The sequence below is a fragment of the Hominiventricola sp. genome, assembly GCF_057604405.1.
On sequence record NZ_DBLYVB010000016.1, the window covers coordinates 1 to 56,967 of the forward strand.

A 56,967-nucleotide genomic window follows, 5' to 3' on the forward strand; every position below is an offset into this window, starting at 1 on the left:
AAGCGCAGTAATGCGTGAAGCTGACTGTTACTAATAGGTCGAGGGCTTAACCAAGAGGTTTAGGTGTAAGGTTTTGGAAAGAAAAAGTATTGACTGTATGCAGTTTTGAAGGCACATAGCTTTCATACGGCCCGGTGGCTCAGCTGGTTAGAGCGCCGCCCTGTCACGGCGGAGGTCGTGGGTTCGAACCCCATCCGGGTCGTTGAAACACGAAAGTGTTTCTTTTAAAATTTAATAAATGGGATCTTAGCTCAGCTGGGAGAGCATCTGCCTTACAAGCAGAGGGTCATAGGTTCGAGCCCTATAGGTCCCATTATGGATGGATTCCCGAGTGGCCAAAGGGGACAGACTGTAAATCTGCTGCAAATTGCTTCGGTGGTTCGAATCCACCTCCATCCATTTAGATTAAGTGAGTTATCCACTTAATCCACAAATTTTATAACGTCGCGGGGTGGAGCAGTCTGGAAGCTCGTCGGGCTCATAACCCGAAGGTCGTAGGTTCAAATCCTGCCCCCGCAATTTGAGTAAGCCATTTACTCGTATGCCCAGATAGCTCAGTTGGTAGAGCAGAGGACTGAAAATCCTCGTGTCGCTGGTTCGATTCCGGCTCTGGGCATTTTGTGTGTAAGCTTTATGCACAAAGGTATGGGATATTAGCTCAGTTGGTAGAGCACTTGACTTTTAATCAAGTTGTCCGGGGTTCGAATCCCCGATGTCTCATGAATTAGAACTCGTCTTTGTCAGCCGACAAAGACGAGTTTTTTTATTACGCGGATGACAAATAGGTGGAAATAGGGTAAAATAAAGAGGAATGGCAACGGAGGAGGGATCTCTATTATGGAAAAAAAGATTATTACAATTAGTAGACAATACGGAAGTGGTGGACGTTATGTAGGTCAGAAGCTTTCAGAGAAACTTGGAATTCCCTGCTACGATGAAAAATTAATTGATATGGTAGCTAAAGAGAGTGGATTTGCACAGGATTTTGTGGCAGAAAAAGGAGAGAGAATGACAGGCAGCCTGTTATTTAACATCGCAAGCAGCCTTTCCTATGCAAATAATATTTTATCCGGAAATGGAATGTCTCTGCAGGATGAGATTTATTTTATTCAGAACCGGATTATCAAAGATCTGGCAGAAAAAGGCTCCTGTGTGATTGTAGGCCGCTGTGCGGATTATATCCTGCGGGAACGCAAAGACGTACTAAACATTTTCATATATGCAGATATGGAGAGCAAAATGGAACGTGCGGTAACATACTTTGGTCTGGAAAAAGAAAATGTGTCTGCAATTCTGAAGAAAAAAGATAAAGCCCGTTCCAATCATTATAAATATTATACGGACCAGGAGTGGGGTATGGCTTCAAACTATGATCTGAGTCTGAACAGCGGTATCCTGGGCATTGATGGATGTGTGGAAATGATTGAAAAGGCATTAACGATTGCGAAATAAGTGAAGTAAGGAAGAGATTATGAGTACAACCAGAAAACCGATGAGGCTGGAGACGTGGATATTTGCGGCTGTTATGGTGGTACTGTTTGCCCTGTTTGCGTGGAGACAGTTTTTTGGATTTAATAAAAATGATGAGATTTTTTATATCAGTACCGTCTATCGGTTTTTTCAGGGTGATGCCATGCTGGTGGATGAGTGGAATAATGTACAGCTGTTTGCGTTGTTAATTTATCCGTTTTACAGTCTGATTCGGTTATTTCATCATTCCAATGCGGAAATGATCCTCATTTTTCGTATTGGTTATCTTCTGGTACATGGAGCAGCTGCAGCTTACTGTTATATCAGGCTGAAACGGTTTGGTTGGGTCCGGATTTTACCAGCATTGTTTTATTTTATGTCCACACCATATAATATCAACAGTCTTTCTTATAATACACTGGCATTTGGATTTGTACTGCTGACGTTGGTAACTCTGGCATCCGCAGAAAAGTGGACGATTGGAAATGCATTCTTGTGTGGTCTGTTTACCGCCTGCGCAGTTTTGGCGAATCCTTATGCAGTTGTTCTGTTTTTTATTTACGGAATTATTTGCGCAGCTATGTGGCTGCGGAAGCGAAAGCGGGGAGAAAGCCGGGAGAAGCTTCAAATTTTCGATATTCGAAGCTTTTTCTTCATGGGTATCGGTGCTTTCTGCATCTTTGTATTGTTTGTAATTTTTGTATTTTCCAGAGCAAATTTTTCTGAAATTATGGAAAGCTTTTCCTACATTGTTATGGATACGGAGAGAAAGAAACCGTTTCTGGAGAAATTTGCAAAATACTTTATCCGGATTCATCGGTATTATAAGGGCCAGGTTTATATAACTGCAATTCTTTTGATAGCCTGGGTGGTGGATCAGAAGAAGAAGCTTCCCCGCTGGTTGTATCTTACAGCGGAGATTGCTGCAGCAGTTCCTTATGTGGTACTTTATGGATTTTTTGGTTATAGTTCCGTTGTAGATGTGGTAGGTATTAATTATATTATGATTCCATTAAGTTTTCTTGGAATCATTGCCTATGTAACTACGGAAAAAAGAGATCAGCAGCTGTTCTGGTGCTGGTATGTGCCGGGGCTTTTTTATACACTTCTTGCACATTTTGCAACGGATACCGGAATATTGACGGTATCAGCAGCTTATATGATTCCATCAGCAGCTTCCATTTTACTGGTATGGAATGCAATTCGGGAACAGGACCATAATCTATGCAGGCAAGTGGTCAGAGAGTTGTTCTGCCTGCTGTTGTTCCTGCAGTTTACATCCTGTCTGTATTTGCGTATGGTTTACGTGTGGGGAGATGAGCATATGCCCTATCTGACCGCACAGCTGGAAGAAGGACCGCTGAAGGGAATCCATACGTCACAGGAAAATGAAATCCTGTATCAAAATGTGCTGGATGATATGAATGATCTTCAGCTTACGAAAGAGGACCGGTTGTTTGTAGTTGGAATTGCACCGTGGATGTATCTGAATACGGACGCAGAGTGTGCGGCCTATTCCACCTGGATGACACAGGAAACGGATCCTTTGATTCCGCTTTACTATAAACTGCATCCGGAAAAACTTCCGACGGTGATTTACTGTTATGAATATGACGAAAGCATTCTCGACACGGAGTTTGCCCAGTCATTTTTAGAGAAGGGATATGTTGTGGAAAACATGAGACGCGGAATTGTTCTGACAAACCGCTGAAGGGAAAGGAAAAAGACATGATTGATTTTAATGTACCGCCTTATATAGGCACAGAAATGAAATATATTGAGGAGGCTGTGGCAAAGAATCATAAGATCTGCGGTGACGGTCCGTTTACAAAACGCTGTAATGAATGGCTGGAGAAGAAGACAGGGACTGCAAAAGCGCTTCTGACGACTTCCTGTACCCATGCGACAGAGATGGCAGCACTGCTGGCGGATATCAAAGAAGGTGACGAGATTATTATGCCGTCTTACACTTTCGTATCAACGGCAGATGCATTTGTATTAAGAGGGGCTGTTCCGGTATTCGTAGATATCCGCCCGGATACTATGAATATCGATGAGAACAAGATCGAAGCAGCCATTACGGAGAAGACAAAGGCGATTGTCCCGGTTCATTATGCAGGTGTTTCCTGTGAGATGGATAAGATCATGGAGCTGGCAGAGAAATATCACCTGTTGGTCATTGAAGATGCCGCACAGGGAATCATGAGTACCTATAAGGGCAAAGCTCTGGGAACGATCGGTGATTATGGCTGCTTCTCCTTCCATGAGACAAAGAACTACAGTATGGGAGAGGGCGGTGCCCTTCTCATCAAGGATCCGGCTAATGTGGAACGTGCGGAGATTATCCGTGAGAAAGGTACCAACCGTGCAAAATTCTTCCGTGGACAGATTGATAAATATACCTGGGTGGATGCAGGATCTTCCTACCTGCCGGGTGATATGAATGCAGCTTATCTCATGGCACAGCTGGATGCTGCAGACGAGATATTTGATGACCGTATGAGAAGCTGGAATCTTTATTATGAACTTCTGAAACCGTTGGCAGATGCCGGAAAGATTGAACTTCCCTATATTCCGGAGCATTGTACACATAATGCCCATATGTTCTACATTAAAGCAAAAGACCTGGAAGAGCGTACGGCATTCATCAAATATCTGAAAGACAATGGAATTCAGGCAGTATTTCATTACATCCCACTTCACGGAGCACCGGCAGGACAAAAATTCGGCCGTTTCCATGGAGAGGATGTATATACGACCAAGGAGAGCGAACGTCTGACCAGACTGCCCATGTTCTATGGACTGAAAGAGGAACAGGTTCGTTATATTGCTTCCAAAGTTGTGGAATTCTACGAGCGTTAGTTAATAGAAGCTGAGAGGAAGATTATGAAAAAGATAGTGATCATCGGAGCCAATGACTTCCAGAACCAGTTAATCCTGAAAGCGAAAGAAATGGGATTTGAGACCCATGTTTTTGCATGGCAGGATGGTTCCATCGGAGAGCGGACAGCAGACTATTTTTATCCGGTCAGTATTGTGGAGATTGATGAGATTCTGGAAAAATGTAAAGAGATCAAACCGGACGCGGTGGCAACGATTGCATCGGATCTGGCAAATATTACGGTCAGCAAAGTAGCAGCAGGGCTGGGACTTCCGGGAAATACGCCGGAATGTATTGAGATTTCCACCAACAAATATGCCATGCGTTCCGCTTTTTTGAAAGCAGGTATTCCAACACCGGCTTTTTATAAAGTAGATCAGGTGCAGGATGAACTATATAAGATGAAGCTTCCGGTTATTGTAAAACCGACAGATCGTTCCGGAAGCCGTGCCATTACCAAGATTACGGATTTTAAGGATCTGGAAGGGGCAATTCAGGACGCGGTGGAGCAGTCTTTCGAGAAAAAGGCGATTGTGGAAGAATATATTGAGGGCAATGAGTACAGCTATGAGACGATTTCCTACCGGGGAAAACACACGAATCTGGCAGTGACCAAGAAATATACCACCGGAGCACCGCATTTTATTGAAACCGGGCACTGTGAGCCCAGTGATCTTTCTAAAGAGACGCTGGAAAAGGTGCATAAAACCATGTATGCGGCACTGGATGCACTGAAGATTACAGATGGTGCCTCTCATGGAGAGTTTAAGGTAACACCGGAAGGTGATATACGGATTATCGAGATTGGTTCCCGCATGGGCGGTGACTGTATTGGTTCAGATCTGGTGCCCCTGTCTACCGGATATGATTTCATGGAAATGGTGATTGACGTTGCCTGTGGAAAAGAACCGCAGATTGTCAGAAAGACAGAGCCGAAGGAGGCACGGATTCATTTCCTGTTCACCGAGGAAGATGTAGAGAAGATGCGGGCTTATGAAGAGGCCCATCCGGAAGACATCTACCGGATCAGTGAACTGGATATGAGTCATGCAGGACATGTATCTGACAGTTCCACAAGAATTGGTTATTATATTACAGTGAAAGATTTGAAACAGGGAGGTCTTTCATGACGGAACAGAAAACAGGAAATAGAGGTAAGATTCTGATATTGCTGGCTTTATCTTTGGTGATTCAGAGTCTGAGCTCTGTATTTATCAAATATGCGGGCATGTATGAGACCATGTCCAGAGAATTTATTATTTTCTATGCGCTGGCCATTGGCTGTCTCGGAGTCTATGCAATCATGTGGCAGTTCCTTCTGGAAATGATACCGTTGACCACAGCGTATCTGAGAAAAGGAATTCTCTATATATTAATTCTTTTCTGGTCAGTTCTTTTATTTAAAGAGCAGATCACGATCAACAACATTATTGGAAGTATCATTATTATTGTGGGGATCAGTCTGCATGGGATGGATGAACATTAGTTATGTGCTGGCATTTCTGGCGGTCTTTGTGGCATCCTTGTCACAGATTCTGCTGAAACAGTCAGCCGAAATGGAACATAAAAACTTTATTTTTAAATTTCTGAACTGGAGAGTGATCCTGGGATACGGACTCCTTTTCGGGACAACGATTCTGAATGTATTTGCCTACCGGGGTGTGGAATTAAAAGTAACGCCCATGATCGAATCCACAGGAATTATCTGGGTAACCATTCTGGCAGTCTTCCTGCTGGGAGAGCGCCCGACGAAAAGAGGAATTGCCTCTATTCTTGTTACGGTCATTGGCATTATCGTATTTTCTTTATAGACATGAGTAAATTAGCAGAGCAATTAAAAACATATGCGGATTCCGATTATCTTCCCATGCATATGCCGGGGCACAAACGGCGCATGGGGGATCTTGGAAATCCGTTTTTTATTGATATTACAGAAATTGACGGGTTTGATGATCTGCACCATGCAGAAGGTATTTTGCGGGAAGCGGAGAACCGGGCAGCGAATCTCTATGGATCAGAGGAGACCCATTTTCTTATTAACGGAAGTACCGGAGGAATTCTCTCGGCAGTTGCCGGCTGTGTGCCTCAGGGGGGAACCCTTCTCATGGCAAGAAACTGCCACAAATCCGTCTATCACGCGGCACTTCTTGGAAATTTAAAAACCCACTATATTTATCCACAACCGGCAGATCAAATGTTGATAAACGGTCCCATTCTCGCATCAGATGTGGAAAAAGAACTGAAACAGCATCAGGATATACAGGCGGTCTTTCTTACCTCACCTACTTATGACGGTGTCGTATCGGACGTGCGGGCCATTGCGGAAGTGGTACATAAGAAAAATCTTCCGCTTATTGTGGATGAAGCTCATGGGGCACATTTTCCATTTTCATCGTATTTTCCGGAGGACTCTATAAAAAGCGGAGCGGATGTGGTCATTCACAGTGTCCATAAAACACTGCCAAGCCTGACGCAGACGGCGCTGATTCATTTGAATGGAAATCTGGTGGATCGTCAGAAGCTCCGGTATTTTTTGTCTGTATATCAGACCAGCAGTCCTTCCTATGTGCTGATGGCGGGAATTGACCAGTGTATGGAATGGACGGCTTCTCATCTGGCAGAATTTGACGCTTTTGGAGAGAGGCTGGATCGATTCCGGGACAGAATACAGAATCTGCAGGCAGTAAAACTTCTGGAAGTGCCGGGTATGGACCGGTCGAAAATTCTGTTATCGGCAGCAGGAAGAGGCGTGACCGGACAGGATCTGGCAGAGCTGCTTCGCAAACGATGGAAGATAGAGATGGAGATGGCATGCAGCACCTATGCCTGTGCCATTACCACGGTAGCTGATCGGGAAGAAGATCTATGTCGGTTTGCAGAGGCGTTGGAAGAACTGGACCGGATACTGGAAACTTGTCCGGAACAAAGGCTGAAAGAACGGGAAATGGATACGGTGATCCCTACCGGACAGATCTTCAGGATTGCTCAGGCATTTCAGAGAGAAACCTGTGAGCGGGAAATCAAAAATGCAGAAGGCGCAGTAAGCGGAGGTTTTGTTATGCCCTATCCGCCGGGGGTTCCTTTGCTGGTGCCGGGAGAACGGATCAACCGGAAGGTATTGGACCGCCTGATGGTCTATCTGGAAGAAGGGCTGACCGTCTATGGTGTCCACAAGGGAAAAATAGAGTTATTGAAGGAATAAAAGGTTATGGGAAAAATCATATGTCTTATGGGAAAGAGTTCCACGGGCAAGGATACAATTTATAAAAGACTTCTGGAGGATCAGGAGCTTCATCTGAAAAAACTGATTCCCTATACTACCCGCCCGATCCGGGAAGGGGAGCAGGAAGGAATCGAATATCATTTTGTGGATGAAAAGCATCTGCAGAAGCTGGAAGAAGAAGGACGGATTGTGGAGCTGCGGGCCTACGATACGGTTTACGGCGTGTGGAAATATTTTACCGTCCGGGAAGAATCCATGGATCTGGAAAAAGAGTCCTATGCAGTGATTGGTACATTGGATTCCTGGAATGCCATGAAAGGGTATTTTGGGGAAGAGCATATGCTTCCGGTGTACGTGGAAGTGGAGGATGGAGAACGTTTAAGCAGGGCCCTTGCAAGAGAGCGGCAGCAGGCAGAACCCAAATATACGGAGCTTTGCAGAAGATTTCTGGCGGACACGGAAGATTTTTCAGAGAAACATCTGAAAGAAGCCGGAATTACGGAGAAATTTGAAAATCAGGATTTGGAAACATGCTTTGCACAGATAAAACTTTTCATTCAAAAAAGAGCCGGCATATGCTATAATGAGCGCAATGGATGTTAAGCAAGAGAGGTGAGACGATGGCTGGATTTGCAGATGTGTTGGGACATGAGCAGACAATTGCTCATATGAAAAAAGCGATCGAACTGGGCAAAGTATCGCATGCATATATTATCAACGGAGAAAAGGGATCCGGGAAGAAGCTTTTGGCGGGCATTTTCGCCCAGACCCTTCAGTGTGAGAAAAAAGGGACGGAACCTTGTATGCAGTGCCAGTCCTGCCATCAGGCAGTCAGTATGAATCAGCCGGATATCATCCGGGTGACCCATGAGAAGCCGAACACCATCAGTGTGGAAGATATCAGAGGGCAGCTCAATGGAGATATTCAGATTAAGCCCTACAGCAGCCCTTATAAGATTTATATTGTAGACGAAGCGGAGAAGTTATCACCTCAGGCTCAGAATGCCCTTCTGAAGACCATAGAGGAGCCGCCTGCCTATGCAGTGATTCTGTTGCTGACGACAAATACGGGCATGCTGCTCCCGACCATTTTGTCCAGATGCGTGGTGCTGGACTTAAAGCCGGTTGCGTCAGACAAGATTAAAAAATATCTGATGGAGGATCTGCAGATTCCGGATTATCAGGCAGATGTCTGCACAGCATTTGCCCAGGGAAATGTAGGAAAGGCAAGACGGCTGGCATTGTCGGATAATTTTACGGAAATGCTGGAGCATGCCATTCATCTGGTAAAATATATTTCTGAAATGGAAGTAAGTGATCTCATTGAAGATCTGAAAAAAATCGGTACCTATAAGATGGAGATCAACGATTATCTCGACCTTCTGATGGTGTGGTACCGGGATGTCCTGATGTTCAAGGCGACCCAGGACGCGGATAACCTGATTTTTACGGAGGAAATGAATGCGATCCGTGAGAAGGCGAAGGAAAGCTCTTATGAAGGGCTGGAATGCATTCTGAAGGCACTGGAGAAGGCAAAAATCCGTCTCAATGCCAACGTGAATTTTGATATGGTGATGGAGCTTCTGCTTCTGACCATGAAGGAGAACTGATATGGTAAAAGTAATCGGTGTGCGTTTTCGGCATGCAGGAAAGATTTATTATTTTTCCCCGGGAAAACTGAAAGTGAAAACGGGGGATTATGTCATCGTGGAGACGGCCAGAGGGCTGGAATACGGTTATGTAGTGATTGGAAATAAAGAAGTGGACGACAGCAAGGTGATACAGCCATTAAAACCGGTCATGCGGATGGCAACGGAGCAGGATACCAGACAGGCAGAGGAGAATAAAGAGAAAGAAAAAGAAGCTTTCAAAATCTGTCTGGAAAAGATCCGTAAACACAAGCTGGAAATGAAGCTCATTGATGTGGAATATACTTTTGATAATAATAAAGTGCTGTTTTATTTTACAGCAGACGGACGAATTGATTTCCGTGAGCTGGTAAAGGATCTGGCAGCTGTTTTCCGTACCAGAATCGAGCTTCGCCAGATCGGTGTCCGGGATGAAACCAAGATTCTGGGAGGCATCGGTATCTGCGGAAGACCGTTATGCTGCCATACCCATCAGTCAGAGTTCCTGCCGGTATCCATCAAGATGGCGAAAGAGCAGAATCTGTCTTTGAACCCGACCAAGATCTCCGGTGTCTGCGGTCGTCTCATGTGTTGTCTGAAGCATGAGCAGGAGACCTATGAGGATCTGAACAGCCGCCTTCCGGGCATTGGGGATTATGTAACGGCCCAGGACGGAAGCAAGGGGGAAGTAAGCTCTGTCAATGTGCTTCGCCAGCTGGTAAAAGTCATTGTTACCCTGCCAAATGAAGAAAAAGAAATCCGGGAATATCCGGTAGAAGAACTCCGGTTCAAACCGCGCCGAAGAAAAGAGAAGAGCGGAAAGAATAAAGGTGCGGAGGATAAGAATGATAAGGCACTAAGGGAGCTGGAAGCACTGGATCGCAAGGAAGGAAAAGCAAAACCCCATGACAAACAGTAAAGGGACATTGTATCTGTGCGCCACACCGATCGGCAATCTGGAAGATATGACCTTCCGGGCCGTGCGGATTCTGAAAGAAGTGGATGTGATCGCAGCGGAGGATACACGGAACAGTGTGAAGCTTCTGAATCACTTTGATATCCACACGCCCATGACCAGCTACCATGAATTCAATAAGATCGATAAAGGCCAGTATCTGGTAAAGCGTCTGCTGGAGGGGGAAAATATCGCCCTGATCACAGATGCCGGAATGCCCGGGATCTCCGATCCGGGGGAAGAATTGGTCCGTATGTGCCGGGATGCGGGAGTGCCCGTGACGGCAGTGCCGGGAGCCTGTGCCTGTGTGACAGCGCTGGTCATCTCCGGACGGCCTACCAGACGGTTCTGCTTTGAAGCATTTTTACCAACCGATAAAAAGGAGCGCCGGGCTGTTCTGGAAGAACTGAAGACAGAGACCCGCACCAGTATCATCTATGAAGCTCCCCACCGCCTTGTGAAGACACTTCAGGAGCTTTTGAATGAGCTTGGAGACCGGAACATCACTGTCTGCAAGGAACTGACCAAAAAGCATGAGACCGGCTTTGAGACGACGCTTAAGGAGGCTGTTCCTTATTATGAACAGAATGAACCAAGAGGAGAATATGTCCTTGTACTGGAAGGCTGTTCCAGACAGCAGATGGAGCAGGAAGCCCAGGATGCATGGAAGGAAATGTCCCTTGGTGATCATATGAAACTATATGAAGAGCAGGGAATGAACCGGAAGGATGCCATGAAGCAGGTGGCAAAAGACCGGGGAGTCGGTAAACGGGAGATCTATCAGGCACTTCTTGAGGAAGAGTAATCTGAAAGGACGGCGGGATCAATGAAAAATTTTCTGGAAAAACATGTGAAGCAGTATGACATTGGAATAGCAGTTGTCATGCTGCTTACTTTTTTATGCTGCATGTTTCAACCTATGTATGCGGCAAACCGTGCGCTGACCGATCAGATGTGGCAGCAGCCGGAGGGAACGAATGCGAAAATAAAAATTATCAAGATTGATGAAAAGACGTTGAGTGAGCTGGGGCAGTATAATACCTGGACAAGGGAGATCCCGGCGCGGCTGGTGGAAATTTTGAGCCAGGATCCGGAAAATGCGCCTGCCGTCATCTCGTTCGATATTCTGTATATCAATGAGATGGACAAGGAGGGAGATGAACGGTTTGCGGAAGCCTGCAGACAGGCAGGAAATGTCATTACTGCCACGAACCTGGTTTATCAGGCAACCACAAAGCAGGATGCAAATGGGGATTACTATGTGGATCCCCTTCATATTACCATGATGGAGGAATCCTATCCGGCACTTCGTGAGGTGACCGGAGATGCCTTTGCCAATACGGTGCAGGATGAGGATGGATATATCCGTCAGGCCATTGCCTGGGCGAATGTGGGTTCTGAAAAGATCTACAGTCTGGCTTATGCCACCTATGCGGCTTACATGGAAAAAATGGGAGAAGACTGCTATCAGCCCAAAGTCTATGCCAACCATGAGTTTGAATTTGACTATTCCGGACGGAGCGGAGAGTATGAAAACGTCTCTCTGTGCGATGTCTTAAATGAAACCATTGATCCGAGAGTCTTTAAGGACTGCATTGTTTTCGTCGGAGCTTATGCGCCGGGAATGCAGGATTCTTTCCACGTGGCAGTACAGCGGAAGACCCAGATGTACGGTGTGGAAATCCATGCAAACATTGTAGATGCGCTGCTGAAGGAGAAGACAGCAGTTCCGGTCAACAAATGGCTGCTGGCAGTACTGATGGCACTGGTCGCAGGCCTTTGCAGCCGGTTTATCTGGAAAAGCAAAATCTGGGCAGCCGGCATTCTGACAACCGTGATTATGGTGGCGGAATTTGCTGTGGGAACGCTGCTGTATCGAAACGGATATGTGATGCCCCTTATCTATCTGCCTCTTATTCTGAGTGTAGTCTATGTATTTTATGTGGTATCCGGTTATCTGGTGGGGGAGAAAAAGCGCTGGGAGATTATGCGTGCATTTAAAAAATATGTGGCGCCCCAGATCGTGGATGAGGTGTCCAAAGGCGGTGAGTTCCAGATCAGTCTGGGTGGCGAGCGGAGAGAGATTGCAGCCATGTTCGTGGATATCCGCGGATTTACCTCCCTCTCAGAGAATCTGGAACCAGAGGAGGTGGTGGAGATTCTGAATGAATATCTGAATCTGACTACCCATGCCATCTTCAAAAATGGCGGCACACTGGATAAATTTATCGGAGATGCCACCATGGCGGTCTTCAATGCCCCCTTCGATCTTGACGACTATATTTACCGGGCAGTCTGTACAGCAAGAGACATCGTAGCGGGAGCGCAGGATCTGGAAGACCGGATGGAAAAGCGCTTTCATAAGAAAGTTAATTTTGGAATCGGTATCAGCTGCGGTCCTGCCGTCGTTGGCAACGTGGGATGTGATTTCCGGATGGACTATACGGCCATCGGAGATACGGTCAATACAGCATCCCGGCTGGAAGGAAAGGCAATGGCAAGGGAAATTCTTATCAGTGAGCAGGTCTATGAAGCACTGAAAGACCGTATCCGCGTCACGGAAAAAGGCATGATCCCGCTGAAAGGTAAGGCGAAGGAAATCTGTGTTTACAGTGTGGAGGAAGTATTGTAGAAATCAGGACTTTTTATCATCTATTTTAATTGCGAAAAGAAGCGTTCTATATTAAGCTAAATATGTTGGTATTTATGCACAATAAAAGGCGTAATGAGGGTAGATAAATGAAAAAAAGAATGATAAAGCTGATGACGATTTTCTGCATGGCAGGAATTCTGACGGTAAATCCGGCCATCATCGGACTGGCGGAAGAAGCAGAAGCTGTGGGGGCAGATGTTTCGGAAGGTACGGAAGAAGAACCAGCGTCTGAGGATGTGATAGAAGAACTGGAAGCAGAGACAGATGTACAGGGGCAGAATGAAAGTAATAGTGAACCGGCTACAGATGTTAATTATGTAAAGAAAGTAATCTGGAATTATAATAATTGTGTTGAGGGTGGAATAACAACTTCAAAAGAGGATAAAGAGAACTTTAAAGTAGGTGGAAGCATATCGTTTCCAGTAATTTTAGATAAAGAGGTTAGAAACGGCTATGAATTTATTGGTTGGTATAAAGATGGTGAGTTAGTTCAGAGTTCAAAAGAAGAATCTTATAAAATTAAGGAAGAGGATATCGGAAAAGAGCTTACATTTATAGCAGGCTGGCGGCAGACGGTATCCGCAGCGATAGATAGTGAAGAATATATTCCTATGGAGGGGAAAGAAGCTCCATCAAAAACAGAAGTAACCTATCAGTTTCCGAATATCAGTGAGACAACAGATATAAAGTCGTTTACCTTTGCAAACAAGTGGATGATCAATGACAAAGGACCTTTTGAAGCTGGAACGACTTTTACACTGGAATTTGGAGATACCTACGGGGAATGTATTTATAATGTATATGTCAATGAGACATATGGAATAGAAGCAAATAAAGCAGAATTAAAACTGGATTCCTGTTTAAAACCTACGAATGATCAACATGCAGTATTGGTAGCTAATCAGTCCGATTATACGATAGAGAGAGACTGTGGCGGAGATGTCCTTGAAAGTATCGACTCTAAAACAAAAGCGTATGTAGGAACAATAGAGGACTCCCTTACTTTTTACGAACAAAAATCTGGAGCTACTTTTTCGAAGACGCTTAAGGATATTTTAGAGCAGAAGACCATTAAGTATATAAAGCCAGAGGATGGTAGCAGCCATTATGTGGAATGCAATGTACTTACCATAAAGAATAGTGATATTGTCAGAACCGTGAATATAACGTATAAAGATCAATATCAAGACACTAAGACATTCTTTACTTTCAATAATGAAAAAGCCAATTCTTGCACCTATTCAGAAAATATTTATCCGGGTGTAAAGGAAAAGACATGGGATAAAGTCTTAAATGAAACTATTCAGGCAAACCGAGATAAATATAAGTTTGTCGGATGGAAGTATTTTCTGAATGGAAAGGAATACACACTAGAAGAGTTAAGAAAAAAGAACATTGATTTTTATACGGATGAGGGAACATCCTTAGTTGTACAACCAGTATGGGAAGGAGCCTATTCTTATGAGGTGGATCCTGTTATTATGGATGAAGGAATCAAGATTCCAGATAGCGGATCTGCGATTGTAGGGGACTCAATCGAACTTCCTAGGTTGGATGATATCAGGGGAAAATACACCTTTGCAGGTTGGTGTAGTTCCGAAGATCAGAAGATTTACCAGGCTGGATTTTCTTATCCGATCAAGGAAGCAGAAACGGTATTTACGGCTCAATGGAATCCCGTTTCTCATAAGATTACGTTTGTCGATGGAACCAGTGAGGACACAACTACTGCAGAATATGGATCCGATTATGAATGGAACCGCCTGCCGAAAAAAGAAGGCTATACGTTCCAGGGATGGAAATCAAAAGAATGGAATGAAGTATATCCGGCTTTAGGGGAACTTACAGTTCCAGCGTATGATCTGACATTTACTGCCCAGTGGAAGATTAATTCCCATCAAGTGAAGTACGATGGCAATGGAGGTACAAAAGTTCCAGGTAGCCAGCAGGTAGATTATAATAGCAAGGTAACGCTATCAGGAGAAGCCAGTCGAGATGGCTATACTTTTGTGGGATGGGAAAGAATTTCTACAGGAGAAGTACTTTCAAGTGGCCATTCATTTGTGATGCCGGATATGGATGAAACGCTTAAAGCAAAATGGAAAGTTGCACACTCAAAAATTTCAGGAAAAGGATCCTTCTATTTGGTAAGTGAACAATCATATACCATGGGATCTGGAGTCAAAGTGCAGGGTGACAGCAGCAATTATTCTGAAAATATAACGTTCTATGTACCGCAAAGCGGTTATTACACGTTTGAATAATCAGGGGAGAAGACATCAGAATGAATACTTGGAAAAAATACAGTAAAGTTGTCATCGGAGTTTTGATTTTAGCAGCCCTTTCTATTGGCTGTGGAAGTACGAAAGAAGAAAGCTACAGAATGATTAAAGTCATGTCTGTGGATGGAACCGTAACCGTGGAAAGAGAAAGTGTGGGAACACTGGATGCCTATGCAGACATGAAATTGGAAAATGGAGATAAACTTTCCGTAGAAGCAAATTCTAGTCTGGTATTGAACCTGGATGATGATAAATACGCCATGTTGGAATCAGGAACAAGACTGACACTGGAGGCAAGTGGAACCAAAGAAACAAGTAGAACAACCATTCATCTGCAAGATGGAGCGGTAGTTAATTATTTAACACAAAAATTAAACGAAGATTCTAGTTACGAGGTAACAGTGCCGAACTCCACCATGGCGGTGCGTGGAACCGTATTTCGGGTAGAAGTTACCTATGATGAAAATGGAGATTCTTATACGAAGGTGCAGGTGTTCCATGGCGTAGTTGGTTCGAGACTGATTTTCCCAGATGGATCTATCAGTGAGAAAGAAGTTAGTCTGCAGCCAGGAAAAGAAGTATTGATTCATGGAGATACGATACTTTCGGAGTATATGATTGATGAAGGTCATGACATTGATTATTCCGAATTATCTTTGGAAACGTTAAAGATGTTGAAAGAATGCATTCATCTTGGTGCGGGGCTGTCCATCAGAGAAGAAGAGTGTGATGAGCTGATTGCAAAGCTGGAAGCTCCAGAGGATGAGCCGGAGGAAGAACCGGAAGAAGCAGTTGAAGAAGAGGAAGTTGTTGTAGAACCGGAGATTCCGGTGGAAGAGGTGGTAGAAAAAGTGGTGGAGGAACAAGCACCAGAAGAAGTAACAGAGACATCTCCGGAAGATACTTCTGAAAATACGTCTTCATCCAGCAGCAGTACGAAAAAAGAAACAAAAACATATACGGTTACGTTCAAAACGCCTTCAGGTGATGTGTTCTGTACACAATCCGTAAAAGAAGGAAAGACGGCATCGAAGCCTACCCTTCAGCCGAGCGCATCCGGCAGCTGGAATTATGACTTTACAAAGGCAGTGACGGAAAATATAATAATTAAATGGTCCGCACAGTAACGGGAGTATAGGATAAATGAAAAAAAACGGTGATTCTGTCAGAGACTGGGCGGGAAAGATCTTCCGCCGGTTTCTGAGTAGGACATCTTTGATGGTGACGCTGGGTGTCCTGGGACTTTACCTTATATGCTGTCTGTTCTACTGGTATGCGGAATTTGGCGGACCAAAGGGAACAGCCTTTTACAATGTGCTTCTGTGGAATACGGCAACGCTGTTCGGACAGGATTATGCCGATCATTATCCGGAATCCGTAGGCGGCCGGTTACTCGGAATTGTTGTATTGCTGATCAGCATGTTTGGTGTATCTGCAGTTACCGGTTATATTTCTTCGTATCTGATTGAACGCCGGGCAAATTCCGTGAGAGGATTCAAGAAATTGCAGAGTTTAAGAAATCATATTATTATCTGTGGATGGAAAAATAATCAGAAGGGTTTAATTCTGGATATTAAACGAAAGAATAAAGAGCTTAAGCTCTCGGATATGGTGTTAATCAATAACCGGGACGAAGAGCAGATCCGTTTTTTCCTGGCAGATGAAGAGCTTCGGGGAATTCAGTATGTACATGGCGATTTTTCCGAAGAAGATGTTTTAAAAAGAGCCAATGCAAAATATGCATCCAAGGCTCTTATTCTGGGGGAGGAAGATGACGATCTGACCCCGGAACTTATTGATTCCAGAGTGTTTGCAGCCATGCTGATGTTAAAAGGCATGAATCCGAAAATACATATCTGTGCCCAGGTGCAGACAAAGAAATATAAGAACTACCTGGAATCCAATAAGTGTGATGAAGTAATTTATTCCGAAGAATATACCAGGTATATTCTTTCGACGGCCACTCTTTATAATGGAATGGCAAAGGTATTATCTTCTTTATTTGATAATGGAGATGGCATCAGTGTCCAGATTTTCGATCTGGATGAGTCGTGGCATGGAAAAACATTTGCGGAAGTATCCAGATATTATAAAGAACACGGGCATATTATGGTACTTGGAGTTCTGGAAAATATGGGTGCGGAGTATGAGTTAAAACATTCGGTACTGGCCGAAGCACAGAAATCCACCGACTACACACAGATCGTCCAGCGCCTGAAGGATGTAAAATCAATGGAAAGGAATGCACCATTTTTAAATCCACCGGATGATTACATTTTAAAGGAGTATACCGGACTGGTGGTACTGGGAGATGAGATCTGATGAAGGAAAAAGAAAAATTAATTGAAGAATTAAAACAGTTTCCGATGCTTGCACAGATAACAGATGCGGATATGGAGGATCTTCTGCTTCTTTTGAAGAGAGAAGATTTTCCGGAAGGAAGCCGGATTATTAATGAAAATGAAGAGGGAGACTGCATGTACCTTCTTCTGGAAGGACAGGTGGATGTTCTGAAGACCACTCTCTATGGAGAGGAATACGTCTGTGCGAAGCTGAACGACAGTATGCACTGTGTCTTCGGTGAGATTGCCATGATAGACCGTGACCGTCGTTCAGCTACCGTACTTGCAACTACAGATTGTCGGACTGCAGTGCTTTCAAGCGAAGATTTCCGGGCATTTTGTGAGAAACATCCGCAGGCAGGCTGCCGTTTGCTGATGGTTATCTCAGCGAACCTGTGCAGAAATCTTCGTAAGGAGAATGAAAATCTTCTGAAAGTATACAGTGCGCTCGTAGATGAGATTGAAAATGACAGATAAAAAAAGACTGTATGAGATCATACCGGACAGCTCCAACATCAGACGGAGCCTGGATCTCGCAGAGAAGTACGGAGCTGTATTTGAATATAATGATTTTATGCTGCCCGGATACCTGGATGACAGAGCGGAATGCAGACGTAAGCTGATTTTTTATAAGAGCCTGGGGCGGGACTGTTCCAATGATACACTTCATGGAGCATTTATTGACATCAGTGTGCATAGTGAGGATTCACTGATCAGGAAGGTATCCAGATTCCGGGTTCGGCAGTCCATGGAGATCGCTCAGGAGATGGGTGTCCGTGGGGTGGTATTTCATACAGGACTGCTTGCCAGTTTTAATGACGAAAAATACCGGGAAAGCTGGCTGGAAGCCAATGTGGAATTCTGGACAGACATACTGGAGGAATATAAGAATCAGTCTGTCTATATGGAAAATATGTTTGACTGGAACAGTAGGGAATTAGTCCAGCTGACAAAAGCAATGCGGAACAGTGACCGGTTTGGAATCTGTTTTGACTATGCCCATGCAGCGGTATTTGGGCAGGAAGATTCTCCGGAAATCTGGTTTCAGGAGACTGCTCCATATATTCGTCACATGCACATTAATGATAATGATTTAGTAAAAGATATGCATCTTCCACTGGGAGATGGTATAATTAACTGGAATCGTTTTTTTAACCTGATGGAGGAGTATCAGGTAGGGGCATCGGTGCTTCTTGAAATGACCGGTTGGGAGAAACAGTTAAGATCACTGGAGTATCTGGAATCGAAGGGATTTTTGAAATAAAGAGGAATCACGGAGGAACTCTATGGAAATAGAATTAAAACCAGGAGAGCGTCTGGATGATCTCCAAAGAAACGGTTATCGGATCATTCAGGATCCGGGCCGTTTTTGTTTTGGAATGGATGCGGTGCTGCTCTCCGGATTTGCAAAAGTAAAGCCGGGAGAACGGGTCGTGGATCTGGGAACCGGAACGGGAATCATTCCGATCCTGCTGGAAGCAAGGACAAAGGGAGCTTCCTTTACCGGATTGGAGATCCAGCCGGAGAGCGCTGATATGGCGAGAAGAAGCGTGCTCTTCAATGAACTGCAGGATAGGGTACATATAGTGGATGGAGACATTAAGGAGGCGGTTCAGATCTTTGGAGCAGCCTCCTGTCATGTAGTGACCAGTAATCCGCCCTACATGACGGAGCATCACGGACTGCAGAATCCGGATCAGCCAAAGGCCATTGCCCGCCATGAGGTTTTATGTACCCTTCATGATGTGGTAAGCCAGGCAGCAGGACTTCTGATGCCCGGTGGAAGATTTTATATGGTACACCGGCCCTTCCGGCTGGCGGAGATTATGACGGAATTGTGCGGCTGCGGACTGGAACCGAAACGGATGCGGCTTGCATATCCATTTGTTGACCGGGAACCCAATATGGTGCTTATAGAAGCAATTAAAGGTGGAAAATCAAGAATCACGGTGGAAAAGCCGTTGATTATTTATAAAGAGCCGGGAAAATATACGGATGAAATTTACGAAGTGTATGGATATTGAATGTAAAGAAGGCGAAATGAGTGACAGAACAAAAACATGATTTTGGTACGGGAAGTGTAGAAAGGAATATTATCAATATGGCAGTTCCCATGACTGTGGCGCAGGTGCTGAACCTTTTGTACAATCTGGTAGACCGGATGTATATCGGACACATTCCGGGAGCCAGCTCCCTGGCACTGACCGGAGTTGGCATTACCTTTCCGGTTATCAGTATGATTACGGCTTTTGCAAGTCTCTATGGAATGGGCGGCGCACCGCTTTGCTCTATGGCCAGAGGTAAGAAAGACTACGAGAAAGCCCGGCGGATCATGCAGGATGCGTTCTGGATGCTGGTCATTACCGGAATCTTACTGACCATTGTGGGATTTCTGATAGAACGGCCGCTTTTGTATGGGCTGGGTGCCAGCGATGTGACCTATCCGTATGCAAGCGCTTATCTGAAGATTTATTTTATCGGCAATCTGTTCGTTATGATTGGCCTGGGCATGAATCCCTTTGTCAATGCCCAGGGATTCGGAACCATAGGAATGATTACCGTGGGTCTGGGTGCAGTCATTAATATTGTGCTGGATCCATTGTTTATCTTTGTGTTTCATTTAGGAGTGCAGGGTGCAGCAGCTGCAACGGTACTTTCCCAGCTGGCATCTGCTATCTGGGTAGTGCTGTTTCTTATGGGTAAAAAGCCTATGCTTCGCCTGTCCCTTCGGTGGCAGATGCCGGACTGGAATCTGGTGCGACAGATTGTGACGCTTGGAATGGCTAATTTTATTGTAAACTTTACTAATAGCCTGGTGCAGGTGGTATGTAACCGTCAGCTGCAGGTCTATGGCGGAGATTTGTATGTGGGGGTTATGACGGTGCTTACTTCTGTCAGGGATGTGGCAACCATGGTGGTTCATGGAATTACCAGTGGAGCACAGCCGGTGATCAGCTTTAATTATGGCGCGGGATTAAAGGCCAGAGTGAAACGGGGTATCCGTTTTATGACGGTGGTCTGCATTGTTTATACCTGTATTGTATGGGTGTTGACTCTGGCATTTCCGGAAGTGTTTATCTCTATGTTTAACGCGGAACCGGATCTGGTGGCAGCAGCTGTTCCGTCCATGCACCTTTATTTCTTTGGATTTTGTTTTATGGCGCTGCAGTTTGCAGGACAGAGCACCTTCCAGGCACTGGGAGAGGCCAGATATGCCATTACCTTTTCTATTTTTCGAAAGGTGGTCATTGTGGTGCCGCTGACGATCCTGCTTCCGCTTATTCCGGCTTTGGGGCTGAAGGGTGTCTTTATCGCAGAACCCATTTCCAATGTGGTAGGAGGATGTGCGTGCTTCTTTACCATGCTGGCAGTGGTCTGGTTTAAAAAGTTAAAGGAGCAGACAGCATGAAGATCATAGCTCATATTCATACGGATTTTCCGGACAAATTTGGCATTCCCCGGCAGAGCGGTCTTGTAAAGGGACTGGTCGGACAGATTGTATTTGAGGCGGAATACCGGAATCCGGAGATTGTAAAAGGAATCGATGAATTTACCCATATCTGGCTGTTGTGGAAATTTTCCGAGTCCAGGAAAGAGCACTGGTCGGCGACGGTAAAGCCGCCAAGATTAGGCGGAAAGGTGAGAAAAGGTGTGTTTGCAACCAGATCTCCCTTTCGCCCCAATGATATCGGCCTTTCCTGTGTGCGGCTGACCAAAGTGGAGCTGGATGAAAAGAGAGGGCCTGTGCTGACGGTAGAGGGGGCGGATCTGATGGACGGAACGCCGATCTATGATATTAAGCCTTATATTCCGCTATCGGACTGTCATCCGGAAGCTTCGGAAGGATATACAAAAGAGACGAGAGTCCATGAGCTGGAAGTGCATTTCCCGGAAGAACTGCTTCAGATCTATCCGGAAGAAAAACGGGAAACGGTAATCGGTGTGCTGGCCCAGGATCCAAGACCTGCCTATGTGCAGGATCCGGACCGGATCTATGGAGTCTCCTTTGCTGGATATGATGTAAAGTTCAAGGTGGAAAACGACATTCTGACGGTGCAGAATGTGGAAAAGATCCAGATAAAATGAATAATGAAGTGGATTATCCCGTAGATTGTATAGAAAACAGCTGCGGGAGTTTTTTATGAATTTACTTTGGGCAGGTATGATGCTGGCAGCGGTGGTCTATGGGGCGCTTCATGGGACGATGCCGCAGGTGACTCAGGCAGCCATTGATTCTTCAAAGGAGGCGGTCATGCTTTGTATTACCATGCTGGGGATTCTGTCCTTCTGGATGGGACTGATGGAGATTGGAAGCGAGGCGGGACTGATCCATGGACTGACAATGAAAATGAGACCGTTTCTTCACTGGCTGTTTCCGGGAATTCCTGAAGGTCATCCGGCCATGGATGCCATCTCCACGAACTGTATTGCCAATGTACTGGGACTTGGCTGGGCGGCCACGCCGGCGGGATTAAAGGCTATGGAGGAGCTATCGCAGCTGGAAGGGGACCGGAGAAAAAAACATCTTCCGGGGGCAGTCCCGGAAGGCACCGCCAGCCAGGAGATGTGTATCTTTCTGGTATTTAATATTTCGTCCCTGCAGCTGATTCCGGTCAATATGATTGCTTATCGGAGCCAGTATGGCAGTGTTCATCCGGCCGCGGTGGTGGGACCGGCAATTCTGGCGACACTTATCAGCACGGGAGCAGGGGTTCTGTTCTGTAAATGGAAGACGCGAAGAAATCTTGCATAAAAATGGCTGCAACTTTTTGTGAAATCTGTTGATTGACAGAAAAAACTATCTTTGATATGCTTTGTAAAGCAAAGAAAATAAAGACGGATTGTTACTGGTAATGCAGGCTAAACCAACGAAGAGAGAGCGGAAGCGTTCTTTCTTTAGTTGGTTTTTTTAATTTCAGGGGGAATGTGATGAAAATTACCAAACTGGTGAACAATAATATTGTGACATCGGAGGATATGCAGGGACGAGAGATCATCGTTATGGGCCGGGGGCTTGGATTTGGAAAGAAATCCGGCATGGAAATCGATGTGGGAAAGATTGAGAAAGTGTTCCGTCTTAGTTCCGAAGGAGAAAATCAGAAGCTGGTGGATATGATACAGGATATTCCAATTGAGCATATCACGGCAGCAGACCGGATCATTGATTATGCAAAGTCCATGTTGGGAGAGAAACTAAAAGATACCATTTATCTTTCCCTCATTGATCATATTAACGGAGCCATCGAACGGCAGAAAAACCAGATTGCATTTACCAATCCGCTGATGTGGGAGATCAAACAATATTATCCGTCAGAGTTTTCGGTGGGTGTGCAGAGCCTGAGCATTTTGAAAAATATTCTGGGGATTACCCTTCCGGTGGATGAGGCAGCATTTATTGCTCTTCATTTTATTACATCGGAGTATGATACCAAAATGGATGTGACATTTGATATTCCAAAGCTTATCGATGACATTGTGGCTATCCTGGAGTTGGAATTTGAAATTCAGATTGATAAAGCTTCGATTCATTATGAGCGGTTTATCACTCATCTGAAATTCTTCGCGGCCCGGGTGCTGCAGGCAAAGCAGATTCCGGAAGAAGGAGATTTTCTTTTCCGATCCATGATCCGGGACCAGTATAAAGAAAGCTATGAATGTGCGAAGAAAATAAAGCAGCACATAGAGGAAGCTTATGGGATAGAAATCAGTGAAGAGGAAGTTGTGTATTTAACCGTGCATATTAAACGGATTACTATGAAAAACGAATAGGGAGAGAGGATAAGATGAAAGATCAGATTTTTGGTGTGTTACAGAAGGTAGGGCGCTCCTTTATGCTGCCCATTGCAGTTCTGCCGGTGGCAGGTCTCCTGCTTGGTATCGGAAGTTCCTTTACCAATGCGACTATGATTGAAACTTATGGATTACAGGCAATTTTGGGAGAGGGAACATTTTTAAATATGTTTCTTCTGGTCTTAAGCAAAGCGGGAAGTGCATTATTTGATAACCTTCCGTTAATCTTTGCAGTTGGCTGTGCCATTGGTATGGCATCCAGGGAAAAGGAAGTAGCGGCATTATCTGCGGTTATTGCATATTTTGCAATGAATGCTTCCATCAATGCCATGCTTCTTAATACCGGAAAAATTCTGGAAGATGGAAGTATTGCAGAAGAGGTACTCTCCGGAACCATTGCAAGCTCTGTAGGTATCCAGACACTGCAGATGGGTGTTTTTGGAGGAATTTTAGTAGGCCTTGGTGTGGCAGTGCTTCACAATCGTTTCCATACCATTGAACTTCCAAGTGCCCTTGCCTTTTTCAGCGGCAGCCGATTTGTACCGATTATCAGCACCGTGGTCTATACGTTTGTGGGAATTTTAATGTTCTTTGTATGGCCGACGGTACAGACCGGAATCTACGCTCTTGGCGGATTGGTAACGGGTACCGGATATTTCGGAACTCTGATCTTTGGTATTATTAAAAGAGCATTGATTCCTTTCGGACTCCATCATGTATTTTATCTTCCTTTCTGGCAGACAGGAGTGGGCGGATCCATGGAAGTGGCGGGCAAGATGATCGAGGGCGGTCAGAACATTTTCTTTGCACAGCTGGCAGATCCTTCTACCACACATTTCAGCGCGGATGCGTGCCGGTATTTCTCCGGAGAGTTTATTTTTATGATTTTCGGTCTTCCGGGTGCGGCGCTGGCCATGTATCAGACTGCAAAACCGGAAAAGAAAAAACAGGCAGGCGGTCTTTTACTTTCTGCAGCACTGGCTTGTATGGCAACGGGAATTACGGAGCCGCTGGAGTTTTCCTTCCTGTTTGTTGCACCGATGCTGTTTGCCGTTCAGGTCATTCTGGCAGGTGCCGCTTATATGATTGCCCATATGTTAAATATTGCCGTGGGACTTACATTTTCCGGCGGACTTCTTGATTTCTTCCTGTTTGGTATTATGCAGGGAAATGCAAAGACAAGCTGGATGCGTGTGATTCCGGTGGGAATCATTTATTTCCTGCTTTATTATTTTATTTTCCGGTTCCTGATTGTGAAATTCAATCTGAAAACACCAGGAAGAGAAGATGATACAGAGACAAAGCTGTATACCAAGGCAGATTATAAAGCAGCAAAAAATTCTGGTGTAAAAGGTGGGGAGACATCAGCCCTTATTGTGGCCGGACTTGGAGGAAAAGCAAATATTGCAGAAGTAGACTGTTGTGCAACCAGGCTGCGCTGTACCATCGTGGATCCGGAAAGGGTATGCCAGCCGCTGTTAAAACAGAGCGGCTCCAGAGGTGTAATTCTGAAAGGAAAAGGAATTCAGGTCATTTATGGACCGCAGGTAGCGGTTCTGAAAACAAATCTGGAGGCATTTCTTCTGACACCGGAAGCAGATGCAATTAAAACAGAAGACTTTCTGGGGCAGGAGAAGGCAGAAGAGACGGCAGTAAAAGAATCAGCAGCAGAGACAGAACCTTCCGCGTCCGGAAAGAATCAGGAAATTGCAACTCCTATTACGGGAAAGGTGATTCCCCTCTCTGAAGTACCTGATGCAGTATTTTCTTCTGAAATGCTGGGAAAAGGCTTCGGTGTGGAGCCGGAAGAGGGAAAAGCTTATGCTCCGGTAAATGGCGAGGTAACGACGGTATTTGATACCCTGCATGCCATTGGACTTTTAGGAGAAGATGGTGTGGAATTATTGATCCACATTGGTATGGATACGGTAAAACTGAACGGAAAAGGCTTCGATGTCAAAGTAAAGGCAGGAGATCATGTCAAAGCAGGAGATCTCTTAGTAGAATTTAATATGGATCTGATCCAAAAGGAAGGCTATCCGGTGACAACCGCTGTGGTAGTAACCAACACGGATGGATATAAAGAGGTGACTCTTTCTAAAAATGGAAAAGCAGAGCATGGAGAACATGTACTCACAGTAACCGTATAAAAAGACAGGCAGAAATGAAAAAATCATTTCTGCCTGATTTTTTTATAAAAGATTGCAGATTACCTCAATCAGTTCATCCACCTGCTCTTTCGTGGTGGCCCAGCTGGTGGCAAGGCGGATGACGGTATGATCTTCATCAGGCTTCTCCCAGAAGGAATAACTGACTTCGTGTTTCAGTCGTTCAGCCTGCTCATCGGTGAGCAGAAGAAATTGCTGGTTCGTAGGAGACTCCAGATAGAAGGAAATTCCTTTTTCAAGGAGGCCTTCTTTTAAATGTTCTGCCATATCAATGGCATGGCGACTCAGCACAAAATACAGATCATCCGTAAAAAGGGTATCAAACTGAATACCCAGAAGACGGCCTTTGGCCAACAGCGCGCCATGCTGTTTGATGCGGGTCAGAAAGTGTTTCGGAGTGTTATTCTTTGGAAATACCACGGCTTCACCGCAGAGAGCACCTACTTTGGTTCCACCGATATAAAAAGCGTCGCAGCAGCGGGCAATGACGGACAGGGTCACATCGGTGTTGCTGCTCATGAGACCATATCCAAGTCTTGCGCCGTCCATATAAAGAGGAATCTGGTAAGCCTCGCAGATGGCGGAGAGGTTTTCCAGTTCATTTTTTGTATAAAGGGTACCGTATTCGGTAGGATGGGAAATATAGACCATGCCTGGAAATACCATATGCTCATGATTTTCATCATCCCAGAACTTCCGGAGAAATGTTTCCAGTTCTTCTGCCAGAATTTTTCCTTCATGCTGAGGGATGGTCAGTACTTTATGTCCGCTGTATTCGATGGCGCCGGCTTCATGGGCAGCTACATGAGCAGTCTCGGCAGCAACCACTCCTTCATAAGGAGCCAGCATGGCATCGATTACTACTTGATTGGTTTGTGTCCCGCCGGTCAGAAACCAGATATCGGCTTCCGGGCATTCGCAGGCTCTGCGGATTTTTTCTTTTGCATGTTCACAGTAAGGGTCCGTTCCATATCCGGAAACCGGCTCCAGATTAGTTTCGATCAGACGCTGCAAAATCTTCTCATGAGCGCCTTCCTGATAGTCATTGGCAAATGACAGCATTTCATTCTTCCTCCACGTAACTAAAAACTATATAAAAACGATAATTCCAGTTTAACACAGAGAAAACCACAAGACAAGAAGGACGTTTTACATGGGCTTTTTCATGGAGTCACTGATTTCCGTCATGGCATAGGGATCCAATACATGATTTAGTTCGGAGGCGGTCATTAATTTCTGCTCCAGAACGAGTTCACGGACAGTTCGATTGGTCTTTAACGCTGTTTTTGCAATATCTGCTGCTTTCTGAGTAAAGGAGATTGCAAAAGAGGTCTATCTGTCTTCTCCTGCCGTGTCGGCGCGGATCAGCCGTCTGGAAAAGGAAGGTATTTTAAAAGGATTTCACGCCCAGGTCAACTATGAAGCATTTGGATATGGCATCAAGGTATTTATTAATTTAAGTGTGGAGCCTTATCAGAAAAAGGAGTTTTATCCGTTTATGCAGTCCATTCCCAATGTCTTGAATGTAACTGCGTGACCGGGGATTATTCCATGCTCATTGAAGTAGCCTACCAGTCCACCGTGGAGTTGGATCATTTTATCAATGAATTGCAGCAATTTGGCCATACCAAAACGTTGATTGTATTTTCAACTTCCGTGGAGCATCTGGATATTTCCTTTGAATAGAAGGAAAAAGAGAGGAATATACTGATAAAAAAGAACAGGGGAACCTTTATGCATCTGCTTTCTTATCTTTCGGATTTTCTCATCCCCATGTTAATTTTCTATGTGGTGTCTTGTGGGATTGCGAAGAATCTGCCAGTCTATGATGTATTTGTAAAGGGCGCTTCCGAAGGAGGAAAAACCGTTATAAAGATTCTGCCGACACTGGTGGGGCTTATGGTAGCAGTGGGCATGCTGCGGGCGTCCGGATTTCTTGATCTGGCAGCGGAGGTTTTGTCAGTGCCCGCAGGATGGATTCATGTGCCGGAGCAGCTGGTTCCGCTGGCACTGATCCGTCTCTTTTCTTCTTCCGCAGCCATTTCCCTTGTATTGGATCTCTATAAAGAATACGGAACAGATTCTCTGATCGGTATGACAGCGTCCATTATGATGGGCTGTACGGAAACGGTCTTCTATACCATGAGTATCTATTTTCTCACCGCAAAGGTGTCAAAAACCCGCTGGACGCTGGCCGGTGCATTATTTGCCACAGCGGCTGGTATCGCAGCCAGTGTGGTGTTGGCGCATCTCATGTAATCTGCACAAAAATCAAAGCTGAAAATTATAAATATGTTCCAATTGACGGGAAAATGAGGACATGGTATTCTGATGTCAGAACTTGTGAATACGTATTCACGAACAGGAGAGACATATGATTACAATGGCAGAAATAGCGAGACTGACGGGGGTATCACAGCCTACCGTATCCCGTGTATTGAATGGTAATAAAGCAGTAAATCCGGAGATCCGGGAAAGGGTGCTGGCATGTGCCAGGGAACATGAGTTTCAACCAAACGTTATGGCCCAGAGCCTGGTGGGAAGTAAGACCCATTTGATCGGTGTGGTAGTTACAGATATTGGAAATGCATTTTTTGCAGATCTGGTCAAACATATTGAGCAGGCAGCAGGACAGGCTGGGTATAGTATGATTCTTTTTAATTCTGGTTATGATCGGGATCATGAGAAGGAATGTCTGGATGTGGTGCGGCGCTACCGGGTGGACGGACTGATTGTGGTTCCGGTGGAAGCGGAATCTGCTCAGTGGAAGGAACAAGTAGCAAAGCTTGAGATTCCGGCGGTGGTTATTACAAGAAAGGCATCGGGAATGGATTCTTTTTATGTGGACCACGCAGAGGCCGGTGCTCAGGCGGCCAGACATCTGTGTGAGCAGGGATATGAAGAGTTTCTGTTTTTGGGAAATACAGCAGATGAAAAATATATAGGATTTGAGCAGATTCTTAAAGAACTACGAAAGGGCGTATCTACGCATCTAACCGTGATTACCGCAAAGGATACGGAGCAGGTTCGGGACGCATTGGAAAGACATTTCAGCAAACATCAAGGACCCACAGGAATCTTTGCTTATAATGACCGCAGAGCCGTGCAGGTGCTGGGACTTTTGGAGCAGATGAGAATACGTATTCCGGAAGAGGCGGGAGTTGTGGGATTCGATAACACCTATATGTGTGAATATCTGTATCCGAAGCTGTCCAGTATTGCACAGCCTAATCAGAAAATGGCAGAGCTGGCAGTGACACGACTTTTGGAGCGTTTGGAGCATCCGGAGGAGACAAAAAAACTGGACCACCCGCTTCATGCAGAACTGATCTGCAGGGAAAGCTCGGATAGAGTCGGAAGAAAGGAGAACGAGAAATGAACGCATTACATCGAACACTTGAAAAACTGGTAACAAAAGAAATCCAAGGACATAAAAAGCCGGAACGATGGATTCCGCTGCTCCATGCGGCAACGCCGGTGGGCTGGCTTAACGATCCCAACGGACTCTGCCAGATAGGAGATACGTATCACGCATTTTTCCAGATGTCCCCGTTTGAACCAGAAGGTGGATTAAAATTCTGGGGCCACTGTGAGAGCAAAGACCTGCTTCACTGGGAATTCACCGGAGTGCCTATGCTGCCGGATCAGCCATATGATTGTCATGGTGCCTATTCAGGATCTGCACTGGTGGAAGACGGAAAGATGTATTTATTTTATACCGGCAATGTAAAGCAATCGGGTGATTATAACTACATTACCAACGGAAGGGAATCTAATACGATTCTGGCAGTGAGCAGTAATGGTGGGCAGATTGAATCCAAGGAACTGCTCATGACCAACAAGGATTATCCATGGGATCTGACCTGTCATGTGCGAGATCCAAAAGTATGGAAACAGGATGGAACTTACTACATGGTTCAGGGCGCGAGAACCAAAGCGGATAAAGGCGTGGTGCTGGTCTTCTCATCAGAGGACAAACGTCATTGGAGCTGCATTCACAGACTGGAGTCGGAGGAGACATTCGGATTTATGTGGGAGTGTCCGGATCTCTATGAACTGGACGGGCATTCCATTCTCTGTATCTCTCCTCAGGGAGTGGAGCAGGATGGATACAAATACGCCAATAAGTATCAGACCGTGACTACTGTTATTAAAGGAGATTTTCGGACAGACGGTGTAGCGGAAGGCTTCCGGGAACTGGACGGCGGATTTGATTTCTACGCACCGCAGACCTTTCTCCTGGAGGATGGCAGGAGAATTCTTCTTGGCTGGATGGGTATGGCAGATTCTACCGATGAATATACTAACCAGACCGTTGAGGATGGATGGCAGCACTGCCTGACTCTGGCCAGAGAGGTAAGCTTAAAAGACGGTATTGTATGTCAGAATCCGGTACGGGAGCTTGTTCAGTGGTGGAACGAAGAAGTTCCACTGAAAGGACAATATGCAGGAACTACCGATATCTGCTACGAACTGGATTTGAAGAATGCCAATCAGAAATGGGAGGTCCTCATTGCAGATGGACTGAAGCTTTCGTGGAGTCCTGAAGAATACGTATTCAGAATGGAATTTCTCAATGAGAAGCTGGGATGCGGCAGAGGCTTACGGGCGAGAGAAATGCAGAAATGCACGGACATCCGTGTGGTTGTGGATGCGTCCTGTGTGGAAGTATTTATGAATGATGGAAAAGACGTATTTTCCACGAGATGTTATCCTGAAAAAGATCAGTACACCGTAAAAGTAAGCGGGGAAGGGCTGACAGGATTTTATCGATACAAAGTGTAATAAAGATTGATAACAGAAGGGGAAAGGAAAAGTGAGCATGGATTACAGAAAGACTGCAGAAGAAATCTATGAAAAAGTGGGTAAAAAAGAGAACATTATCTCTGTAGCCCATTGTTCTACCAGACTGCGTTTGGTATTGGCAGACAATGATAAATGTGATGAAAAACAGGTGGAAGAAATTGACGGTGTCAAAGGAGTATTCAGCGCATCCGGACAGATTCAGATTATCTTAGGAACCGGTGTGGTAAATAAAGTCTATGATGAATTTCTGAAGATTTCCGGTTTGACCGGAGCCAGTACCGAAGAAGCTAAAGCGGCTGCAACAGCAAAACAGCCTTGGTATAAGCAGGCCATTAAGACACTGGGGGATATTTTTGTGTCGATCATTCCGGCCATTGTAGCCAGCGGATTCCTTATGGGTATCATGGAAGCATTAAATTTCATGGTAAACAACGGTTTTCTGAACATTGATACTTCCGGGTCTATTTTTGTGTTTGCCAATCTGTTTGGAAATACGGCTTACACCTTCCTTCCCATTCTGATTGCGTTCAGCGCAGCGAAAGTATTTGGCGGCAATCAGTATTTGGGAGCAGTCATCGGCATGTTGATGATCCATCCGAACCTGCAGAATGCCTGGACCGTGGCAACGGAGGGTGTAAAGCAGACCCAGAGCGTATGGTTCGGTCTTTATAAGATTGACATGGTAGGTTATCAGGGTCATGTAATCCCGGTTATCATTGCAGTCTTTGTGATGTGCTTTATTGAAAAACGGCTTCACAAGATTGTACCGGCTATGTTCGACCTGTTCGTCACTCCACTGGTCAGCGTCTTTGTAACTGGTTATCTTACCTACTCTATCATCGGCCCGGTCTTTGTCACCATTGAAAATGCCATCATCGGAGGCGTACAGCAGTTAATCACCCTTCCGTTCGGTATCGGAAGCTTTATTATGGGTGGTCTTTACTCTGCAACGGTAGTAGCAGGTGTTCATCATATGTATACGGTCATTGATGTGGCGCAGCTGGGACTTTACGGTAAGACTTACTGGCTTCCGCTGGCATCTGCAGCAAACATCGCTCAGGGCGCAGCAGCACTGGCCGTTGCCCTGAAAACCAAAAATCAGAAGACCAAATCCATGGCAGTTCCGTCCGCCATGTCCTGTTTTATGGGAATTACGGAACCTGCGATTTTCGGTGTCAATCTGCGGTTCTTCCGTCCGTTCATCTGCGGTGCGGTAGGTGGTGCCTGCGGAGCACTGTATGCGTCTATTGTAGGACTGGGTGCAACCGGTACCGGAGTGACTGGTATCTTCGGACTTCTGCTCTGCCTGAATGATCCGATTAACTACATTATTATGTTCCTTATTTCCGCAGGTGTGGCATTTGCCCTGACCTGGATGTTCGGATACAAAGATCCGGTGCAGGAAGCCACTCCTTCTGAAAAACTGGTAGAAGAAGTATCAGAAGAAAAAGAGACGTTGCAGGGACAGAAAGATGAAATCATCTGTGCACCGGCAGCAGGTACTTCCATTTCCTATACCGAGATCAAAGACGATGTATTTGCAGCAGGAATGCTGGGAAAAGGTGTGGGAATCATTCCGGAAAAAGGGGAAGTGGTAGCGCCCTTTGATGGTGAGATTACCCTGTTCTTTGATACCAAACATGCCATTGGCTTAAAGAGCAGTCTGGGAAATGAGATTCTCATTCACGTGGGTGTGAATACGGTAGAGCTTCAGGGACTTCATTTCACTCCGCTGAAACAGACCGGTGACAAGGTAAAAAAGGGTGAAAAACTGTTGGAGTTTGACAAGGAAGCTCTGGAAAAAGCAGGTTATGATGTTACCGTCGTTGTTGTGGCAACAGAAGCAAAAGATGTAGAGATTCTGAAAACCGGTGAAGTGAAAGAACTGGATCAGATTTTTGCCGTAAAATAATAGACGATTTTCATTTTCGTGTGTTATACTGAAAATCATAAAGGGCACATGGAGGGTGGAAACGTGAATCAGGAGGAAGTCTTTAACAATTTGCTGGTGATGCTGTTCAACGAAATTCTGGACGTGGAACAAAAAGCATTGATTACAGGAAGCTTTAAGGAGATTTCCATTAACGATATGCATATTATAGATGCCATTGGAATCAAAGATCCGAAAAATATGGGAACAGTGGCGAAGACCATGGCAGTTACCATGGGAACATTGACAACGGCCATCAACAATCTGGTGAAAAAAGGGTATGTGACCAGAGTCAGAAGCGCCGAGGACAAGCGGGTGGTGCTGATCTCCCTGACAGACAAAGGAAGATCAGCTTACGAGAAGCATGCAGAGTTCCACCGGCGGATGGTGCAGACGGTCATGGATGGGTTCCAGGGCGAGGAACTGGATATTCTGACGCGGGCACTGGAGAAGCTGAGAGGATACTTTAAGGAGTTCTGATTCCAGATTTTCCTGCAGCATGAAAAAAGGAGCCGGACCATATTCCAGGAACCAGCGGTGAAATCCCATAAGTGAAAGATCAGGAGAGAGTGTGAAAGCACTCTCTTTCAGTTTGCAGATTTCCAAGTATCCAAGATAATACTTGAGGTAATTGGCGGGTTCTTCCAGCAGGGTAAGATAAAGGGAATGGATCTGTTCTGCCTTGGAAATCCCAAAAGCTTTCAGATATTCTGCACAGTCTTCTTCTTTCCATCCGTCCATGTGCACTTTCAGGTCCAGGACAGAGCAGATGGCATAGTTAAGGGAAGAGAGAGCCCGGAGAGCGGATGCTGTTTCTGTTTCATATCCAAGAAAATCATAGGCATAAAGTTCACTGTACAGCCCCCATCCTTCCGTATAACCACCGATATAGAGAAGACTGCGGATCGGGTCCAGCAGAGCTTCAAAAGTGTTTTGATAAAGATGGCCCGGATACCCTTCATGGGCCAGTGTGGTGAGCAGCTCCTTTTCATCCGGCTCATAGGATGGATTGATATAGATTGTATTCTCCTGGGGAATATCTAAAGGAGGTGTCAGGAAAAAGGCGGGACTTAATGTGGAAGTCAGGGCATCCGGCACATTTTTGATCTGCCAGGTAATGTCCAGTACGGTTGGGAAGTCCTTCTGAATCTCTTCGGACAGATAAAGGAGCATTTGTTCTGGTTCAGTATCCGGTAAAAGGGTTTCAGATACCGGATGAAGCAGATCCACGCCATTTTGAACTGCCTGAAGGATCGTCTCATAGTCGGAAGCAATCTGGTCATCCAGAAGATTCTGGATTTCGGCAACCGTCCGGTTGGTGCCGGTTTCATAGGTTAAAAGCCATCGAAAATAGGAAGTGCCGTTTGGAACGTGAGCCAGTCCCAGGGGTTCTTCCGGACAATAGCCACGAAGGTCACCAAGATCAGAGGCAAGCTGCTCGTAAGCAGGAAAGACAGCGTCGGCGAGAAGTTTTTGCTGCTGAATCTCGTAAGAAATCTTTTGATTAGAGGTGAGAAATGAGCAGCCTGCGAGTCGTTCTTCAAAACTGGCAGTCAGAAAATGGTTCTTTGCGTCGGAAGGAAAATTCTGACACTGGGAAATGACTTTTTCAAGACTTTCTGCATTCATGCAAAGTCCAGCCTCTGCTTTTTTCTGTTCAAAGGCAGTAAGCGCGGAAAAATAATCCGGGAACTGGGAAAGCAGGGCAAGATAATCGTGCACATCCTGCTCCGAACGGAAAACATATTCGGAAAGGAGAATGGGAAGCTGGGCCTGAATCCCGAGTGTAGGGCCAAGGGGCTCCTGAAAATAATAAAAATCGTTCAGGGCAATCTGTCCGTCAAGCCACCAGGAGAGGAGCGTTTTCGTGTGCTGTTCTTCCTCGGTCAGGGAGGAAAAGCTTTTCAGTTCTTCTTTTAACTGCTGAAGAGCAGCGGGTTTTTCCTGGTCCGGTTCTGCAGGAAATGGGCCAAAAGAGATTTGATTCGTCGTAATCCCAAAGGCAGCAGGATCGGCAAGGGTATAGTGAAGATTTAAGGTATTTCCTGAAAGCTCCTGCCGGAAAAGATTCCTGGTAAAATCGGAAAAGCTTTTTTCCGACAGAAAGGGAATGGTAAGGAACAATAGCAGGGAAAAAAAGAAAAGTCCGGCGGTCTGGAACATAAGAGTTCTGCGCATGAAAGATATCTCCTGATCCAATGGGGTCAGAAAAGTATATGAGAAAAAGAAATCAGGTATGACTGGCAAGATAATAAACAGCCGTGTGAGCATGCTCACACGGCTGTTACAATTCTCTGTGAAATATTAGCAGATTTCAGCACCTGCCGGCATCTCTTTTTCCGGAACAACCAGAGAAAGTTCACCTTTTTCATTTTCTGCACAGAGCAGCATTCCTTCAGATACCAGTCCACGGATCTTTCTTGGCTGCAGATTTACAAGAACCATGACTTTCTTGCCAACCATCTCTTCCGGGGTATATCCGCTGCGGATGCCGGATACGATCTGACGTACCTGGCTGCCAATCTTTACCTGGGAGCAGAGCAGTTTGTCTGCCTTCGGAACAGCTTCACAGGAAAGAATCTCACCTACCTGGAACTGCAGTTTTGCAAAGTCATCATAAGATACGTTCTCTTTCGGCTCAATGTCAATGACCGGATCTTTCGGAGCGTTTGCAGCTTCTTTCTCTGCTTTCATAGCCTCGACTTTTTCCAGTACTTCCTTGATGTCCATACGTGCAAAGAGAATCTGCGGCTGATCTGTCACTTTGGTACCGGATTCATAGAGACCGAACTGTGCCATTTCCTCAATGGTACGCGATTTTGCATTCAGCTGCTCCAGAATCTTTCTGGAAGTGGACGGCATGAAGGACTCGAGAAGAGCTGCGCCGTAGCTGATGCTTTCTACCAGGTTGTAGAGAACCGTTGCCAGACGATCCTGCTGTGCCTTATCTTTTGCCAGTGCCCAGGGCATGGTCTCATCAATGTATTTGTTGCAGCGTTTGAACAGTGCAAAGATCTCAGTCAGAGCATCTGCCACACGAAGCTGGTCCATTTTCTCATTTACTTTTGCCAGAGTTCCGAGAACGGTTGCTTTCAGATCCTCATCTACCTCTGCAGTAACACCGGTATTGGTAACAACGCCGTCGAAATATTTGTTGGACATGGAGATGGTACGGTTTACCAGATTTCCAAGAGTATTTGCCAGCTCGGAATTCAGGCGCTCTACCATCAGTTCCCAGGAGATGACACCATCATTTTCAAACGGCATCTCGTGAAGAACAAAATAACGGACTGCATCCACACCGAAGAAATCTACCAGATCATCGGCATAGAGCACATTTCCTTTGGACTTACTCATCTTGCCGTCACCCTGTAAGAGCCACGGATGTCCAAATACCTGTTTTGGCAGCGGAAGATCCAGAGACATAAGGAAAATCGGCCAATAGATAGTATGGAAACGGATAATATCCTTTCCGATCAGGTGCAGGTCAGCCGGCCAGAGTTTCTTGAACTGTTCGGAGCTGTTGCCGTCGCAGTCATAACCGATACCGGTAATGTAGTTGGTCAGAGCATCCAGCCATACGTAGGTAACATGCTTCGGATCAAAGGTAACCGGAATACCCCAGTTGAAGGAGGTTCTGGATACACACAGATCCTGAAGACCCGGAAGAAGGAAGTTATTCATCATCTCGTTCTTACGGGATACCGGCTGAATGAATTCCGGATGGGTGTTAATGTAATCAATCAGACGATCCGCATATTTGCTCATTTTGAAGAAATATGCTTCCTCTTTTGCAGGCTGTACTTCACGGCCGCAGTCCGGGCATTTGCCGTCTACCAGCTGGGATGGAGTCCAGAAAGACTCACAGGGAGTACAGTACATTCCTTCATAGGATCCCTTGTAAATATCTCCCTTGTCATACATATATTTGAAGATCTTCTGAACCTGTTTTTCATGATCCTCATCAGTAGTACGGATGAATTTGTCGTAGGAAGTATCCATGAGATCCCAGATTCTCTTGATCTCACTGGCTGCATTGTCGACAAATTCCTTCGGAGTAATACGGGCATCTTCTGCCTTCAGTTCGATTTTCTGGCCATGCTCATCGGTTCCGGTCTGGAAGAACACATCATAACCCTGAAATCTCTTATAGCGGGCAATACTGTCTGCCAGAACGATCTCATAGGTGTTGCCAATGTGAGGTTTTCCGGATGCATAGGCAATGGCGGTTGTCATATAAAATTTTTTCTTTTCCATTTGCTTACCTCTGTTAGTTTATGCTTTTATCAGAGTAGCACAGGAGGAAAAAGAAGTCAATTATGTTACTGTTCAAACAGCAGCCAGACACTAGATGTCAGGAGCTTTCTTCCAGCAGAGAGGCCTGCCGGAGAAGAAAACGATAGCGCAGTTGTACAGCCTGAAGCTCATAAATAGAAGAGTCAACAAGATCCGGGTCTACGACATTTTCAAAATTTGAATAAGCACGGTCGAGAGCGGACTTGGTTCGGGCGAGATCTTCCATCAGCTGCTGCCTCCGGGTGTCCGGTACGGGTGCTTCTCCTTTCATTTTCATAAGCATGTTCCTTCCTGTCTGGATCTATAGGTTAGTATCAGTATAGTCGCGGACAGGAAAATTTATACGAAATCTGGAATATTTTTCTGGAAAATCCATATAGTTGGATGGAGAGGAGCGGAATGTATGGAAAAAGAAAAAGGGATGCTTCTGATTATCGGTGCCTGTCTGCTGGTGCTGTTCCTGGTAACCGTAAAACATAAAGCAGAGATGCTGTTAAATTTCTGTATTCGATCCGTCATGGGTGGAATTGTCATCCTGGGGGTCAATACAGTGCTGGCAAATTGGGGGATTCCATGTGCTGTGGGTCTGAACCCGTGGAGTCTTTTGACATCCGGAACCCTTGGTTTTAGCGGGGTTTCTCTGCTTTATGCCGTCGCAGCCATCCGGCTTTTGTAAGATATTCCCAAAATTTGTGAACAAATTGTAAACCCCATAGACAGCCCTCAGGGGAGCAATTATAATGAGTCTTGTGATAAACGTTTATCTTAATGTGGCATTTCGCCATAGGCTCACAGTTTTATTCTGAGCCAAATTCCATTTTAAAATTGCAGCACAGAAGAAAAAAGATGCTGCTGGAGGTATCTATGTGAAAAGCACGGTTTTGTGGGTTGCAGATGCCTGTGAAATGTATGCAAATGCGTTCATGGAGTATGTGAACCTGAAGAAAGGTCAGCTCTTTCAGGTGCGGGGATGTACGGACGAAGAACAGCTGGTGAAGGCACTTGCCGGGGAAGAGATCGAAATTTTGCTGATTACGGCGGAATGGTATGAGCGATATCGGGAACTCATCCATATTTCATGTGTGATCATCCTCTCGGAAGGAAGCCTGATGAAAGAATTCAGCAGTCAGCCAGTCATCTACAAGTACCAGTCGGCGGAAAATATTCTCCGGGAAATCATGTATTACTATTCCGGGCAGGATACAGAAGGGACGTATATTACCGGAGTGGGGAAGGAGAACAGGCTGATCGGGGTGTATTCACCGGTAGGGGGAATCGGAAAGACAGTATTTGCACTGACATTAGGCCAGATACTGGCAGAGAGCCGGAACCTTTTATATCTGAATCTGGAGGAAAATTCCGGAATGGCCGAATTTATGGGAAGCGGCCACTGGAACATGTCAGATCTCATTTATTTTTTAAGACAAAAAAATAACACACAGTTTCTCTATCGGTTAAACAGTATGGTCCAGAAACTGGACCGGATGGATTATATCCCGCCCTGTGACTCTTATACGGATTTTCGTCAGATTGAACTGGAAGAGTGGAATTATCTGCTGAGGCTTATACGGACAAGAAGTTCCTATGATGTGATCATTCTGGATCTGGGAAATGCCATGGGTCATGAACCGGAACTTTTGCAGCAGTGCGATGGAATCTATATGCCGGTGCGTCAGGATATGATCTCCAGGGCTAAGATCAGTCAGTGGGAGCGATACATTTCGGATTTAGACAATTTGCAGGTATTGGAAAAGCTACAGAAGCTGGAACTTCCACAACTGGAACATATGCCTGACAGCGAAGAAGATCTTCTGGCGCTGCCCCGGCAGAAACTGGGTGCATATATCCGGGGACTGATCCGGGAATAAGGAGGAACCATGGAGCTGTGTGAAGAATTAAAAAAGCAGATTCTGGAACGGGTGGATTTAAGTCGGGAGGTATCGGATGAAGAAATACAGGAACTGATTGATGAAGTTGTATTATTCTGTGGAAAAGAACGGCATCTGTCTCTCAATGAAAGGTGCAGGATAAAAAGAGAATTGTTTTATGCCCTTCGCAAGATGGACGTGCTTCAGGAATTACTGGAAGAAAAAAGTGTTACGGAGATTATGGTAAACGGAACGGATGGTATCTTCCTGGAGAAAAACGGAAAACTGAGCCGCTGGGAAAAATCCTTTTCTTCAAAAGAACGGATTCTGGATATTATCCAGCAGATTACAGGAGCATGCAACCGGGTAGTCAACGAAGCTTCTCCCATTGTCGATGCAAGACTCGAAAACGGGGATCGGGTTCATGTGGTACTGCCTCCGGTTGCGGTTAACGGGCCTATCATCACAATACGAAGATTTCCGGAAGAGCCTGTGACCATGCAGAAACTGCTGGAATTGGAAAGTCTTTCAGAGGAAGAAGCAGAATTTTTAAAGAAGGCGGTGCAGGCCGGTTACTCCATTCTTGTGGCAGGTGGCACCGGAAGCGGAAAAACCACCTTTCTGAACGTACTTGCAGGGCATATTCCACAGGATGAACGAGTGATTGTCATTGAAGATACAGCAGAACTTCAGATCAGGAATGTACCGAATCTGGTCCGGTTGGAAACAAGGGATGGCGGTGCGGAGGATTGCCGGGAAATTTCCATGAGGGATCTTATCAAGGCGGCTCTCCGCATGCGGCCTACGCGGTTGATCATCGGAGAAGTCAGGGGAGCAGAAGCTTTTGAACTGCTGACCTGTCTGAACACAGGTCACGACGGAAGCCTTAGCACCTGCCATGCCAACAGCACCGCAGATACGGTGACCCGTCTGGAAACCATGGTTTTGATGGGGATGGAATTGCCCTTACAGGCCATCCGGAGGCAGATTGCATCCGGAGTGGATCTGATCGTTTATCTGGGAAGACTACGGGATAAAAGCCGCAGGCTTCTTGAAATCACGGAAGTGACCGGGATGGAAGGGGAACAGGTGGAACTAAATCCACTTTTCCTCTTCCGGGTAACCGGGGAAAGAAATGGAAAAATCTGTGGAATACAGGAGAGGGTAGGGGAGATGAAACAGATTGAAAAATTTCAGCGTGCCGGTATGTGGCAAACAGAAAAAGGAATTTCTGATGGATATGAGCTGCGGACTGCTCCTGCTGACGGGAATTTCCTGGCTGTATTATGATACATTTCTGGCAGTATTTTTTCTAAGTCCTCTTTTGATCATCTGGCACAGGGAATGCAGGGCTGCCAGAAGGAAAAAAGAAAAAGAGCAATTTTTGAAAATGTTCCGGGAATGGATTCTTTTGCTGGCATCGTCTTTATCGGCAGGATATTCCGTGGAAAATGCATTTGCAAAATCCAGAAGAGAGCTGGCACTCATGTTTCCAAAGGGTGGAATCATGTTGACAGAACTGGAGGAAATGATCCGGAAAGCGGGCAATAACCAGCGGCCGGAACAGCTTCTGGAAGAACTGGCAGAAAAACATCCCTACGAGGAAGTGAAAAGTTTTGTGGAAGTGTTCTGCACGGCAAGGGGAAGCGGTGGAAGTCTCAATGGAATTATTCGAAAAACATCGGCACAGATGGCGGAGATTATGGATACCCGAAGAGAAATAGATACGTTTCTGGCAGCAAAAATATATGAGCAGCGCATCATGATGGTCATGCCGGCGGGGGTGCTTTTGTATATCCGGCTGGGTTCAGGGGAGTTCATTGCAGATCTTTATCATAACCTGGCAGGAATCTGTGTCATGACAGGCTGTCTTTTGGTGTATCTGGGGGCCTGCGTTCTGGGAAGAAGGATGGTGCAGTTTGACATATGACACAGAAAAGAAAACAATATCTGGCAGTACTGGCAGGAGTTCTTTTAACGGCAGGATTCTGGATCTATAGTTTGTACGGGCACAAGCCGATTCAGCGGTTGCTGCGCCCGGAACAGGGAACCGGCAGTCAGGAAACAAATCTGGAAGTCCGGATCGGAGAAAAGACATATTCCATGGAACTGCTTTTACAGGAGCAAAAGCTTTCGGAGGAACAGGTAAAGAAAAAAATGAACCAGGCAAAAGCCCGGCTGGAGGAAATTTTCTTAAATAGGAATCCGGATCTTCAACATATTGGAGGAAACGTATCCATGCCGTCTGAAGAACCGGAAACGGGGATCAGCCTTCAGTGGTATGCAAGTTCCTGGGAATATCTGACTGTGGATGGAACTGTGAAAAACGAAAGTTTGACAGAGCCGGTGCAGCTTCAGATACAGGTGGTGCTGGAGCTGCAGGGAGAGGCAGAGGACTGGCAGCGAACCATTACCATTCAGCCACCGGATGAAAGTGTGGAGGAAGATCAGCTTCGTGTACTTTCGTGGAAGCTTTCCGAATTGCAGAAGGACAATAGTAGGGAACTGGTACTTCCGGAAGAACTGGATGGCAATCCGTTGATTTGGTATACCGGAAAGGATACTACCTGGCTCTTGCTTGGAGCGCTTACTATTCTGACGGTATGTGCCATGAAATTGGGGGAAAAGCAGGAAGAAGAACGTACACTCGCAGAGCGTGAGCGCCAGATGCAGCTGGCTTATCCGGAGATTGTGAGTCGTATGGGACTTTATATGAGTGCCGGAATCAGCACCAGAAAAGCATGGGAGCGGATTGTGGCAGGCTATCGACAGGAAGGGAGGCAATCCTGTAATAAAGCTTATGAAGAAATGTGTACAGCGCTGTATGAAATGCAAAATGGCGTACCAGAGAGCACTGCCTATGAACACTTTGGGGCCAAATGCCGGCTGCCGTCTTATCTGAAGCTGGGGACATTGCTGAGCCAGAATCTCCGGAGAGGTACGAAAAATTTGTCAGAGCTTCTGGAAGAAGAGTCACGGGAGGCTTTTGAAAACAGGAAGGCGCTGGCCAAAAAGATGGGTGAAGAATGTGAAAGCAAATTGTTATTGCCCATGATACTGATGCTGCTGACCATTCTGGTCATGATCATGTATCCGGCAGTGGTGTCATTTCAAATATAAACAGGAGGAACCTATGGAAAAGAAGATATGGAAAATCAAGTGGTTTTTGAAAAACTTCTGGGAAGACCAGAGGGGAATGGGTGTCGTGGAAGTGATTCTGATTATTGTGGTTCTTATTGGGTTAGTCATTATTTTCAAGACGAAAATTACGGAAGTGGTAAACAGTATTTTTGAGAAAATCGTTTCTCAGAGCAGCAGTGTATAGGAAGCGAAAAGGCCAGGTGACTGTATGGCTGGCATTGACATTTCTTGTATTTTTAAGTTTGTATCTCATCTGTCTGGAGTCGGTGCAGAAGCAGTCTGCAAGGAGAATGGCGGAACAGGTGGCAGAGAGCAGTCTGTTTTCTCTCTTTTCAGAATATGAACCCCATTTGCTGGAACAGTATGATTTGTTTTATCTGGATACTTCTTTTCGAAGTGGAAAGGAGAACCGGGATGAGCTTTGCAGCCATCTGTGGAAATTTACGGAAGATAACCTAAAAAGGGCACAAGGGGGGACGGCACTGAATTTACAGATGAAAGGGATCGAGGTCAAAGACTTTGCCAGGGCCACGGACGGAGATGGAATGGTCTTTTATCAGCAGGCGGTCCGGGCTATGAAAGAGCAGACCGGATTGTCTCTGGCAGAGGATTGGATATGGGACGAGCAGTTTCGGGAGGAATTAAATGAAAGCAGTGAAAAGTTCCAGAAAGACTGTCAGGCGTATGAGGACAGCGTGGTGGACTATGAAGACGAAGAAGAGACCCTGGATGGAGACGCATACAGCTGGGATGGATTGTGGAAACAGTTTGCCGTGGGGCAGGTAATGAAAGATCCGGATGGAATTTCGAAAAAGACGGTGGATCTGGCAACGGTTCCGTCGGTGAGGAACTTGTCAGAGGGAACCGGGGCAGCGGAAACTGCGGAAAATGGAATGCTGGAAAAACAGCTTTTTATTAGTTATCTGCAGGAACATCTGACCAACGCAGTGCAAAAGGAAGACGAACCGGCGGAAGAGAGCAGATATCTTTCGTATCAGATGGAATATATACTTTGGGGAAAAGGATCCGATGCGGAAAATCTGGAGCAGACACTTCGGTCACTTTTGCTTATGAGGGAAGGAGTGAATTATACCTTTCTGTTGACACATAAGGATTATGGGAAAAAAGCAGAACTTCTGGCCATTGCTCTGGCGGGGCTTACGGGAAATGAAGGTCTTGTAAAAAGCGTGAAGCAGTTAATCCTGCTGGGCTGGGCTTATGGGGAAAGTCTGGTGGAAGTGCGTCAGCTTCTGCAGGGAAAAGAGGTGGCGCTCCTAAAGGATGAGAATAACTGGCAGGTACCTTTATCCGGCGTACTGCTGCTTTTACAGGATGCGGGACGGTATGACGAGCAGAAGACAGAACAAAAGGGCTTGAGTTACGATCTGTTTCTACGGATGGTACTGACCTTCTATCCGGAAGAACGCCTGGCCATGAGAGGGCTGGATGTGATAGAAGGGGAGCTCCGGCAGACAGAAGGCTGCGAGAAGATTCATGTGGATCACTGTATTGAGAAACTGACGGCACAGTTCTGGATGGAGGATATGGAACTGGAACGGAGCTATCAGTATGAATAACTAAAGAAGGAGGTGTACCGGGATGTTCTTCCGAATAAAGACAAACAAATTACAGTTCTCTCTCCAGACACCCCACGCTTGGAAACAGGTACATTTAACTACGTTTCTGTCCGGGAGAGCATCCCGGTGCACCTTACGGAAGGCCAGTTTTACGCTGGAGACAGCGCTGGCTCTTCCGGCTTTCCTCTTTGCAGTGACCGCACTGTTATATTTATTTTCTTTCTCCGCCCTGCAGGCGAAGGATTACCGGAAACTGACAGAGAAAGCAGAACTGTTGGCAGTAACGGCGGAAGCGTTTACCGGACAGAATCCCTATATTACCTTATATGATTATGAGACAGCAAAGCTGCCGTTTGCAGTCGTGGGATTCGGAAGCAGAGGAACGGTTCAGAAGGTTACGGTACGAAGCTGGGTTGGGTATACCGGGGAATCTTTTCAGGCGGGCGGAAAAGAAGAACTGGTATATCGGACACCGGAGGGAGAAGTGTATCACAGAAGCAGGGACTGCACTTATCTAAGATTAACGATTCGTTCTGTGACATCGGCAGAGCTGTCAGGTCTTCGGAATGAATCCGGAGGAAAATATACGCCCTGTGAATACTGTGTCAAAAAACAGCAGGCGGATATGTTGGTTTATATTACTGATTATGGAAGCAGTTATCATAACAAAAACACTTGCCAGGGATTGAAGAGAACCATTATGGCAGTGCCCTTATCGCAGGTGGGAGGGTTGAGAAGCTGTTCCAGATGCGGAGGGAGTCATTGAAGGTGTTATGGATTTTGCTGCATCTGGTGGTGTTGTCCTGGCAGGATCTGAAAAATCGGGAGATAGATCTGGGACTGGTATGGCTTCTTGGAATTACCGGGTTGATGCATTCCCTGTGGAATGGAGCCGGAATCTGGCCATGGCCGGGGTGTTTCCTGTTGGGGGTGGCAGTGATTACCGGGGAACGGATTGGAAAGGGAGACGGCTGGGTGCTTCTGGCTCTTGGCATGTGGTTCCCTGCAGGAATGGTAGAGCGAAATCTTCTGGTGGGAATGTGTCTGTGTGGAGGAGTAGGGTTGTTGTTGAGGGAGAAGGAACTTCCATTTGTCCCATTTCTGACAGCAGCCGTTCTGATGGATCTATGGATGGAAAAATGAAACGATATAAGAAAAAAGGAAGATTTGTTCTGGAAGCAGCAGCTCTGATTCCGGGGGTTTGTATTCTTCTGGTATATCTGGTTTATTTTACGCTGTATGCACATGATTATGCCGTATGCAGCCATGCGGCGCTGGAAGCGGGAACGAAAGGAATTTACCGGGAGGGAGACAGCGGTGGAGAGATGGAGGAGAAGATCTGTCGGGATCTGCAAAAAAAACTGAATCATCGTCTTTTGTGGGTGAAAGAGACGGAGATCCAGGTGAAGGTGAATCCAGCACAGGCGATCATCCAAATCACCGGACAGGGAGATTTCCTGAAGGGATGTTCCGTGACAGTGGAACGAAGGATAAACCGGATCAGGCCATGCACGATGATTAGAAAACGCAGATGGCTGACAGGGAGGAAGAAAATATGAATGTACATTACAAACGGGATTTGAACAGCAACTATATGATACTGACGGACGACTATCCAGGAGAAGAAAGTTATGAAGTCAGGATGATTACGGAGAACCGGATTGCAGGTTTTCTCCCCTGTGTATGTCAGCAGCATGAAGAGAAAAAAGAATACTACTATGAAATTACTGGTAGACAGAGTATGAATCTCTTATATGAGCGTCGGAAAATGACACATATTCAGCTACAGGATTTCCTGCGGGAATTGCAAAGAATTCTGGAAATGGCTTCGGAATATCTACTGAATCCGGATCGGTTTGTGCTGGAGCCGGAGTATATTTATCAGGATTCCAGGACGGAAAAACTGTCTTTGTGTTACTATCCTGCAAATGAGAAAACCATTCGGGAGTCATTTTTGGGGCTGGCAGAATATTTCCTTGGAAAGCTGGATAAAGGAGATGCGGCGGGCATTGAGTTTGGTTATGACCTTTATCAGAGGGCATTGGAACCGAACTTCAGCCTGGCAGAAGTGCTGCACTGTCATGAAGAACCGGAAAAAACAGGGATTGTGACGGAAAAACCAGAAGAAGAGGAACTTCCGGCAGTCCGTGAAGATGTTCTTGAAAAGACCGGAAGCTGGCGGAATTTTTTTCGGAAAAAACCGAAAAAGCCGCAGATCGAAGATTATCTGGCAGAAGCTGACCGGATGGAAAGCGGATCCGTTCTTTTTCTGAGAGAACAGGGAAGCATATCCACAGAGACTTCTTTTTTGCAGGAGAAGAAATGGGATGGAATATTTCTGAAAAGCAGGGATTCGGAACATCCTGATTTTCATATTAAGGAAAACAGTTTTCTGATTGGAAAACGAAAGGAAAGTGTGGATGGCTGTATTCCGGTATCGACCATTAGCAGAATACATGCGAGAATTACAAAAGAGGGCGCTCGTTATTTTCTGGAAGATCTTAATTCCACGAATGGAACCTGGGTGGATCAGATGCAGCTGGATCCATATGAACTGTTTCCGTTGGAAGATGGAATGCGGGTGCGGTTCGCCAGTGCGGAATATGAGGTGAATCTGTAATAAATAAAGAAGGCTATGGATTTTTGTCAATCCATAGCCTTGTTTTATAGCAGAAATATTTTTTTAAATCCGTGCATCCTGCTTTGAACTGCCGACCGGTACGTTACCTGTACAGTTAACTCAGTCCAGGCACCCTTACGGCACACAGAAGGTCCCGCTTAGTGCTGCTTTGTTCCCAACCTGACACGGTTCACAGGTTCCTGTTGCGTAAGACCCAGACATCAATGCCACTTATACAGGGCAGCTCCCGATCCAACAGCCCGGGGCAGGATATCACCCCCACTAAGGCGGATTGTAGGTACAGGGCACCGCCATCTCCCCGGCTGCACGGAAATCTTATGACAATATTCAGCTGCATCTTCAAAGATGCCTGTTCAGTATAGCTTTTTTTTGCCCATTTGTCAAATGATTTAGCCCTTCTCTGATGCCTGTTTCTTTTTCTTTCTCAGTTCCCGGAAAAAGCTGGTGAGCATCTCGGAGCATTCTTCCTGAAGGACGCCTTCTTCCAATTCCACCTGATGGTTGAATGCCGGTACATGGAGAAGATCCAGTATCGAACCGGCGCATCCTGCCTTGGGATTCCGGCTTCCGATGACGACTCTGGGAATCCGTGCCTGTACAATGGCTCCTGCGCACATCTGGCAGGGTTCCAGTGTAATATACATGGTACAATCTTCAAGCCTCCAGTCTCCAACCACTTTACTGGCTTTTCGGATAGCCTGTATTTCTGCATGGGCCAATGTACTTTTTTCTGTATTTCTCCGATTATATCCTCTGGCAATGATCTTTCCATCCCGGACGATCACACAGCCGATGGGCACTTCATCAAGCTTTCCGGCTTTCTTCGCCTGCCGGATTGCTTCCCTCATATACTTTTCCTCTTCTGTCAGCATCGTCCTCATTACTCCTGTCACAATTTCCGAACCACGGGCAGCGGATGCATTTGATACCACCCTTGGGATACAGTACAAATCTGGCCGGATCCACCGGATAGTCATCCCATTCTGCCACATAGTCTCTTCCTCCCGGACGGCAGACCCGGATTCCTCTGGTCTCTTCAAAGCAGATGCCCTTTCCCAGAATGTTATCTGCCTCCATGCAGCCGTGCCATTCCAATGCACCATTTCTGCTCTCCATCTTACCCAGCGGAATGCAGACTGCCTGGTTTTTCCGGTAAAAATAAATATACAGTTCGCCTGCATCCTCTCCCGGATGACAGTATCCCTTTAAGTGTACGGCAATTCTGCATTGACCGGCCCGTTCTTCTGCTTTCACAAATCCTGCCGTACAGAGCTGCTCTCCATGCTCATACGCATATAAATATGCAATCTGCCTTCTGTATTTCTGCATAGAATTCCCTCCTGTCCCTCAGAACTATTCTATGCAAGAGGTTTTCTACTTATACGTGAATACAAGATCAGAAAACTGAGCAAACTGCTGAAGACTTAAAGCCTCTCCACGGATGGTTGCTGAAAGTCCCATTTCTTCCAGAATTCTGGCAACCACTTCCTTGCTGATGCCCAGCTGCGGATCATGGCTGAGGCTGTTCTGCAGCGTCTTTCTTCTCTGGTTGAAGGACGCACGGATAATCCGGAACATAAGGCTTTCATCCTTTACCCTGATATCCGGGTTCTTATGTACCTGAAGCCGAATGACGGCAGATCCTACATTAGGGCGAGGCATAAAACAGTTTGGCGGCACATTAGCTACAATGTATGGCTCCGCGTAATATTGTACAGCCAGAGATAAGGCACCGTAGTCTTTGGTTCCCGGTCCGGCCTGCATCCGCTCTGCCACTTCTTTTTGAACCATGACCGTAATGCTTTCTACTGGCACGTGACTTTCAAAGAGGCCCATGATAATGGGAGTAGTGATATAATAGGGAAGGTTTGCCACCACTTTTACGGGGCGTCCTTCGTTCATTTTCTCAGCCAGTTCTTTTAAATCTACCTTCAGGACATCTTCATTAATGACAGTCACATTGTCATAGGCAGACAAGGTATCCTGAAGAATCGGGATCAGTGCCTTGTCGATCTCTACTGCTGCGACGCCTCTGGCTGCATGGGCCAGATACTGAGTCATGGTTCCGATACCGGGGCCGATTTCTACAACAAAATCATCCGGGCCAATACCGGCCGCGCTGATGATTTTCTCCAGTACATGTTCATCAATCAGAAAGTTTTGTCCGAATTTCTTCTGAAATACAAACTTATACTTCTGCAAAATTTCTATGGTATTCTTGGGATTTCCAAGAGTTGGTTCCGGTCTGTTCATGCGTTTTCCTCCGATATTCTGTAAAATCTTTTTGCATTTTTTTCTGTAATCCGGATCACCTCTTCCGTGGTCATCCCTTTGATCTTGGCAAGTTCCTCTGCCACATAACGGATATTGCGGGAATCGTTTCGCTTGCCCCGGTTAGGTACCGGTGCCAGGTACGGACAATCCGTCTCCAGAAGCAGTTTTTCTATGGGGGCTTCTTCTGCCACTTCCTTTAATTTCTTTGCGTTTTTGAAGGTAAGGACTCCACCGATTCCCAGATAGAATCCCATTTTTAAATATTCTCTTGCCATTTCCGGTGAATAAGAATAGCAGTGCATCTCATAGAAAATTTCATCTGTCACTTCTGCTTTCAGGATTTCCATGGTATCGGCTGCTGCTTCCCGGCTGTGAATCACTACCGGTTTTTTCAACTCTCTGGCTAGCCGGAGCTGTCGGACAAACCATTCTTTTTGCAATTCTCTTTTTTCTTTGTCCCAGTAATAGTCAAGTCCGATCTCTCCTACAGCTACGATCTTCGGACGCTTCAACTGTTCCCGCAGCCAGGAAAATGTCTCCTCATTCAGTTCACCTACTTCATCCGGATGTACGCCGAGGGCGCCATAGATAAACGGATACTGTTCCGTCAATTCAATGGTTCTTCGGCATCCCTTAAGACTCGCCCCGGAATTTACCACGGTTCCTACTCCCTGGCTTTGTAAGGATGCCAGAAGCGTGTCTCTATCTTCGTCAAAAGCACTGTCATCATAATGTGCGTGTGTATCAAATATCATGATTCTGTCTGTACTCCTATCCTGCACCGGCAATTTCTCCAGCCGGCGGCAGATATTTAATACCAGTATACCGATTTCAGAAGGTGATTGCAACTATTGTGAAAACCAGGTTGGTAGGGTATAATAAATTCATGTGAGCATTTTATAGGTGATTATTTTGTAGGAACCAAAAAATGAAGGAGTGTGGAACATGAAGAGAGTGGGCATTTTAACAAGTGGAGGCGATTGTCAGGCACTGAATGCAACCATGCGTGGTGTTGGTAAAGGATTATACAATGAACTTGGCGGAGATGTGGAGATTTATGGTTTTGAAGAAGGCTATAAAGGTCTGATTTATAATGAGTACCGTCTGTTGACGGCTAAAGATTTTTCCGGAATTCTGACAAGAGGCGGAACAATTCTTGGAAGTTCCCGTCAGTCTTTTAAGACCATGCGCGTTCTGGATGAGAATGGTCTTGATAAAGTAGCAGCCATGAAACAGAACTATCGAAGGCTGGCTCTGGATTGCCTGGTGATTCTTGGGGGCAATGGGACACAGAAGACCGCAAATCTTCTGAGAGAGGAAGGACTGAATATTATTCATCTTCCGAAGACGATCGATAATGATATCTGGGGAACGGATATGACCTTTGGTTTTCAGAGCGCGGCAGACATCGCAACAGAATGTATCGACTGTATCCACACAACAGCGGCTTCTCATGGACGTGTCTTTATCGTGGAAGTTATGGGACATAAAGTAGGATGGCTGACCCTGCATGCAGGAATTGCAGGTGGAGCAGATATTGTCCTGATTCCTGAGATTCCCTATGATATTAATAAAGTATGTGATGCCATTGAGAAGCGAAACAAAGCAAGAAAAGGTTTTACGATTCTGGCAGTAGCAGAGGGAGCAATTTCCAAGGAAGATGCTGCGTTGTCCAAGAAAGAATACAAAAATAAAATGGCTAATTATCAGTATCCGTCCGTTTCTTATGAACTGGCAGAGCAAATCAAGGAACGTACCGGTGCGGATGTGCGCGTGACGGTACCCGGACATATGCAAAGAGGCGGATCTCCGGATCCTTATGACAGAGTCATTTCCACCCGCCTGGGTGCAAGAGCGGCAAAACTCATTATCGATGAGGAATACGGATACATGGTAGGAATCGTAAACGGGGAGACCTGTAAGATTCCGCTGGAAGATGCTGCAGGAAAGCTGAAGATGGTAGACCCCTCTTCCGGAATCATAGAAGAAGCCAAGATGATTGGCATTAGTTTTGGAGACTAGGATGTCTTATACAGCATTATATCGGAAATTCCGCCCTTCTGAGTTTTCGGATGTCAAAGGGCAGGATCATATTGTAACAACTTTAAAAAATCAGATTATGGCGGACCGGATCGGACATGCTTATTTGTTCTGCGGCACCAGAGGTACCGGTAAAACAACCGTGGCAAAGATTTTTGCGAAAGCGGTCAACTGCGAACACCCGGTAGACGGTAACCCCTGCGGGGAGTGTGCATCCTGCAGGGCGATTGCTTCCGGTGCTTCTATGAATGTCATAGAGATTGACGCCGCATCCAACAATGGTGTGGATAATATTCGTGAGATCCGTGATGAAGTTGCTTATTCCCCCACCGAGGGAAAATATAAAGTCTACATTATCGATGAGGTGCATATGCTCTCCATCGGTGCATTCAATGCATTGTTAAAAACTCTGGAAGAGCCGCCCTCTTATGTGATTTTTATTTTGGCCACTACGGAAGCCCATAAGATTCCTGTGACGATTCTGTCCAGGTGTCAGCGGTATGATTTTCGGAGAATTACCACGGAAACGATTACGGACAGACTGAAGGAACTTATGGAGACGGAGCAGGTAGAGGTGGAAGACCGGGCTCTGACCTATATTGCAAAAGCAGCGGACGGTTCCATGCGAGATGCGTTAAGTCTTCTGGATCAGTGCATTGCATTTTATCTGGGGCAGAGACTGACCTATGATCATGTGCTGGAAGTATTGGGAGCCGTTGATATTGATGTGTTCAGCAGCCTGTTCCGGAAGATCTGTAAACAGGAACTGACTTCGGTCATTCAGGAAGTAGAGCAGATTATTCTTCAGGGGCGGGAACTGTCCCAGTTTACATTGGATTTTATCTGGTACTTAAGAAATCTTCTTATGCTCCGCACCGATGAAGGTATGGCAGAGATGCTGGATGTATCCGGGGAAAACCTGACCCGCATGAAGGAAGAAGCACAGCTTGCAGATCCGGAGACATTGATGCGGTATATCCGTGTCTTTTCTGAACTGTCCGGGCAGCTTCGCTATGCAACCCAGAAGCGGGTGCTGGTGGAGATTGCCATGATCAAACTTTGCCGGCCGGCCATGGAGCAGAACTATGACTCGATTCTTCAGCGGATTGCCCAGATTGAGCAGAAGCTGGAACAGGGAATCCCGGCAGGGGTGATACCTCAGCAGGCGGCAGTACAACAGGAGCCGATTCCACAAAAGGTCAAAAAACTGCCGAGAGAAGCTATGTCCCAGGATGTACAGATGTTTATGGGGAGGTTTCAGGAGCTTCGGAGAAAAATGGGCGGCATGCAGAGCCAGCAGTTAAAGGATGCGGTCTGCAGGGAGCTCCCAGATGGAAGTGGCATTCAGGTAATTCTGGGAAGAGAACTTCCGGTGGATGAACAGGCGCTGGCAGCAGATCTGGAAATGCTGGTGGAGCGGGAGCTTGGCGTCCGTATGAAATTTCAGGTTCATACGCCTCATAATGATCCAAGACCCCAGGAGCCGGTCGCAGACTTATCCGGACTCATTGATATGGAAATTGAGATAGATGCAGAATAACCCTGCAGAATGCTCTGCAGGATTCTGATAGAGAAAAACCAACAGGAGGATTTTAAAATATGGCAAAAAGAGGTGGATTTCCAGGAGGCGGAATGCCCGGGAACATGAGTAATTTAATGAAACAGGCACAGCGTATGCAGCGTCAGATGGAAGAGAGTGCAAAAGAGCTGGAGAGCAAAGAGTTCACAGCGGCAGCAGGCGGCGGAGCGGTAGAAGTAACAGTAACCGGTAAGAAAGAAGTATCCAAAGTCAAACTGGATCCGGAAGCAGTAGATCCGGATGATGTAGAGATGCTGGAAGATCTGATTATGGCAGCAACCAATGAGGCCCTCAGAAAAGCAGATGAAGCGTCCGCAGCTAATATGGCAAAGCTGACCGGTGGATTAGGCGGAGGACTTCCGTTCTGATGGAATATTACAGCAGCCAGATTGGCCAGTTGGTGGAGCAGCTGTCTTCTCTGCCAGGAATCGGTGCCAAGACAGCCCAGAGGCTGGCTTTTCACATTATTGATATGCCTCAGGAGCGGGTGGAAAAACTGGCAGACACCATGGTAAAAGCGAGAAAAACTATCCGCTACTGTAAAGAATGCCTGACCTTGACGGATCAGGAATTATGCCCCATCTGCGCCAATCCAAGCCGTAACCATCGGATGATTATGGTAGTGGAAAATCCGCGGGATATGAGCGCGTATGAAAAGACCGGAAAATATGATGGTGTGTATCATGTGCTGCATGGGGCCATTTCTCCCATGTTGGGAATTGGTCCTTCCGATATCCGTTTGAAGGAGTTGATGCATCGCCTGGAACAGGATGTAGATGAGGTGATTATTGCCACAAATTCCAGTCTGGAGGGAGAGACCACAGCCATGTATATCAGCAAACTGGTCAAACCGACGGGGATTAAGGTAAGCCGCATTGCCAGCGGAGTGCCGGTGGGCGGTGATCTTGAATATATTGATGAAGTAACGTTGCTTCGTGCATTGGAAGGTCGCGTGGAATTGTAAGGAGGAAAATATCATGGGTATTTCAAAAAGAAGTTTTGGGGTTACAAAAGACGGAAAAGAGACGTTTCTCTATACCATTACCAATGAAAAAGGCATGGAAGCGGCGGTGACCAATTTTGGGGCAATTCTGGTACAGCTGATGGTTCCGGACGCCAAAGGCGGAAAACGGGATGTGGTTCTTGGATTTGATTCCGTAACCGGATATGAAGGGAATGATTGTTTCTTTGGTGCTATCATTGGCCGAAATGCAAACCGGATCGGTGGTGCCGCCTTTGATCTGGATGGTGTTACCTATCATCTGGCAGCCAATGAAAATGGAAATAATCTCCACACAGAATTTGATCATGGATTCCATAAAGTGATCTGGAATGCAGAAGTGCTGGAGGCTGAAAATGCAGTAAAATTTACATACCACAGCCCGGATGGGGAAAATGGTTTCCCGGGAAATCTGGATATGAGCGTTACCTATACTTTACAAGATGACAATGCGATTCGTCTTGACTATGATGGCGTCAGTGATAAGAAGACGGTTATCAACGTAACAAACCATAGTTATTTCAACCTTGGCGGACATGACAGCGGTTCTATCTGTGATGAACGGATCAGAATTGATGCAGACGGATTTGCCGAGATTCTGCCGGGGGCGATTCCGACAGGGAGGATTCTGCCGGTAGAAGGAACACCTATGGATCTTCGTTCCTTAAAACGTGTGGGAGACGAAGTGGATGCGGACTTTGAACAGATGACACTGGTACAGGGTTATGATCATAACTGGGTACTGAAGAATCATGGAAAACTGGAACAGATTGCCCAGGTAGAAGACGATCGCTCCGGCATCACGATGGAAGTATATACTGATCTTCCGGGTGTGCAGTTTTACGCAGGAAACTGTATCACTCCACAGAAAGGAAAAAACGGGGTTTCTTATGATAAGCGTCATGCACTGTGTCTGGAGACGCAGTATTTTCCGAACAGTGTAAATATTCCGGCGTTTGAGCAGCCGGTGTTTGATGCAGGAGAACATTGTAAAACAACGACAATTTATAAATTCCGGTAAATAAAAGAAAAAAGGCGCTTCGGCGTCTTTTTTTGTCGATAAGAAAAGGGTAAATCCGTCGTTGTTTCGTCAAAAAGAGAACCATCGCTGTGCTACTATGGAGTGCAGACGGAGGTTGGAAACAATGAGGGAAGTAATAGATAACGGAAGCATGCCGAAAAATATGCGGCAGATAGGAGAACCGGGAACAGGAATCCGGATTTTGGTGGAGGATTATGCCTATACCTATCTGTGTCAGCTGGCCAGAGAGAATCTGACGGGAATGAGTACGGTGATCCTGCTGGGAAAGATCAGAGAAGACCAGGCGGTCTGCGTGCAGGGAGCCATGGAGCTGGATATGGGGCAGGAGTTGGAACAATGGTTTTCTGGTGAAAGCTGGCGGGCAATTTTTGAAAGGATAAAAACCTGGTTTGAAGATCTGGAGATTGTGGGATGGGGACTTTTAAATCCGGGATTTCCGCCGGCACTGACAGAAAGATTGACAGCAATTCATAACCGGCATTTTCCGGGAAAATATCAGGTTTTCTTCCAGATGGACATTCTGGACAATGAGGAAGTTTTTTATGTCCGCGAGGCATCGGGACTCCTGCCCAGGAGTGGATATTATATTTATTATGAAAAAAATGATGCCATGCAGGCGTACATGAGTGAGCAGCGGGGCGGCGCCGGGATTGAACCGGAGGGAATGATCCGGGACCGGGCAGCCATGCGGTTCCGCAGTATGATGCAGGAGAAAAAGGAACATCATTCCCAGAGAAAAGCCATGGCCTTTCTCTGCACCGCGTGTACATTTCTGGTTATGGTGATTCTGGTCATTGGAGTGACCCTGATCAACAATTACGACCGGATGACCCAGATGGAACATGCCATTTATGAACTGTCGGAAAATATGGATGGAACAGAAGCCGTGAATCAGGAAACAGAATCACAGGCGGATATTTCGGAAGTGTCAGAAGAAGCGGTGCTGGCAGAAAATCAGCAGGCGGCACAGGAGGAACAGCCTCAGGAACAGCAGGAAGCGGCAGCGGAGGAGCATACAGGGGATTCTGTTTCAGAGGAACCTGTGCAGGAAACGGTATCTGACCAGGTGGAAGCAGCGACGGAAGAACCGGAGCAGCCGGAACAGTATGAGGTACAGCAGGGAGACACCCTTCTGGAAATCAGCAGAAGAAAGTATGGGACAGATCAAATGGTAAAAGAAATCTGTGCAGCGAATGGTCTGGAGGACAGTGATAAAATTTATGTGGGACAAACCATTGTACTTCCATGACAGAAGATGGTATACTACTGGCAATATAAGTTACCGAAAAGAGAAGAAAAAGATGACCATACAGCTTCTGAAAAAAAATAATGGAATAGATGGAGAGATTGGAGAATATAAAAAGAATCTCCGCAAACACCGACTCATAATTTTTGCAAGATGGGTAGGGGTTTTTGCGGTATTGTTTATCGGTATTTTGGGAATCCGGTATTATGTGAATCACAAAGTTTATACTGAGTATCGAGTGGTGGCAAGTTTTGACCGTTCAGATACCATGAATACCCAATATAGGGAGTTCCAGGGCAATGTTCTGAAATACGGCCAGGATGGAATTTCCTGTGTGGATGCCCAGAACAAGCTGATCTGGAGCCAGACCTATAATATGCAGAACCCGGTTGTGGATGTCTGTGAAAAAAGTGCGGCTGTTGCTGAAAAAAATGGAACAGAGGCATTCATATTTGACGAAAGCGGATATGCAGGAAGCGTACAGACGACGCTTCCTATCCGGGAGATTTCGGTGTCCTCCCAAGGAGTGTTGGCAGTGCTTCTGGATGATGGGGATATTACGCGACTGTATCTCTATAATAAGGCGGGAGAACAGCTGGTGGAGGCAAAGTTTGAATTGCAGGATACCGGTTACCCACTCAGTATGTCTCTGAGTACGGATGCCAGCAAACTGGCAGTTTCTTTTCTGCAGGTACAGGATGGCAGTGTGAACAGCTGTCTTGCTTTCTATAACTTTGGATCGGTGGGGGAGAATGCATCTGATCATCTGGTGGCGTCGAAAGTTATGAAAGGGGAAGTTGTCCCCTCTGTTCATTATATGGATAATAGCCGGTGCTATGCGGTTGGTACAGGCGGAATTCTTTTATATGAAGGAACACAGATCCCGGAAGAGGTACGGAGTATTCCGGTAGAACAGCAGATTTCCAGTGTCTTCTATTCTGATGAATTTCTGGGAATTGTGCTGGAAGGAGACGAAAAAGCCCACAGACTTCAGGTATACGACCGAAAGGGAAATCTACAGTTTGGGCTGGAGTTTGATCTGGATTACACAACGTTAAAATTTTCGGGAGAGAATATCCTGATTTATAATGATTTTGACTGCATGATGGTAAATCACGCAGGAAAAACATTTTATGAAGGAACATTTGATGAGTCGGTGTCTAACCTCTATACATTGTCAGGACGTACCAGATATCTTGTGATGCATGCGGCGAGAACAGATCAGATTCATCTGAAATAGAGGACGGATGATGATGGAAAACATGAATGTTGCAGATGTGTTGGGGACTTTGTTCCTGATTTATGGAGTGATAGACGGATACAGGAAAGGATTTGTGAAAAAAGGAATTCTGTTCGCCAGCTCTATATTGACACTGGTAATCGTATATATGGCATCGCCTTATGTGGCAGGTTTCTTTCGGGAAATCCTGCCATCTGCCTTTTCACTGGAAAATGTGCTGGGGACGGACAGCGGAATCTATACCATGCTGGTATTAAGCGGCCTGGGTAATGAGGCGGAAAATTATATGTATGTAATGGCGTCCCGGATTCTGGCGGTGGCAGTTACTTATATAATAGTAAGAATTCTGCTCCGTACGTTGTTGTTTTCGCTGGAGATTCTGACAAAGGTTCCGGGATTGAGTTTTATAAACCGAATGGCGGGAGCTGCATTTGGACTGCTTCAGCAGCTTTTGATTGCATGGCTGTTGCTTTTGGTAGTTGCAGTGCTCAGTATGACGCCCTGGGGTGCGAGCCTGTATGAATGGATTCGTTCCAGCGTGGTGTTGTCTTTTTTGTATGACCACAATCTCCTGTTGCTGATTGGAGTTGTACTGGTTTTAAATACCTGAAATTTTTTTGCTTAGAAAATAAAAAAGTAGTTGACATTTATTGCGTCAGGTGATAATATAATCGAGCTGGCTGTGAGAACGGCTGGTACACATGAACTGAGAGTTTGAAAACAACAAACTGAACTTGAAAAAAGTTAAAAAGTTGTTGACAAGCAAATGCGAATGTGATAATATATCAGAGTTGCTGCTGAGGCAACGAGATAAACAATGAACCTTGATAATTAAATAGTGCTTTAAAGATCTTCGAAAATTCTTTTTGAAAATTTTTAAACGAACAGCTTTAAC

At 45.8% G+C, this 56,967-nt stretch carries 55 protein-coding genes, 6 tRNA genes, 1 other RNA gene and 2 pseudogenes; 54 read left to right on the plus strand and 10 right to left on the minus strand.

The window, feature by feature from the left end; genetic code table 11:
* Positions 1-128: 128 nt before the first annotated feature.
* From ACZMB2_RS10065 to ACZMB2_RS10205, 29 genes are all read left to right on the plus strand, one after another.
* Positions 129-202: transfer RNA gene (locus ACZMB2_RS10065), tRNA-Asp, on the plus strand.
* 38 nt (positions 203-240) lie between these two features.
* Positions 241-313: transfer RNA gene (locus tag ACZMB2_RS10070), tRNA-Val, on the plus strand.
* Between the two features lie 4 nt (positions 314-317).
* Positions 318-399: transfer RNA gene (locus ACZMB2_RS10075), tRNA-Tyr, on the plus strand.
* A 46-nt stretch (positions 400-445) separates the two neighbouring features.
* Positions 446-519, plus strand: a tRNA-Met gene (locus ACZMB2_RS10080).
* 24 nt (positions 520-543) lie between these two features.
* A tRNA-Phe gene (locus tag ACZMB2_RS10085) sits at positions 544-616 on the plus strand.
* 31 nt (positions 617-647) lie between these two features.
* Positions 648-720: transfer RNA gene (locus ACZMB2_RS10090), tRNA-Lys, on the plus strand.
* A gap of 117 nt (positions 721-837) precedes the next feature.
* Complete coding sequence (locus ACZMB2_RS10095) at positions 838-1,452, plus strand: cytidylate kinase-like family protein (RefSeq protein ID WP_487596652.1); 615 nt, start codon at positions 838-840, stop codon at positions 1,450-1,452.
* A gap of 19 nt (positions 1,453-1,471) precedes the next feature.
* Positions 1,472-3,181, plus strand: a complete 1,710-nt coding sequence (locus ACZMB2_RS10100; RefSeq protein WP_487596653.1) for a glycosyltransferase family protein — start codon at positions 1,472-1,474, stop codon at positions 3,179-3,181.
* A gap of 17 nt (positions 3,182-3,198) precedes the next feature.
* Positions 3,199-4,332 (plus strand): dTDP-4-amino-4,6-dideoxygalactose transaminase, encoded by a 1,134-nt coding sequence (gene rffA / locus ACZMB2_RS10105; RefSeq protein ID WP_487596654.1) that lies wholly within the window; start codon positions 3,199-3,201, stop codon positions 4,330-4,332.
* A 24-nt stretch (positions 4,333-4,356) separates the two neighbouring features.
* On the plus strand, positions 4,357-5,481 hold the full coding sequence (locus ACZMB2_RS10110; RefSeq protein WP_487596655.1) for an ATP-grasp domain-containing protein: 1,125 nt from the start codon (positions 4,357-4,359) through the stop codon (positions 5,479-5,481).
* A complete protein-coding gene (locus ACZMB2_RS10115; protein ID WP_487596656.1) occupies positions 5,478-5,837 on the plus strand; it encodes a hypothetical protein in 360 nt (119 codons plus the stop codon). The genes ACZMB2_RS10110 and ACZMB2_RS10115 overlap by 4 nt, the downstream gene beginning before the upstream one ends.
* Complete coding sequence (locus ACZMB2_RS10120; protein WP_487596657.1) at positions 5,818-6,162, plus strand: DMT family transporter; 345 nt, start codon at positions 5,818-5,820, stop codon at positions 6,160-6,162. The genes ACZMB2_RS10115 and ACZMB2_RS10120 overlap by 20 nt, the downstream gene beginning before the upstream one ends.
* Before the next feature lie 2 nt (positions 6,163-6,164).
* Positions 6,165-7,553, plus strand: coding sequence for an aminotransferase class I/II-fold pyridoxal phosphate-dependent enzyme (locus ACZMB2_RS10125; RefSeq protein WP_487596658.1), 1,389 nt, complete (start codon positions 6,165-6,167; stop codon positions 7,551-7,553).
* A 6-nt stretch (positions 7,554-7,559) separates the two neighbouring features.
* The gene (locus tag ACZMB2_RS10130; protein ID WP_487596659.1) at positions 7,560-8,177 is read left to right on the plus strand and encodes a nucleoside/nucleotide kinase family protein; all 618 of its coding nucleotides are present in this window, start codon (positions 7,560-7,562) and stop codon (positions 8,175-8,177) included.
* A gap of 17 nt (positions 8,178-8,194) precedes the next feature.
* Positions 8,195-9,184: a DNA polymerase III subunit gene (locus tag ACZMB2_RS10135; RefSeq protein WP_487596703.1), complete on the plus strand. Its 990-nt coding sequence runs from the start codon at positions 8,195-8,197 to the stop codon at positions 9,182-9,184.
* Position 9,185: 1 nt separating this feature from the next.
* Entirely contained in the window at positions 9,186-10,121 is a 936-nt protein-coding gene (locus tag ACZMB2_RS10140; RefSeq protein WP_487596660.1) for a PSP1 domain-containing protein, read from the plus strand.
* Positions 10,108-10,962 (plus strand): 16S rRNA (cytidine(1402)-2'-O)-methyltransferase, encoded by an 855-nt coding sequence (rsmI, locus tag ACZMB2_RS10145; protein WP_487596661.1) that lies wholly within the window; start codon positions 10,108-10,110, stop codon positions 10,960-10,962. Before ACZMB2_RS10140 ends, rsmI begins: the two co-directional genes overlap by 14 nt.
* Positions 10,963-10,983: 21 nt before the next feature.
* Positions 10,984-12,789, plus strand: a complete 1,806-nt coding sequence (locus ACZMB2_RS10150) for a CHASE2 domain-containing protein (RefSeq protein ID WP_487596662.1) — start codon at positions 10,984-10,986, stop codon at positions 12,787-12,789.
* A gap of 107 nt (positions 12,790-12,896) precedes the next feature.
* Positions 12,897-15,074, plus strand: coding sequence for an InlB B-repeat-containing protein (locus ACZMB2_RS10155; RefSeq protein WP_487596663.1), 2,178 nt, complete (start codon positions 12,897-12,899; stop codon positions 15,072-15,074).
* A gap of 20 nt (positions 15,075-15,094) precedes the next feature.
* Complete coding sequence (locus ACZMB2_RS10160; protein WP_487596664.1) at positions 15,095-16,219, plus strand: FecR family protein; 1,125 nt, start codon at positions 15,095-15,097, stop codon at positions 16,217-16,219.
* Positions 16,220-16,235: 16 nt separating this feature from the next.
* Positions 16,236-17,414, plus strand: coding sequence for a TrkA-related ion transporter (locus ACZMB2_RS10165; RefSeq protein ID WP_487596665.1), 1,179 nt, complete (start codon positions 16,236-16,238; stop codon positions 17,412-17,414).
* Entirely contained in the window at positions 17,414-17,911 is a 498-nt protein-coding gene (locus ACZMB2_RS10170; RefSeq protein ID WP_487596666.1) for a cyclic nucleotide-binding domain-containing protein, read from the plus strand. Before ACZMB2_RS10165 ends, ACZMB2_RS10170 begins: the two co-directional genes overlap by 1 nt.
* On the plus strand, positions 17,901-18,698 hold the full coding sequence (locus tag ACZMB2_RS10175) for a sugar phosphate isomerase/epimerase family protein (protein WP_487596667.1): 798 nt from the start codon (positions 17,901-17,903) through the stop codon (positions 18,696-18,698). The genes ACZMB2_RS10170 and ACZMB2_RS10175 overlap by 11 nt, the downstream gene beginning before the upstream one ends.
* Positions 18,699-18,720: 22 nt before the next feature.
* Complete coding sequence (locus ACZMB2_RS10180; RefSeq protein WP_487596668.1) at positions 18,721-19,458, plus strand: tRNA1(Val) (adenine(37)-N6)-methyltransferase; 738 nt, start codon at positions 18,721-18,723, stop codon at positions 19,456-19,458.
* 20 nt (positions 19,459-19,478) lie between these two features.
* Positions 19,479-20,843 (plus strand): MATE family efflux transporter, encoded by a 1,365-nt coding sequence (locus ACZMB2_RS10185; RefSeq protein WP_487596669.1) that lies wholly within the window; start codon positions 19,479-19,481, stop codon positions 20,841-20,843.
* The gene (gene tsaA, locus ACZMB2_RS10190) at positions 20,840-21,520 is read left to right on the plus strand and encodes a tRNA (N6-threonylcarbamoyladenosine(37)-N6)-methyltransferase TrmO (RefSeq protein WP_487596670.1); all 681 of its coding nucleotides are present in this window, start codon (positions 20,840-20,842) and stop codon (positions 21,518-21,520) included. The genes ACZMB2_RS10185 and tsaA overlap by 4 nt, the downstream gene beginning before the upstream one ends.
* A gap of 55 nt (positions 21,521-21,575) precedes the next feature.
* Positions 21,576-22,187, plus strand: a complete 612-nt coding sequence (locus ACZMB2_RS10195) for a nucleoside recognition protein (RefSeq protein ID WP_487596671.1) — start codon at positions 21,576-21,578, stop codon at positions 22,185-22,187.
* Between the two features lie 176 nt (positions 22,188-22,363).
* Complete coding sequence (gene licT, locus ACZMB2_RS10200; protein WP_487596672.1) at positions 22,364-23,203, plus strand: BglG family transcription antiterminator LicT; 840 nt, start codon at positions 22,364-22,366, stop codon at positions 23,201-23,203.
* A gap of 14 nt (positions 23,204-23,217) precedes the next feature.
* Positions 23,218-25,374 carry a PTS sugar transporter subunit IIABC gene (locus ACZMB2_RS10205; RefSeq protein ID WP_487596673.1) on the plus strand — a complete coding sequence of 719 codons (2,157 nt, stop codon included), beginning with the start codon at positions 23,218-23,220 and terminating at the stop codon, positions 25,372-25,374.
* Between the two features lie 42 nt (positions 25,375-25,416).
* On the opposite strand, the gene ACZMB2_RS10210 is transcribed toward ACZMB2_RS10205, so the two are convergent.
* Positions 25,417-26,454: a threonine aldolase family protein gene (locus tag ACZMB2_RS10210; protein WP_487596674.1), complete on the minus strand. Its 1,038-nt coding sequence runs from the start codon at positions 26,452-26,454 to the stop codon at positions 25,417-25,419.
* A gap of 87 nt (positions 26,455-26,541) precedes the next feature.
* Entirely contained in the window at positions 26,542-26,712 is a 171-nt protein-coding gene (locus ACZMB2_RS10215; protein WP_487596704.1) for a hypothetical protein, read from the minus strand.
* Here ACZMB2_RS10215 and ACZMB2_RS10220 point away from each other — a divergent pair.
* From ACZMB2_RS10220 to ACZMB2_RS10245, 6 genes and pseudogenes are all read left to right on the plus strand, one after another.
* Positions 26,711-27,078: pseudogene (locus ACZMB2_RS10220) on the plus strand (Lrp/AsnC family transcriptional regulator). The gene ACZMB2_RS10215 and the pseudogene ACZMB2_RS10220 sit on opposite strands and share 2 nt — an antisense overlap.
* A gap of 48 nt (positions 27,079-27,126) precedes the next feature.
* Positions 27,127-27,651, plus strand: coding sequence for a spore maturation protein (locus tag ACZMB2_RS10225; protein WP_487596675.1), 525 nt, complete (start codon positions 27,127-27,129; stop codon positions 27,649-27,651).
* A 115-nt stretch (positions 27,652-27,766) separates the two neighbouring features.
* On the plus strand, positions 27,767-28,771 hold the full coding sequence (locus ACZMB2_RS10230) for a LacI family DNA-binding transcriptional regulator (protein ID WP_487596676.1): 1,005 nt from the start codon (positions 27,767-27,769) through the stop codon (positions 28,769-28,771).
* Positions 28,768-30,177, plus strand: coding sequence for a glycoside hydrolase family 32 protein (locus tag ACZMB2_RS10235; protein ID WP_487596677.1), 1,410 nt, complete (start codon positions 28,768-28,770; stop codon positions 30,175-30,177). The genes ACZMB2_RS10230 and ACZMB2_RS10235 overlap by 4 nt, the downstream gene beginning before the upstream one ends.
* 37 nt (positions 30,178-30,214) lie before the next feature.
* Entirely contained in the window at positions 30,215-32,110 is a 1,896-nt protein-coding gene (locus tag ACZMB2_RS10240; RefSeq protein WP_487596678.1) for a PTS sucrose transporter subunit IIABC, read from the plus strand.
* Positions 32,111-32,173: 63 nt separating this feature from the next.
* Positions 32,174-32,608: a MarR family winged helix-turn-helix transcriptional regulator gene (locus tag ACZMB2_RS10245; protein WP_487596679.1), complete on the plus strand. Its 435-nt coding sequence runs from the start codon at positions 32,174-32,176 to the stop codon at positions 32,606-32,608.
* A gap of 18 nt (positions 32,609-32,626) precedes the next feature.
* Here ACZMB2_RS10245 and ACZMB2_RS10250 read toward each other — a convergent pair.
* The 3 genes and pseudogenes from ACZMB2_RS10250 to ACZMB2_RS10260 form a co-directional block, all read right to left on the minus strand.
* Positions 32,627-34,399 (minus strand): annotated as a pseudogene (locus tag ACZMB2_RS10250) (DUF885 domain-containing protein); the annotation flags it as partial.
* A 33-nt stretch (positions 34,400-34,432) separates the two neighbouring features.
* A complete protein-coding gene (gene metG, locus ACZMB2_RS10255) occupies positions 34,433-36,385 on the minus strand; it encodes a methionine--tRNA ligase (RefSeq protein ID WP_487596680.1) in 1,953 nt (650 codons plus the stop codon).
* 97 nt (positions 36,386-36,482) lie between these two features.
* A complete protein-coding gene (locus ACZMB2_RS10260; RefSeq protein ID WP_487596681.1) occupies positions 36,483-36,701 on the minus strand; it encodes a YaaL family protein in 219 nt (72 codons plus the stop codon).
* A 126-nt stretch (positions 36,702-36,827) separates the two neighbouring features.
* On the opposite strand from ACZMB2_RS10260, the gene ACZMB2_RS10265 reads away from it, so the two are divergent.
* The 11 genes from ACZMB2_RS10265 to ACZMB2_RS10315 all read left to right on the plus strand — a co-directional run bounded on the left by ACZMB2_RS10265 (position 36,828) and on the right by ACZMB2_RS10315 (position 45,630).
* Positions 36,828-37,100 (plus strand): pro-sigmaK processing inhibitor BofA family protein, encoded by a 273-nt coding sequence (locus ACZMB2_RS10265; protein WP_487596682.1) that lies wholly within the window; start codon positions 36,828-36,830, stop codon positions 37,098-37,100.
* A 190-nt stretch (positions 37,101-37,290) separates the two neighbouring features.
* The gene (locus ACZMB2_RS10270) at positions 37,291-38,292 is read left to right on the plus strand and encodes a P-loop NTPase family protein (RefSeq protein ID WP_487596683.1); all 1,002 of its coding nucleotides are present in this window, start codon (positions 37,291-37,293) and stop codon (positions 38,290-38,292) included.
* A gap of 9 nt (positions 38,293-38,301) precedes the next feature.
* Positions 38,302-39,582, plus strand: coding sequence for a TadA family conjugal transfer-associated ATPase (locus ACZMB2_RS10275; protein ID WP_487596684.1), 1,281 nt, complete (start codon positions 38,302-38,304; stop codon positions 39,580-39,582).
* Complete coding sequence (locus ACZMB2_RS10280) at positions 39,533-40,222, plus strand: type II secretion system F family protein (protein ID WP_487596685.1); 690 nt, start codon at positions 39,533-39,535, stop codon at positions 40,220-40,222. The genes ACZMB2_RS10275 and ACZMB2_RS10280 overlap by 50 nt, the downstream gene beginning before the upstream one ends.
* The gene (locus tag ACZMB2_RS10285) at positions 40,219-41,412 is read left to right on the plus strand and encodes a type II secretion system F family protein (RefSeq protein WP_487596686.1); all 1,194 of its coding nucleotides are present in this window, start codon (positions 40,219-40,221) and stop codon (positions 41,410-41,412) included. The genes ACZMB2_RS10280 and ACZMB2_RS10285 overlap by 4 nt, the downstream gene beginning before the upstream one ends.
* 13 nt (positions 41,413-41,425) lie before the next feature.
* Positions 41,426-41,617 (plus strand): Flp1 family type IVb pilin, encoded by a 192-nt coding sequence (locus ACZMB2_RS10290; RefSeq protein ID WP_487596687.1) that lies wholly within the window; start codon positions 41,426-41,428, stop codon positions 41,615-41,617.
* A gap of 16 nt (positions 41,618-41,633) precedes the next feature.
* Positions 41,634-43,010 (plus strand): DUF5702 domain-containing protein, encoded by a 1,377-nt coding sequence (locus ACZMB2_RS10295; RefSeq protein WP_487596688.1) that lies wholly within the window; start codon positions 41,634-41,636, stop codon positions 43,008-43,010.
* A 22-nt stretch (positions 43,011-43,032) separates the two neighbouring features.
* A complete protein-coding gene (locus ACZMB2_RS10300) occupies positions 43,033-43,776 on the plus strand; it encodes a hypothetical protein (protein ID WP_487596689.1) in 744 nt (247 codons plus the stop codon).
* 2 nt (positions 43,777-43,778) lie between these two features.
* A complete protein-coding gene (locus ACZMB2_RS10305; protein ID WP_487596705.1) occupies positions 43,779-44,153 on the plus strand; it encodes a prepilin peptidase in 375 nt (124 codons plus the stop codon).
* On the plus strand, positions 44,138-44,569 hold the full coding sequence (locus ACZMB2_RS10310) for a hypothetical protein (RefSeq protein ID WP_487596690.1): 432 nt from the start codon (positions 44,138-44,140) through the stop codon (positions 44,567-44,569). The genes ACZMB2_RS10305 and ACZMB2_RS10310 overlap by 16 nt, the downstream gene beginning before the upstream one ends.
* Positions 44,566-45,630 carry a DUF6382 and FHA domain-containing protein gene (locus ACZMB2_RS10315; protein ID WP_487596691.1) on the plus strand — a complete coding sequence of 355 codons (1,065 nt, stop codon included), beginning with the start codon at positions 44,566-44,568 and terminating at the stop codon, positions 45,628-45,630. The genes ACZMB2_RS10310 and ACZMB2_RS10315 overlap by 4 nt, the downstream gene beginning before the upstream one ends.
* 69 nt (positions 45,631-45,699) lie before the next feature.
* On the opposite strand, the gene ffs is transcribed toward ACZMB2_RS10315, so the two are convergent.
* The 5 genes from ffs to ACZMB2_RS10340 form a co-directional block, all read right to left on the minus strand.
* Positions 45,700-45,961, minus strand: an RNA gene (gene ffs / locus ACZMB2_RS10320) — signal recognition particle sRNA large type.
* A gap of 79 nt (positions 45,962-46,040) precedes the next feature.
* Positions 46,041-46,520: a tRNA adenosine(34) deaminase TadA gene (tadA, locus tag ACZMB2_RS10325; RefSeq protein ID WP_487596706.1), complete on the minus strand. Its 480-nt coding sequence runs from the start codon at positions 46,518-46,520 to the stop codon at positions 46,041-46,043.
* Complete coding sequence (locus ACZMB2_RS10330) at positions 46,456-46,980, minus strand: hypothetical protein (protein WP_487596692.1); 525 nt, start codon at positions 46,978-46,980, stop codon at positions 46,456-46,458. Before ACZMB2_RS10330 ends, tadA begins: the two co-directional genes overlap by 65 nt.
* 45 nt (positions 46,981-47,025) lie before the next feature.
* Positions 47,026-47,904 (minus strand): 16S rRNA (adenine(1518)-N(6)/adenine(1519)-N(6))-dimethyltransferase RsmA, encoded by an 879-nt coding sequence (gene rsmA, locus ACZMB2_RS10335; protein ID WP_487596693.1) that lies wholly within the window; start codon positions 47,902-47,904, stop codon positions 47,026-47,028.
* Positions 47,901-48,680: a TatD family hydrolase gene (locus tag ACZMB2_RS10340; RefSeq protein ID WP_487596694.1), complete on the minus strand. Its 780-nt coding sequence runs from the start codon at positions 48,678-48,680 to the stop codon at positions 47,901-47,903. Before ACZMB2_RS10340 ends, rsmA begins: the two co-directional genes overlap by 4 nt.
* Before the next feature lie 190 nt (positions 48,681-48,870).
* Here ACZMB2_RS10340 and ACZMB2_RS10345 point away from each other — a divergent pair, with 190 nt between their 5' ends.
* The 8 genes from ACZMB2_RS10345 to ACZMB2_RS10380 all read left to right on the plus strand — a co-directional run bounded on the left by ACZMB2_RS10345 (position 48,871) and on the right by ACZMB2_RS10380 (position 56,682).
* A complete protein-coding gene (locus ACZMB2_RS10345; RefSeq protein WP_487596695.1) occupies positions 48,871-49,947 on the plus strand; it encodes a 6-phosphofructokinase in 1,077 nt (358 codons plus the stop codon).
* A gap of 1 nt (position 49,948) precedes the next feature.
* On the plus strand, positions 49,949-51,505 hold the full coding sequence (dnaX, locus tag ACZMB2_RS10350) for a DNA polymerase III subunit gamma/tau (RefSeq protein ID WP_487596696.1): 1,557 nt from the start codon (positions 49,949-49,951) through the stop codon (positions 51,503-51,505).
* Between the two features lie 59 nt (positions 51,506-51,564).
* Positions 51,565-51,912, plus strand: a complete 348-nt coding sequence (locus tag ACZMB2_RS10355; protein WP_487596697.1) for a YbaB/EbfC family nucleoid-associated protein — start codon at positions 51,565-51,567, stop codon at positions 51,910-51,912.
* A complete protein-coding gene (gene recR, locus ACZMB2_RS10360) occupies positions 51,912-52,508 on the plus strand; it encodes a recombination mediator RecR (protein ID WP_487596698.1) in 597 nt (198 codons plus the stop codon). The genes ACZMB2_RS10355 and recR overlap by 1 nt, the downstream gene beginning before the upstream one ends.
* A 13-nt stretch (positions 52,509-52,521) precedes the next feature.
* Positions 52,522-53,565: an aldose epimerase family protein gene (locus ACZMB2_RS10365; RefSeq protein ID WP_487596699.1), complete on the plus strand. Its 1,044-nt coding sequence runs from the start codon at positions 52,522-52,524 to the stop codon at positions 53,563-53,565.
* A 124-nt stretch (positions 53,566-53,689) separates the two neighbouring features.
* Positions 53,690-54,835 carry a LysM peptidoglycan-binding domain-containing protein gene (locus ACZMB2_RS10370; RefSeq protein ID WP_487596700.1) on the plus strand — a complete coding sequence of 382 codons (1,146 nt, stop codon included), beginning with the start codon at positions 53,690-53,692 and terminating at the stop codon, positions 54,833-54,835.
* Positions 54,836-54,887: 52 nt separating this feature from the next.
* A complete protein-coding gene (locus ACZMB2_RS10375) occupies positions 54,888-56,072 on the plus strand; it encodes a DUF5711 family protein (RefSeq protein WP_487596701.1) in 1,185 nt (394 codons plus the stop codon).
* 7 nt (positions 56,073-56,079) lie between these two features.
* On the plus strand, positions 56,080-56,682 hold the full coding sequence (locus tag ACZMB2_RS10380) for a CvpA family protein (RefSeq protein WP_487596702.1): 603 nt from the start codon (positions 56,080-56,082) through the stop codon (positions 56,680-56,682).
* Positions 56,683-56,967: the final 285 nt, after the last annotated feature.

Bases quoted from the DNA above. Each gene is read 5' to 3' on its own strand.
- ACZMB2_RS10095 (WP_487596652.1), top strand. From the start codon at position 838: ATGGAAAAAAAGATTATTACAATTAGTAGACAATACGGAAGTGGTGGA.
- ACZMB2_RS10100 (WP_487596653.1), top strand. From the start codon at position 1,472: ATGAGTACAACCAGAAAACCGATGAGGCTGGAGACGTGGATATTTGCG.
- rffA (WP_487596654.1), top strand. From the start codon at position 3,199: ATGATTGATTTTAATGTACCGCCTTATATAGGCACAGAAATGAAATAT.
- ACZMB2_RS10110 (WP_487596655.1), top strand. From the start codon at position 4,357: ATGAAAAAGATAGTGATCATCGGAGCCAATGACTTCCAGAACCAGTTA.
- ACZMB2_RS10115 (WP_487596656.1), top strand. From the start codon at position 5,478: ATGACGGAACAGAAAACAGGAAATAGAGGTAAGATTCTGATATTGCTG.
- ACZMB2_RS10120 (WP_487596657.1), top strand. From the start codon at position 5,818: ATGGGATGGATGAACATTAGTTATGTGCTGGCATTTCTGGCGGTCTTT.
- ACZMB2_RS10125 (WP_487596658.1), top strand. From the start codon at position 6,165: ATGAGTAAATTAGCAGAGCAATTAAAAACATATGCGGATTCCGATTAT.
- ACZMB2_RS10130 (WP_487596659.1), top strand. From the start codon at position 7,560: ATGGGAAAAATCATATGTCTTATGGGAAAGAGTTCCACGGGCAAGGAT.
- ACZMB2_RS10135 (WP_487596703.1), top strand. From the start codon at position 8,195: ATGGCTGGATTTGCAGATGTGTTGGGACATGAGCAGACAATTGCTCAT.
- ACZMB2_RS10140 (WP_487596660.1), top strand. From the start codon at position 9,186: ATGGTAAAAGTAATCGGTGTGCGTTTTCGGCATGCAGGAAAGATTTAT.
- rsmI (WP_487596661.1), top strand. From the start codon at position 10,108: ATGACAAACAGTAAAGGGACATTGTATCTGTGCGCCACACCGATCGGC.
- ACZMB2_RS10150 (WP_487596662.1), top strand. From the start codon at position 10,984: ATGAAAAATTTTCTGGAAAAACATGTGAAGCAGTATGACATTGGAATA.
- ACZMB2_RS10155 (WP_487596663.1), top strand. From the start codon at position 12,897: ATGAAAAAAAGAATGATAAAGCTGATGACGATTTTCTGCATGGCAGGA.
- ACZMB2_RS10160 (WP_487596664.1), top strand. From the start codon at position 15,095: ATGAATACTTGGAAAAAATACAGTAAAGTTGTCATCGGAGTTTTGATT.
- ACZMB2_RS10165 (WP_487596665.1), top strand. From the start codon at position 16,236: ATGAAAAAAAACGGTGATTCTGTCAGAGACTGGGCGGGAAAGATCTTC.
- ACZMB2_RS10170 (WP_487596666.1), top strand. From the start codon at position 17,414: ATGAAGGAAAAAGAAAAATTAATTGAAGAATTAAAACAGTTTCCGATG.
- ACZMB2_RS10175 (WP_487596667.1), top strand. From the start codon at position 17,901: ATGACAGATAAAAAAAGACTGTATGAGATCATACCGGACAGCTCCAAC.
- ACZMB2_RS10180 (WP_487596668.1), top strand. From the start codon at position 18,721: ATGGAAATAGAATTAAAACCAGGAGAGCGTCTGGATGATCTCCAAAGA.
- tsaA (WP_487596670.1), top strand. From the start codon at position 20,840: ATGAAGATCATAGCTCATATTCATACGGATTTTCCGGACAAATTTGGC.
- ACZMB2_RS10195 (WP_487596671.1), top strand. From the start codon at position 21,576: ATGAATTTACTTTGGGCAGGTATGATGCTGGCAGCGGTGGTCTATGGG.
- licT (WP_487596672.1), top strand. From the start codon at position 22,364: ATGAAAATTACCAAACTGGTGAACAATAATATTGTGACATCGGAGGAT.
- ACZMB2_RS10205 (WP_487596673.1), top strand. From the start codon at position 23,218: ATGAAAGATCAGATTTTTGGTGTGTTACAGAAGGTAGGGCGCTCCTTT.
- ACZMB2_RS10210 (WP_487596674.1), bottom strand. From the start codon at position 26,454: ATGCTGTCATTTGCCAATGACTATCAGGAAGGCGCTCATGAGAAGATT.
- ACZMB2_RS10225 (WP_487596675.1), top strand. From the start codon at position 27,127: ATGCATCTGCTTTCTTATCTTTCGGATTTTCTCATCCCCATGTTAATT.
- ACZMB2_RS10230 (WP_487596676.1), top strand. From the start codon at position 27,767: ATGATTACAATGGCAGAAATAGCGAGACTGACGGGGGTATCACAGCCT.
- ACZMB2_RS10235 (WP_487596677.1), top strand. From the start codon at position 28,768: ATGAACGCATTACATCGAACACTTGAAAAACTGGTAACAAAAGAAATC.
- ACZMB2_RS10240 (WP_487596678.1), top strand. From the start codon at position 30,215: ATGGATTACAGAAAGACTGCAGAAGAAATCTATGAAAAAGTGGGTAAA.
- metG (WP_487596680.1), bottom strand. From the start codon at position 36,385: ATGGAAAAGAAAAAATTTTATATGACAACCGCCATTGCCTATGCATCC.
- ACZMB2_RS10260 (WP_487596681.1), bottom strand. From the start codon at position 36,701: ATGAAAATGAAAGGAGAAGCACCCGTACCGGACACCCGGAGGCAGCAG.
- ACZMB2_RS10265 (WP_487596682.1), top strand. From the start codon at position 36,828: ATGGAAAAAGAAAAAGGGATGCTTCTGATTATCGGTGCCTGTCTGCTG.
- ACZMB2_RS10275 (WP_487596684.1), top strand. From the start codon at position 38,302: ATGGAGCTGTGTGAAGAATTAAAAAAGCAGATTCTGGAACGGGTGGAT.
- ACZMB2_RS10280 (WP_487596685.1), top strand. From the start codon at position 39,533: ATGAGCTGCGGACTGCTCCTGCTGACGGGAATTTCCTGGCTGTATTAT.
- ACZMB2_RS10285 (WP_487596686.1), top strand. From the start codon at position 40,219: ATGACACAGAAAAGAAAACAATATCTGGCAGTACTGGCAGGAGTTCTT.
- ACZMB2_RS10290 (WP_487596687.1), top strand. From the start codon at position 41,426: ATGGAAAAGAAGATATGGAAAATCAAGTGGTTTTTGAAAAACTTCTGG.
- ACZMB2_RS10300 (WP_487596689.1), top strand. From the start codon at position 43,033: ATGTTCTTCCGAATAAAGACAAACAAATTACAGTTCTCTCTCCAGACA.
- ACZMB2_RS10310 (WP_487596690.1), top strand. From the start codon at position 44,138: ATGGATGGAAAAATGAAACGATATAAGAAAAAAGGAAGATTTGTTCTG.
- ACZMB2_RS10315 (WP_487596691.1), top strand. From the start codon at position 44,566: ATGAATGTACATTACAAACGGGATTTGAACAGCAACTATATGATACTG.
- ACZMB2_RS10330 (WP_487596692.1), bottom strand. From the start codon at position 46,980: ATGCAGAAATACAGAAGGCAGATTGCATATTTATATGCGTATGAGCAT.
- rsmA (WP_487596693.1), bottom strand. From the start codon at position 47,904: ATGAACAGACCGGAACCAACTCTTGGAAATCCCAAGAATACCATAGAA.
- ACZMB2_RS10340 (WP_487596694.1), bottom strand. From the start codon at position 48,680: ATGATATTTGATACACACGCACATTATGATGACAGTGCTTTTGACGAA.
- ACZMB2_RS10345 (WP_487596695.1), top strand. From the start codon at position 48,871: ATGAAGAGAGTGGGCATTTTAACAAGTGGAGGCGATTGTCAGGCACTG.
- dnaX (WP_487596696.1), top strand. From the start codon at position 49,949: ATGTCTTATACAGCATTATATCGGAAATTCCGCCCTTCTGAGTTTTCG.
- ACZMB2_RS10355 (WP_487596697.1), top strand. From the start codon at position 51,565: ATGGCAAAAAGAGGTGGATTTCCAGGAGGCGGAATGCCCGGGAACATG.
- recR (WP_487596698.1), top strand. From the start codon at position 51,912: ATGGAATATTACAGCAGCCAGATTGGCCAGTTGGTGGAGCAGCTGTCT.
- ACZMB2_RS10365 (WP_487596699.1), top strand. From the start codon at position 52,522: ATGGGTATTTCAAAAAGAAGTTTTGGGGTTACAAAAGACGGAAAAGAG.
- ACZMB2_RS10370 (WP_487596700.1), top strand. From the start codon at position 53,690: ATGAGGGAAGTAATAGATAACGGAAGCATGCCGAAAAATATGCGGCAG.
- ACZMB2_RS10375 (WP_487596701.1), top strand. From the start codon at position 54,888: ATGACCATACAGCTTCTGAAAAAAAATAATGGAATAGATGGAGAGATT.
- ACZMB2_RS10380 (WP_487596702.1), top strand. From the start codon at position 56,080: ATGATGATGGAAAACATGAATGTTGCAGATGTGTTGGGGACTTTGTTC.